Annotated in this window: 51 protein-coding genes and 1 pseudogene (1 of these 52 running past the window's edge); 24 read left to right on the forward strand and 28 right to left on the reverse strand. The window is 42.2% G+C overall.

Features of this window, described 5'->3' with window-relative positions; genetic code table 11:
* Positions 1–439: 439 nt before the first annotated feature.
* On the forward strand, positions 440–886 hold the full coding sequence (locus EYW48_RS12950) for an NUDIX pyrophosphatase (protein ID WP_114867254.1): 447 nt from the start codon (positions 440–442) through the stop codon (positions 884–886).
* Between the two features lie 67 nt (positions 887–953).
* Positions 954–1,070, forward strand: a pseudogene (locus tag EYW48_RS12955) (DUF3820 family protein); the annotation flags it as partial.
* Between the two features lie 34 nt (positions 1,071–1,104).
* On the opposite strand, the gene EYW48_RS12960 reads toward EYW48_RS12955, so the two are convergent.
* The 9 genes from EYW48_RS12960 to EYW48_RS13000 all read right to left on the reverse strand — a co-directional run bounded on the left by EYW48_RS12960 (position 1,105) and on the right by EYW48_RS13000 (position 10,666).
* A complete protein-coding gene (locus EYW48_RS12960; protein WP_277432514.1) occupies positions 1,105–2,097 on the reverse strand; it encodes a sensor domain-containing diguanylate cyclase in 993 nt (330 codons plus the stop codon).
* 291 nt (positions 2,098–2,388) lie between these two features.
* Entirely contained in the window at positions 2,389–2,868 is a 480-nt protein-coding gene (locus EYW48_RS12965) for a L,D-transpeptidase family protein (protein ID WP_053311087.1), read from the reverse strand.
* A gap of 98 nt (positions 2,869–2,966) precedes the next feature.
* On the reverse strand, positions 2,967–3,686 hold the full coding sequence (locus EYW48_RS12970) for an SIMPL domain-containing protein (RefSeq protein ID WP_168524265.1): 720 nt from the start codon (positions 3,684–3,686) through the stop codon (positions 2,967–2,969).
* 75 nt (positions 3,687–3,761) lie between these two features.
* Positions 3,762–5,411, reverse strand: coding sequence for a BatD family protein (locus EYW48_RS12975; protein WP_217901822.1), 1,650 nt, complete (start codon positions 5,409–5,411; stop codon positions 3,762–3,764).
* A gap of 2 nt (positions 5,412–5,413) precedes the next feature.
* The gene (locus tag EYW48_RS12980) at positions 5,414–7,291 is read right to left on the reverse strand and encodes a VWA domain-containing protein (RefSeq protein ID WP_277432515.1); all 1,878 of its coding nucleotides are present in this window, start codon (positions 7,289–7,291) and stop codon (positions 5,414–5,416) included.
* Positions 7,284–8,252: a VWA domain-containing protein gene (locus EYW48_RS12985; RefSeq protein WP_277432516.1), complete on the reverse strand. Its 969-nt coding sequence runs from the start codon at positions 8,250–8,252 to the stop codon at positions 7,284–7,286. The genes EYW48_RS12980 and EYW48_RS12985 overlap by 8 nt, the downstream gene beginning before the upstream one ends.
* Before the next feature lie 7 nt (positions 8,253–8,259).
* Positions 8,260–8,730 (reverse strand): DUF4381 domain-containing protein, encoded by a 471-nt coding sequence (locus EYW48_RS12990; RefSeq protein WP_053311082.1) that lies wholly within the window; start codon positions 8,728–8,730, stop codon positions 8,260–8,262.
* Positions 8,727–9,695 carry a DUF58 domain-containing protein gene (locus EYW48_RS12995; RefSeq protein ID WP_053311081.1) on the reverse strand — a complete coding sequence of 323 codons (969 nt, stop codon included), beginning with the start codon at positions 9,693–9,695 and terminating at the stop codon, positions 8,727–8,729. Before EYW48_RS12995 ends, EYW48_RS12990 begins: the two co-directional genes overlap by 4 nt.
* Before the next feature lie 14 nt (positions 9,696–9,709).
* Entirely contained in the window at positions 9,710–10,666 is a 957-nt protein-coding gene (locus tag EYW48_RS13000) for a MoxR family ATPase (protein WP_277432517.1), read from the reverse strand.
* A 279-nt stretch (positions 10,667–10,945) separates the two neighbouring features.
* On the opposite strand from EYW48_RS13000, the gene EYW48_RS13005 reads away from it, so the two are divergent.
* Together EYW48_RS13005 and EYW48_RS13010 are read left to right on the forward strand one after the other, a co-directional pair.
* A complete protein-coding gene (locus EYW48_RS13005) occupies positions 10,946–12,862 on the forward strand; it encodes a methyl-accepting chemotaxis protein (RefSeq protein WP_274672258.1) in 1,917 nt (638 codons plus the stop codon).
* A 58-nt stretch (positions 12,863–12,920) separates the two neighbouring features.
* Complete coding sequence (locus EYW48_RS13010; RefSeq protein WP_053311078.1) at positions 12,921–13,121, forward strand: restriction endonuclease subunit S; 201 nt, start codon at positions 12,921–12,923, stop codon at positions 13,119–13,121.
* Positions 13,122–13,258: 137 nt separating this feature from the next.
* On the opposite strand, the gene EYW48_RS13015 is transcribed toward EYW48_RS13010, so the two are convergent.
* The gene (locus tag EYW48_RS13015) at positions 13,259–13,915 is read right to left on the reverse strand and encodes a DsbA family oxidoreductase (RefSeq protein WP_277432518.1); all 657 of its coding nucleotides are present in this window, start codon (positions 13,913–13,915) and stop codon (positions 13,259–13,261) included.
* Positions 13,916–14,314: 399 nt separating this feature from the next.
* On the opposite strand from EYW48_RS13015, the gene EYW48_RS13020 reads away from it, so the two are divergent.
* Positions 14,315–15,667, forward strand: coding sequence for an alpha-amylase family protein (locus EYW48_RS13020; RefSeq protein WP_274699895.1), 1,353 nt, complete (start codon positions 14,315–14,317; stop codon positions 15,665–15,667).
* 93 nt (positions 15,668–15,760) lie between these two features.
* On the opposite strand, the gene EYW48_RS13025 is transcribed toward EYW48_RS13020, so the two are convergent.
* Complete coding sequence (locus tag EYW48_RS13025) at positions 15,761–17,629, reverse strand: methyl-accepting chemotaxis protein (protein ID WP_168524258.1); 1,869 nt, start codon at positions 17,627–17,629, stop codon at positions 15,761–15,763.
* A 107-nt stretch (positions 17,630–17,736) separates the two neighbouring features.
* Positions 17,737–18,345, reverse strand: coding sequence for a hypothetical protein (locus tag EYW48_RS13030; protein ID WP_168524257.1), 609 nt, complete (start codon positions 18,343–18,345; stop codon positions 17,737–17,739).
* 176 nt (positions 18,346–18,521) lie between these two features.
* Here EYW48_RS13030 and EYW48_RS13035 point away from each other — a divergent pair, with 176 nt between their 5' ends.
* Entirely contained in the window at positions 18,522–19,628 is a 1,107-nt protein-coding gene (locus tag EYW48_RS13035) for a 1-acyl-sn-glycerol-3-phosphate acyltransferase (RefSeq protein ID WP_277432519.1), read from the forward strand.
* A gap of 220 nt (positions 19,629–19,848) precedes the next feature.
* Here EYW48_RS13035 and EYW48_RS13040 read toward each other — a convergent pair whose 3' ends face one another.
* Both EYW48_RS13040 and EYW48_RS13045 read right to left on the reverse strand, forming a co-directional pair.
* Entirely contained in the window at positions 19,849–20,454 is a 606-nt protein-coding gene (locus EYW48_RS13040; RefSeq protein ID WP_168524255.1) for a hypothetical protein, read from the reverse strand.
* 131 nt (positions 20,455–20,585) lie between these two features.
* Positions 20,586–20,888: a YfcZ/YiiS family protein gene (locus EYW48_RS13045; protein ID WP_053311071.1), complete on the reverse strand. Its 303-nt coding sequence runs from the start codon at positions 20,886–20,888 to the stop codon at positions 20,586–20,588.
* 497 nt (positions 20,889–21,385) lie between these two features.
* On the opposite strand from EYW48_RS13045, the gene EYW48_RS13050 reads away from it, so the two are divergent.
* A complete protein-coding gene (locus EYW48_RS13050) occupies positions 21,386–21,847 on the forward strand; it encodes a TetR/AcrR family transcriptional regulator (RefSeq protein ID WP_053311070.1) in 462 nt (153 codons plus the stop codon).
* A 93-nt stretch (positions 21,848–21,940) separates the two neighbouring features.
* Here the strand turns inward: EYW48_RS13050 and nadE are convergent, their stop codons facing one another.
* Positions 21,941–22,771, reverse strand: a complete 831-nt coding sequence (nadE, locus tag EYW48_RS13055; RefSeq protein WP_168524254.1) for an ammonia-dependent NAD(+) synthetase — start codon at positions 22,769–22,771, stop codon at positions 21,941–21,943.
* Between the two features lie 105 nt (positions 22,772–22,876).
* On the opposite strand from nadE, the gene EYW48_RS13060 reads away from it, so the two are divergent.
* The 6 genes from EYW48_RS13060 to EYW48_RS13085 all read left to right on the forward strand — a co-directional run bounded on the left by EYW48_RS13060 (position 22,877) and on the right by EYW48_RS13085 (position 28,099).
* Positions 22,877–23,389, forward strand: a complete 513-nt coding sequence (locus EYW48_RS13060; protein ID WP_176314011.1) for a nicotinate-nicotinamide nucleotide adenylyltransferase — start codon at positions 22,877–22,879, stop codon at positions 23,387–23,389.
* 40 nt (positions 23,390–23,429) lie between these two features.
* Positions 23,430–23,921 carry a hypothetical protein gene (locus tag EYW48_RS13065; RefSeq protein WP_168524252.1) on the forward strand — a complete coding sequence of 164 codons (492 nt, stop codon included), beginning with the start codon at positions 23,430–23,432 and terminating at the stop codon, positions 23,919–23,921.
* 425 nt (positions 23,922–24,346) lie between these two features.
* On the forward strand, positions 24,347–24,913 hold the full coding sequence (ectA, locus tag EYW48_RS13070; RefSeq protein ID WP_176314010.1) for a diaminobutyrate acetyltransferase: 567 nt from the start codon (positions 24,347–24,349) through the stop codon (positions 24,911–24,913).
* Between the two features lie 11 nt (positions 24,914–24,924).
* Complete coding sequence (gene ectB, locus EYW48_RS13075; protein ID WP_176245972.1) at positions 24,925–26,190, forward strand: diaminobutyrate--2-oxoglutarate transaminase; 1,266 nt, start codon at positions 24,925–24,927, stop codon at positions 26,188–26,190.
* A 9-nt stretch (positions 26,191–26,199) separates the two neighbouring features.
* Positions 26,200–26,586 (forward strand): ectoine synthase, encoded by a 387-nt coding sequence (locus EYW48_RS13080; protein WP_171980772.1) that lies wholly within the window; start codon positions 26,200–26,202, stop codon positions 26,584–26,586.
* 82 nt (positions 26,587–26,668) lie between these two features.
* Positions 26,669–28,099: an aspartate kinase gene (locus EYW48_RS13085; protein WP_277432520.1), complete on the forward strand. Its 1,431-nt coding sequence runs from the start codon at positions 26,669–26,671 to the stop codon at positions 28,097–28,099.
* A gap of 191 nt (positions 28,100–28,290) precedes the next feature.
* Here the strand turns inward: EYW48_RS13085 and EYW48_RS13090 are convergent, their stop codons facing one another.
* The 6 genes from EYW48_RS13090 to proV all read right to left on the reverse strand — a co-directional run bounded on the left by EYW48_RS13090 (position 28,291) and on the right by proV (position 34,171).
* Positions 28,291–29,637: a magnesium transporter gene (locus EYW48_RS13090; protein WP_172532533.1), complete on the reverse strand. Its 1,347-nt coding sequence runs from the start codon at positions 29,635–29,637 to the stop codon at positions 28,291–28,293.
* Positions 29,634–30,200 carry a mechanosensitive ion channel domain-containing protein gene (locus EYW48_RS13095; RefSeq protein ID WP_172532532.1) on the reverse strand — a complete coding sequence of 189 codons (567 nt, stop codon included), beginning with the start codon at positions 30,198–30,200 and terminating at the stop codon, positions 29,634–29,636. Before EYW48_RS13095 ends, EYW48_RS13090 begins: the two co-directional genes overlap by 4 nt.
* Positions 30,201–30,337: 137 nt before the next feature.
* Positions 30,338–30,814 carry a MarR family transcriptional regulator gene (locus EYW48_RS13100; RefSeq protein ID WP_274699898.1) on the reverse strand — a complete coding sequence of 159 codons (477 nt, stop codon included), beginning with the start codon at positions 30,812–30,814 and terminating at the stop codon, positions 30,338–30,340.
* A gap of 56 nt (positions 30,815–30,870) precedes the next feature.
* Positions 30,871–31,878 (reverse strand): glycine betaine/L-proline ABC transporter substrate-binding protein ProX, encoded by a 1,008-nt coding sequence (gene proX / locus EYW48_RS13105; RefSeq protein ID WP_274676055.1) that lies wholly within the window; start codon positions 31,876–31,878, stop codon positions 30,871–30,873.
* Positions 31,875–32,981, reverse strand: a complete 1,107-nt coding sequence (gene proW / locus EYW48_RS13110) for a glycine betaine/L-proline ABC transporter permease ProW (RefSeq protein WP_277432521.1) — start codon at positions 32,979–32,981, stop codon at positions 31,875–31,877. Before proW ends, proX begins: the two co-directional genes overlap by 4 nt.
* A gap of 2 nt (positions 32,982–32,983) precedes the next feature.
* On the reverse strand, positions 32,984–34,171 hold the full coding sequence (gene proV, locus EYW48_RS13115) for a glycine betaine/L-proline ABC transporter ATP-binding protein ProV (RefSeq protein WP_277432522.1): 1,188 nt from the start codon (positions 34,169–34,171) through the stop codon (positions 32,984–32,986).
* A 355-nt stretch (positions 34,172–34,526) separates the two neighbouring features.
* On the opposite strand from proV, the gene EYW48_RS13120 reads away from it, so the two are divergent.
* From EYW48_RS13120 to EYW48_RS13145, 6 genes are all read left to right on the forward strand, one after another.
* Positions 34,527–35,339: a hypothetical protein gene (locus EYW48_RS13120; RefSeq protein ID WP_274672257.1), complete on the forward strand. Its 813-nt coding sequence runs from the start codon at positions 34,527–34,529 to the stop codon at positions 35,337–35,339.
* Positions 35,340–35,526: 187 nt separating this feature from the next.
* The gene (gene speA / locus EYW48_RS13125) at positions 35,527–37,437 is read left to right on the forward strand and encodes an arginine decarboxylase (protein ID WP_171980764.1); all 1,911 of its coding nucleotides are present in this window, start codon (positions 35,527–35,529) and stop codon (positions 37,435–37,437) included.
* The gene (gene speB, locus EYW48_RS13130; protein ID WP_053311056.1) at positions 37,438–38,364 is read left to right on the forward strand and encodes an agmatinase; all 927 of its coding nucleotides are present in this window, start codon (positions 37,438–37,440) and stop codon (positions 38,362–38,364) included.
* Between the two features lie 289 nt (positions 38,365–38,653).
* Entirely contained in the window at positions 38,654–40,564 is a 1,911-nt protein-coding gene (locus EYW48_RS13135; RefSeq protein ID WP_053311055.1) for a methyl-accepting chemotaxis protein, read from the forward strand.
* Between the two features lie 49 nt (positions 40,565–40,613).
* On the forward strand, positions 40,614–42,329 hold the full coding sequence (locus EYW48_RS13140; RefSeq protein ID WP_274700419.1) for a pyridoxal-dependent decarboxylase: 1,716 nt from the start codon (positions 40,614–40,616) through the stop codon (positions 42,327–42,329).
* Between the two features lie 174 nt (positions 42,330–42,503).
* The gene (locus EYW48_RS13145; RefSeq protein WP_172532568.1) at positions 42,504–42,851 is read left to right on the forward strand and encodes a helix-turn-helix transcriptional regulator; all 348 of its coding nucleotides are present in this window, start codon (positions 42,504–42,506) and stop codon (positions 42,849–42,851) included.
* 47 nt (positions 42,852–42,898) lie between these two features.
* Here EYW48_RS13145 and EYW48_RS13150 read toward each other — a convergent pair whose 3' ends face one another.
* A complete protein-coding gene (locus EYW48_RS13150; RefSeq protein ID WP_053311053.1) occupies positions 42,899–43,342 on the reverse strand; it encodes a hypothetical protein in 444 nt (147 codons plus the stop codon).
* 296 nt (positions 43,343–43,638) lie between these two features.
* On the opposite strand from EYW48_RS13150, the gene EYW48_RS13155 reads away from it, so the two are divergent.
* Positions 43,639–44,358, forward strand: coding sequence for a carbonic anhydrase (locus tag EYW48_RS13155; protein WP_274678985.1), 720 nt, complete (start codon positions 43,639–43,641; stop codon positions 44,356–44,358).
* A 40-nt stretch (positions 44,359–44,398) separates the two neighbouring features.
* Here the strand turns inward: EYW48_RS13155 and EYW48_RS13160 are convergent, their stop codons facing one another.
* From EYW48_RS13160 to yghU, 4 genes are all read right to left on the reverse strand, one after another.
* Positions 44,399–46,117 carry an EAL domain-containing protein gene (locus EYW48_RS13160; RefSeq protein WP_277432523.1) on the reverse strand — a complete coding sequence of 573 codons (1,719 nt, stop codon included), beginning with the start codon at positions 46,115–46,117 and terminating at the stop codon, positions 44,399–44,401.
* A 249-nt stretch (positions 46,118–46,366) separates the two neighbouring features.
* The gene (locus tag EYW48_RS13165; RefSeq protein WP_168524244.1) at positions 46,367–47,671 is read right to left on the reverse strand and encodes an inosine/guanosine kinase; all 1,305 of its coding nucleotides are present in this window, start codon (positions 47,669–47,671) and stop codon (positions 46,367–46,369) included.
* A gap of 198 nt (positions 47,672–47,869) precedes the next feature.
* Entirely contained in the window at positions 47,870–48,340 is a 471-nt protein-coding gene (locus EYW48_RS13170; RefSeq protein ID WP_274693540.1) for a CreA family protein, read from the reverse strand.
* Between the two features lie 96 nt (positions 48,341–48,436).
* A complete protein-coding gene (yghU, locus tag EYW48_RS13175; protein WP_277432524.1) occupies positions 48,437–49,294 on the reverse strand; it encodes a glutathione-dependent disulfide-bond oxidoreductase in 858 nt (285 codons plus the stop codon).
* Between the two features lie 405 nt (positions 49,295–49,699).
* Between yghU and EYW48_RS13180 the strand changes: the two genes are divergently transcribed.
* From EYW48_RS13180 to EYW48_RS13195, 4 genes are all read left to right on the forward strand, one after another.
* Positions 49,700–50,212, forward strand: a complete 513-nt coding sequence (locus EYW48_RS13180) for a hypothetical protein (protein WP_171980753.1) — start codon at positions 49,700–49,702, stop codon at positions 50,210–50,212.
* A gap of 69 nt (positions 50,213–50,281) precedes the next feature.
* Positions 50,282–52,093 carry an HD domain-containing phosphohydrolase gene (locus EYW48_RS13185; protein WP_277432525.1) on the forward strand — a complete coding sequence of 604 codons (1,812 nt, stop codon included), beginning with the start codon at positions 50,282–50,284 and terminating at the stop codon, positions 52,091–52,093.
* A gap of 125 nt (positions 52,094–52,218) precedes the next feature.
* Positions 52,219–52,911 (forward strand): HAD family hydrolase, encoded by a 693-nt coding sequence (locus EYW48_RS13190; protein ID WP_261916026.1) that lies wholly within the window; start codon positions 52,219–52,221, stop codon positions 52,909–52,911.
* A 513-nt stretch (positions 52,912–53,424) separates the two neighbouring features.
* Positions 53,425–54,045, forward strand: a complete 621-nt coding sequence (locus tag EYW48_RS13195) for a DNA-J related domain-containing protein (protein WP_053311044.1) — start codon at positions 53,425–53,427, stop codon at positions 54,043–54,045.
* Between the two features lie 141 nt (positions 54,046–54,186).
* On the opposite strand, the gene EYW48_RS13200 is transcribed toward EYW48_RS13195, so the two are convergent.
* Together EYW48_RS13200 and EYW48_RS13205 are read right to left on the reverse strand one after the other, a co-directional pair.
* Positions 54,187–55,845: an ABC-ATPase domain-containing protein gene (locus EYW48_RS13200; protein WP_277432526.1), complete on the reverse strand. Its 1,659-nt coding sequence runs from the start codon at positions 55,843–55,845 to the stop codon at positions 54,187–54,189.
* 88 nt (positions 55,846–55,933) lie between these two features.
* A protein-coding gene (locus tag EYW48_RS13205) for an EAL domain-containing protein (protein WP_277432527.1) crosses the window boundary here: on the reverse strand, positions 55,934–57,671 show its 3' portion. It continues 173 nt past the right edge of the window; 1,738 of the gene's 1,911 nt are visible here — the last part of the coding sequence; its start codon lies beyond the right edge, outside the window; it ends in the stop codon at positions 55,934–55,936.

Here is a 57,671-nt window from a genome sequence, read left to right on the forward strand (position 1 = left end):
AATACAGGGATAGGTTAGATACTTAGTCTCAACTCAACTAACTTGGTGATGGATGAACAATTAAAGGATAATTTTTCTAATCAGAGCCTTATGTGGTAAATCTTTTTACCTAACGCTCTTTTGTCCAGAACCTTCACTGTGGGCACTTCGTAACTCACCTTTGTCCAGAAGCGAGCTAGCGATCGTGGCTAGCTCATTTTTGCCCCGAAACGTGTTTAGGTGCACTTCCTTAACGATAAGGTTGACTGATTAGCTTAGTTGTCTTGGCAATTGTGCAACAAGCTGCTGCACAATTAGGAAACAGCCTTTTTCGTCGGCTCAGATTTGCCCCTTTCCGCGTTTGCGCAATAAAACCGAGAATAATGTAATCTGAGAATTGCCTAACTTTTCCTAATGGTTGTAGTATCTATTGATTCGCAACAACAGTGGAACCAACGCAGTGAGAGCACCATTTCAGGTTCTGATATTTCCATATAAATTTAAAATTTCAGAACCTATCTTCTTGATTGCTTGCCGTACAGACAATGGTGAATGGCAGGCAATTTCTGGTGGTGGAGAAGATCAAGAGTCTTTGTTCGATGCCGCAAAAAGAGAATTGTATGAAGAGACGTCGTTAACAGGTAGTGACTGGGTTCAACTTGATTCTATGTGCATGTTACCTAGAGTGTTTTATTCTGGTCATGAAAAATGGAGCGATCACCCTTATGTGATACCAGAATACTCATTCTCAGTGCAGGTTTCGGGGGAGCCACAGTTATCTTCGGAACACACTGAATTCCGTTGGTGTAACGCAACTGAGGCGAGCGAACTTCTCAAGTATGATTCAAATCGAATAGCTTTATGGGAGTTAAGCGAACGACTTAAAGCCCATCAAATGAAGAATTAAAATCGAATCTGTCCAATTGTAAGTTGAAGTGATAGAGGCATAGAAATTCCCCAAAACAGTTGTTTTCCTTTGGTTTGACAAGAACGGTTGGCCAAGCGCTGAACTGGGAGAGTTGCTTAAGTTATGTTTAGCACTAAAAATCGAAGGATTAGATAGTGTCGTCAAGCCGTTAAAGCGAATGTAATTAAACAGGTTTATATCTGTGTGTTGCAAATCTGTTAAGTGGCTGCTCTATAATTGATTTGTTTTGGTGCACTTTTATTTTTGGCGTGGTTGGCTACCTTATCGTCAAAAATGGTGACTCTGTTTCGGCCATGTTGTTTTGAGTAATACATAGCTCGGTCGGTTCGAGAAAGGATGTGCATACTAGAGTTATCAGATTCAAACAGCTGAGATACGCCGATGCTTACCGTAACGTTCACAATATAGCCTTCAACCTCACAAGGCGCATTTTGAATCGCGATTCTCAATTTCTCGGCTATGTCATAGGCATGGCACTCTGACGTTTCAGTTAATACAATGGCAAACTCTTCACCACCAATTCTGCCGATGTAATGTGGGTGAAGAATCATTTCACTGCAAATGTTAGTAATGTGTTTAATAACGTAATCACCCGCTAAGTGGCCTAAGTGATCATTAATCTCTTTGAATAGATCAATATCGAGCATTAGTAATGAGGTGTTACTGCTAGTTGCAGGATGGTTTTCAATATCTTGAGAAAGCAGCTTCATAAAAGCACGCCGGTTTAATAAACCGGTTAATTCATCCGTTTCACTTAATGTTTTCAGTTGTTTTTCTAAGTTGTATCTGTGGGTTATATTGCGTGCGGTCCATAATACTGTGCGTTGGTTGCTTTTTAGGCAAAACATAGGCAAAGGTTTGATAATACCTTGAAACCATACTTCGTCACTGATGGTCACATCTTCGGGTAGGGTGATCATATTCTCTTCATTAAAGCTGTATTCAATAATGAGTGAATCTTCACCTTCTAAAGCCTTTTTTATGAATTGATGGCACTGATGCGCCATGGTATGAGACATGACTTCATAGAGTGTTTTACCTATAAAGCTCTTACAGTCAAAGCCAAGGTTATTATCTTCTCCGCCAAATACATTGAGGTATTCACCGGACTCAGAAAAAATAAACACATGGTCTGGAACAGCATTCAATATAATATTCAAACAGTTACTTTCATTTTCTACACTGCCCATGTATCAGTTACTCCTTGGTATTTATTACCAACAATACATAAAATAAAAGCTCTATCCCTTTCCTGCTTGAAGCTGCATCTGCGCAGGCTACATTCGTTTAACCTAACCAGATAGTTTATCTATGCTCATGGGGTGAATTCACTTGCCACCTACCTGAACTTCAATTTGTCTGGGGATAAAAGCATAACTATCAATATAGCAAGGCTTTCATTGCTTTGCTGTTATACATTTCTTATTGCAGTTTTAAGTTCAAGTTGTTTAGGTATAGAGGATGATTATTTTGAGCATTCATTACCATTCTATGACTATGGGGGTGCCTAATTTTACTCGACTGAGAAAATCATCCATTTGATCATTGGTGATGGCAATACACCCATCAGTCCAATCAAAGCTTTGAATGAATTCTGGCTTTGCTTGAAAGCCGTTTTTTAAGCCGTGAATTTTTATGTCGCCACCAGGATTTACTCCTGATTGCATGGCTAGGACGGTATCTTGATGATTCGGATAGGTAATGTGGACTGAGCGGTAGTACGATGAATTATTACTAATATAATCAAGATAATAGCGACCTTCTGGTGTGCGTTGATCGCCTTCTTTAAACTTATGCCCCTGCGGATTTTTTCCTAAAGCAATTCGGTATTCCTGAACTACGGTTTGCCCATCAAGTAGGTACATTCTACGTTTGGATTTATCGACTTTGACAAGATCAACATCAGCGTAGCTAACAAGCGGCCAAGACAGTATCGAAATTAGGTATAGCATTCGTATCATAGAAATACTGCATGGTCAGAAGTAATAGAAATATCCGTTATTATGTGTCGAATAGTCAGATATTTCTAGTCTTCCTCTTGGCCTATGTTGGTGCTTTATCAATCTGATAGGTAATATTCTACCGTTGAAACCACACGTATCTTTTTGATATGAGGCGTGTTGTTATCTCGGTCGACAATACTGAATTGTCCTTGAGAGGCTCTTTTAATTTTCCCTAACGAGCTTTGTGAGTCTTTGGCGAATTTCTCTGCCACTTCTCTTGCTTGCTTGGTCGCTTCTTCAATCATATCGGGCTTGATGTCGTTAAGTCCTGAGAATGAGTAATTGACTCGGTTGTTGTAAGGATCTTGATTGAACACGATACCTTGTTTGCCTAAGTTTCCGAGTTTGTTGATGGCGGCGCGAACTAAGTCAACTTGATTGCTGTAAACCGTGATGGTTTGATTGGCTAAATAGCGAAATTCAACCGAGTTTTCTCCACCGTATTGCTGCGCTTTTTTATCAATAACAGCAGGTGAAGACAAAGAAACGTTGTTGTCTGCAATGCCTTGGGTGGCTAAGAAATCTGTCACCATTTTGGTTTGTTTTTCGATGGTGGAAAACATGGTCGGTAAATCATTGTCTGCTACGGTAAATTGAATAGGCCAGATGACGGTATCAGCAGGGTATTCTCTTTCGGAGAGCCCCTTTACAGTGACTACGCGTTCGTATTCTTTATACTTGATGGCAGTTTGCTGAACAAAAAAGCCTAGCACACCGAGCCCGAGGATCACGCTTAACCCCATAATTAATGCAGAGGATGTACTCTTAATTTGCATGTCACTGTTTCCTTATGTTGGCTTTGGGACGCTTTATTATATGCGTATCATTGCGTTAAAAGCGTGAAGTGCACGCTAGAGTTTTGCAAGAGGTTGCGCTTTATTTTTAGCGCGCTTAGCTTGTTGCTTTTGAATACGAGTGACCAGTTTCTCTAAATTTCCAGGATCCCAAGGGCTTTCTTGTGTTGTATAGAGTGTTTTGTTGAGTGCGTTTAATTCGTTATCCAATGTTATTTTTTCTTCCTCGGTTAGTTGAACGACAGCGCGCCATTGCGTCAAACAGTAACTGATTTGTACGCCATCACCTTGGGATAATGCTTTTTTTAGCAGAGTGTATTCATTGCTATCTTCTTGATTAAGATCCGAGTATGCATTTGTTGTAGGAGCTGAGGATTGATTTCTAAATGCCCAAGCGACGATCATGGTTGCTACCCAAAGTAGGGCGAAGAAAGCGGTAAAATAAGGCCAATATCCAGCATCTTTAACGGTCACTGTCTGCACATTTTGTGGTGTAATCGGTGTCGCTGACGATTGATCAAGCCATTCTCCTTTCTCAACATTCAAAGTTAATGCACTTGCTTTGCTATATTTTTGCGATTTGCTTTGAGTGTCCCACCAGGTGACATTCACTTCTGGAAGTTGGATATTGCCGATCGTATTCGGAATTAGCACCTGTTTGATCGTCATTTTAACGTCGCCATTGTCCAATGTTGTGAATTGCGGTTTCTCTGCGTAAACACGTATGGTGTCAGGATAATTGATGGCTAAATTAGGTAGCTGCTCTTGGGAGATCCCCTTGACCGTTAACACTAATTCACGTGTTAATGATTCACCTACTTTCGTGTGGAAGGGGGAGTCAGTTGTCACTTTACCGCTTGCATCACGCCATGTTTGCTCAAGTGTTAATTGAGATGTTGGTAGCCACGTACCTTGGTAAGTTTCTGGTTTAGGCAATACGGTTAAAGGGAACGTTTTGGCGGGGACATCCAGTTGGATCAGGCGGGTATTGCCGGTTTGGTTGCTGCCATAAACTAGGCCGCCTTTAAATGCAGGCCCCGATACAGTAAAGCTACCAGATTCTTTTGCCGTGACTTGGAATTTTTGGTCTACCACGGTGACTTCAATGCCATCCAATACGCTTTGATATTGATTTGCTTCTCCGGCTGGCTTTAATTCAACTCCTTGAGCTGAAGGAGCAGCAATTTGAGGGTTTTGCAACCTTCTAGGATCGGCTTTTATGATTAAGCGCGCATTAAGGTAAGTGCTTTCATTCGGATAAAGCTCTTTACGTTCTAAATGAGATTGCATTTCAACCAAATCCGACTGCTCAGGCTCTTGAGTGTCAGCGGCAACCTGAATAGAAATGGGCTGCGTTTTGGCTCCATTTAAAGTGAAGCTTGGGATAGTAATAATTCCGAGCTTATTCGCGGCCAGCGAAACGTTCCATTCACTGCGGGTGCTGCTGTCCCCATTGATGATATTCATTGAGGTACCAAAACTGGGACGACCCAGAAAGAAATCATTCTCTAGCACACTAAAATCAATCGCGTCCGATGACGCTTTTTCATCAGCTACGACTCGCAGCTGAAAGACTTCATTTTTGACGACTTTATTTTTACTGACACTTGCGAAAAGCGTCGTCGCATAGGCGGTGGAGATAAACGCATTCAGCGCAATGAATAAGCTGATGATGACAGCAAAAAATGAACGATTAACTTGTTTCATGATTACCACTTTTTACCGTTGTTTTGTGGAGGTTGAACTTGGCTTTCTTCTCTTTGTTTCGCTTGTAAGAACATTTGTGCTTTGAGCAAGCGGCTCGGGTCACGGGCGCTTTCCACTTGTTCTAACTTTCGCAATTCTGGATCAATGGTTTGGCTGCTATCAGCTTCCATCGCTTGTGCCGCAACAGATTGTTGCTCCTTTTCTGCATCACTTGCGGCGTTTTGAGTTTGAGTGGCATCAGCAGATTGAGAATTGTCTGCATTTTCCTGCTCGCTCTCGCGCTGAGATGGCTCAGATTTTTGTGCTTCGGTGTTGGGCTTGCTGTCTGCGGGCGATTGTTCCGCAGACTGCTGCAGGTTGTCTTGCGCCGTTTGCTGTTCCTCACTCTCTCCCTTTGAATTTTGGGATTGGCTTGGCTGGTTATCTGCGTTGTTGCTATCAGATGGCTGAGAGGAAGAATCTTGTTCGCTGTTTTGGTTTTGTTGTGAGTTTTGCTGTTGATCCTTATTGGACTGCGATTCAGACTGTTGCTGTTGCTGTTGCTGTAAAGCTTTAGTCACAACATCAAGGTTGTGCTGAGCATCAGCATGGTCTGGTTGTTGGCGTAGCACTTGCTCATAACGTTTTTTGGCTTCTACTAACTCGCCATTTTGCGCGTAAGCGTTAGCGAGATTGTACTGAGAACGGGCATCTGTATTGGGTAATTGAGAAAGCGTCTTAACCGCTGCTGCATAATCCCCGGCTTGATATTGGGCAATACCTTTCCATTCTAAGTCAGTAAATTGCTCACTGGCACCTTGATAGTCGTCGTTATCAAAGGCTTGTTTTGCTTGTTGGTTTTGGTTGAGCCAAGGCGAAGCTTCGGCATTTGGACTTTGCAGCATCGGAAGAAACAAGATGACGAGGGAAAAAATAAAGCCACGACGAAATAAAAGTAAGCAGGGAATAATAAGCAATAGGAGTAACCAGTATCCATTATTCACTCTGTCTTCGACGGTTTGTTTGTTCTGAGCACCAACATTGGGGGTTTCTGCTTGAGTAAGACGAGCAATGATATCGATATCGCTATTGTCGAGACGAATTGGTGTAAAGATACCTTGCACCGATTGGCTAAGGGATTGCATATTCGCAAAGTTGGTCTTAGCGACCACGGTTTGTCCAGCGTCATTTTTAAGCATCGAGCCATCAGCCAATACGATGGGGGCACCTGCTTGAGTTCCTATCCCCATAATAATCAGTTTCCAATTGGTCCCAGCAAGTAGCTTTTCAATCTCATCTTGTTCTTGTGAGTCAATATCGTCGGTGAGCAGAACAATATCCCCTTGAGCAAGGCCTGCATGGGTCATCATCTCTATCGCCAATTGAATGCCTCGGGCGGCATCGGATCCTAAATAGGGCATAATGTCCGGTGAAAGATTCGGCAACAAGTTATTAATAGTTGCACTGTCACTGGTGAGTGGGCTAACGGTAAATGCATCACCGGCGTAAGCGACTAGCCCTGTGCTGCCTTCTTTCCAGTGAGCGAGTAAGTCGAGCGCCTTATAACGGCTTTGTGTCAAACGGTTGGGTTTAATATCAGTCGCATACATCGACATTGACATATCCATCACCAGTACACGTGCATTGCTATTACTGTAACTAGGGCGAGCTTCGGTTTGAAAGCTAGGTCCGGCAAGTGCAACGACAGCGAGTAGCCAGCAAAAACTAATCAAGGAAAGCGTTGTCGATTGGCGTTTGTTGTTTGTTATGCCTAACGCTTTGGTCAAATGAGGGGCAATAAGGGTCTGCTGCTTCGAGCGCAGAGTCAACCACAGTAAAATGGCCGCCAAAGGGAAAAGCGCCAATAGCCATAATGGATTGAGAAAAACAAAATTAGACATGGTTTCTCCTCAGCACGATCAAGATCACAGAAAGCATAAGTGCTGCCAAAAGCGGGTAACGAAACCATTCAGTTTGAGGACGCCATGTTTGAGTGGCTTGGCTAATTGGTTCTAGCTGGTTAATGGTGTCGTATATGTTGGCGAGATCTTGGCTATTACGCGCTCTAAAGTATTTTCCACCGGTAATGTTGGCAATCTCAGTCAGTGTTTTTTCATCAAGATCTTGAGCTGTGTTTACTTTGCGAGTCATAAAAAACTCTTTAACCATCATTTCCCCAGCGCCAACGCCAATGGTGTATATGGTGGCGTCGTATTTTTTAGCAATCTTTGCGGCTTCCAATGGGTCTAAAACCCCCGAGGTATTGCTGCCGTCACTAAGTAGAATCATGACTCGCTGTGGAGCATCACTATCAATAAAGGTTTTGGTGGCAAGTCCAATGCCTTCACCAATTGCAGTTTGAGTCCCAATTAATTTGAGTACTGCTTGGTTTAACTGCTCGCTAATCGTGTTTTTATCCAAGGTCAATGGTGTTTGCAGATAAGCGTGATCAGCAAATAGCACTAAGCCAAGACGGTCGCCTTCGCGCTTTTGAATAAAATCAGATAGAACATTTTTGACCGCGGTCAAACGATCTATGTATTGCCCACCTTGCTGCATGTCTTCTTGACTCATGGAGTAGGAGAGATCAACCACGAGCATTAAATCTCGGTGCTTAGGTTGTGTCGTTACAGGGTCACCATACCAAACTGGGCGGGCAACAGCGAGTATCAGCAAACACCAAATTGCGGTGGCGGTAGCTTTTATGGCGATATTGCGTGGTGACGATATCTGATCTTGTTTTGGAAGGTAGGGCAGGTGAATGGCTGCCCTTTCTTTTACTGGTGGTAAGAATCGATAAATAACCAGTGGTAGTGGTAGCAGCAATAACGCCCACCACCACAATAACTCTATATTTGCCAAAGTTTAGCTATCTCCGTTTCTTTGGCGGCAACGCATCATTTACCCATTGATAGCAGTGCTGAATCAGTTCTTTGTTCTGTTCAGTATTTTGCTTTTGGTATAAAGCTTGTTGCCACAAGTTTTCATTAGGAACAAAAAGAGGGGCAGAAATTTGAGAATCTAAAAAGGTATACCACTCTTTCCCGGTTAAATGCGCGATTTCCATTCGTGGGTAATAACACAAAGCCGCTTGACGAAGCAGCTCAATCGCAGATGAAGGTGTTAAATGGCTAAATTGTGAATTAAGCAAACGCAGCGCGGTTTTTTTCGGTGCAAGACGTTTACGACGCCAACGAATCGCTAGCACGATGATCAGCAGGCAAAGCAGCACTCCAGCCGCACTTGCCCACCAGCCCCAAGCCAATGGAAACCAAGAAGGTAATTCTGGCAGTTGCATGGCGCTTAAATCTAAAGGTGTAGCAGTTGATGATTCCTTCATTCTTTATATCCGGATAGTTGTTGCAGCAAAGGTTTCTCACTAGAGAGTGAGGTATAAGAAATTGCCATAGATTGACTCAATGATTTTAGTTTTTCTTTTTGAGATTCAAAGGCTTTTTTTAACCCTAAGCGTGTACTATTTGTCGAAAAGTTGAGCCAGCTCGTCTGTTGGTTATCGGTTACCCGTTCTAAACCACGAAATTGGGTCTCTCCTTGCTCGAGTGGATCATAAATATGCACCATTCGCACACGGTTGTGGCGATGCAACTGGTTGAGTAGTGGTGTTAGCGATTCATCACAATGGACAAAATCACTGATTAAAATAACTTCGCTGCCTTTAGGACATAAACGATTCAATGCCATCAAACCATTGTGCATTGAATGAGCATGCCGCTTGGTTAAGGTGAGACTACTGAGCTGCTGGTTTTGTATCGTGACTAATTGCTGAATCAACTGCAACGGACCTTTTTGACGACTGGTCGGTTTTAACTCAACTAATGCATTTCCAGTGTCGATCACGGCACCTACACGGTCATTTTTCGCCACACTTAGCCAACTGAGTAAGCTCGCCATATGCGCGGCTTGTACCGATTTCAGCATTAACTGAGAGCCAAATTGCATCGATGTACTGAGGTCAACATATAAAATGACGGGTTTTTCCCGCTCTTCACTGAATAACTTAGTATGAGGTTTCCCAGTGCGAGCAGTGACTCGCCAATCGATCGACCGGATATCGTCACCCGCTTGATATTGGCGTACTTCGGCAAAGTCCATGCCTCTACCGAGTTGTTTACTTTGATGCTGACCAAGTAATTGAGCCCACAAGCTTTTCGCTGGTGGTAACCAATGTATCGCTTGCTGCTTGTATGGAAGCAGCTCTTCAAGCGACAAACTGACGCCGTTGCTAAATTCTGGCAGGTCGGTGTTTTTGACCTGAGAACGATGTTTTGTCTGTGAGTGAGGCATACAAAACCTTAGTGCTAGGCACTGCCAACCAATGAAAGTAAGTGGGAGATCACTTGGTTTGGATGGATTCCTTCAGCTTGTGCTTGGTAGGTCAGTAACAGTCGGTGACGTAATACAGGAAAGACCATCGCTTGAACATCTTCAGGGCTGACAAAATCTCGGCCGCTCAGCCAAGCGTGCGCGCGGGCGCAGCGATCAAGAGCAATGGTCGCGCGTGGACTCACTCCTAGTTCTATCCATTGTGCCAGTTTCGCGTCATAGCTTTCTGGCTGGCGAGTAGCCATCACTAATCGCACGATATATTGCTCGATCGGCTCTGCCATATGAATATTCAGTACTTCCTGACGAGCAGCAAAAATATCGTTTTGCGTTAATTTAGGCGGTGCGGTTTGTTCGATACCCTGTGCTTCACCACGATTTAAGCGTAAAATAGCGAGTTCATTTTCAGCATCTGGGTAGCCAACATTTAAGTGCAGTAAGAAGCGGTCAAGCTGCGCCTCTGGAAGAGGGTAAGTTCCTTCTTGCTCAATCGGGTTTTGTGTTGCCATTACTAAAAAGAGTTCAGGCAGTGGGTAAGTTTTTCTACCTGCGGTAATTTGCTTCTCTGCCATGGCTTCTAGCATTGCTGCTTGTACTTTAGCTGGTGCGCGGTTGATTTCATCGGCTAAGACCAGAGAGTTAAAAATTGGCCCTGCTTGAAAGATAAACTCGCCTGTTTCAGGGCGGAAGATATCTGTACCCGTGAGATCCGCAGGTAACAAATCTGGTGTGAATTGGATGCGATGAAAGTCGCCTTCTATGCAGTCTGCTAAGGATTTAACCGCTCGTGTTTTTGCTAAACCAGGAGGCCCTTCGACCAGAATGTGCCCATCGGCAAGAAGTGCGACGAGCAACTGTTTTACTAACGATTGCTGACCAATAACTTGTTGGTTTAAATGCTGTTGTAAAGACTGAAAAGCAAGCGACTGCATAAGGTTTGGTTCTCCCAATTTTTGAACAGTTAGTGAATTATCTTCTAAAAAAGTTCCGTTAAAAGTGTGAAGTACGGACTGTTCGGTTAATTGTTGAGCGATTACTTAGTCTAAGCTCAGCAATCATGCCATATTCGTCTATCATTATGGGGGCCAATTATCCATTTCCAAAGGTAATGCTTGCGCATAAGTTTTTATCAATAAAAATATCAAGAAAATTCCTACGCGGGCGATAAGTAACAGTTATTCCCAATTAGCCATTAATTAAGGGCAGAAATGATGTTCCAATTGAATTCAATGAGTATTAAAAAGAAGGTGGTGATAGGCATTACCTTTGCTGTACTAGCTTCAACCATTATTGTCGGGGTTATGGCGCAGCGCCAAGCCCGTGAAGTGTTAGAGCATCGCTTAATCGACATCGAACTACCTACGATGCTTGAACAAATTAGTAGTCAGATTGATCGTGAGGTTTCTCAACTACTATTTTCTGCAGAACAACTCGCCAATAATGAATTTATTAAACAAGCGGTTCAGCAGACAGAACTTGATGCTGTGACAGAAGCGATGTTGGTTAAACAGCTTAACAATGTGCGTAATCAGTACTCATTGAATGATGCTTCAGTGGCAAACCGGAAAACGGCTTATTATTGGAACCAGAATGGTTTCCTGCGTCAGTTAAATCAACAACAGGATGGTTGGTTCTTCGGTTTTACTCAGTCAGGTCAACAGACTATGGTGAGTATGTTTCAAGAGTCCTCTGGTGAGGTTAAAATGTTCGCTAACTATCAAAATGTGAGTGGCGATACTATGTCTGGTTTGTCTAAATCGATGGACGACATGGTCAACTTACTCAATGGTTTTAAAATCGAGGATTCGGGTTTTGTCTTTTTGACTGACGCAAAAGGTAGTGTGCAAATCCATCAGCGTAAGGATAAAGCCAGCTCGTCGTTGACTCAGCTCTATGGTTCACAAGCCAGTCAATTATTGAACAGAGGCAGCTTTAACCTCATTACGGCAACTTATGAAGGCCAAGAAGTGTTTGTGGCTAGCGCTTATGTTAAATCAATGGATTGGTTTGTTATTGGTTCGGTGCCTGTTGCTGAAGTGTTTGCCGACCTGACAGCTGTGGCGCAAAAAATGCTGTTCACAACACTGATTGTTGCAGCTATTTTCATCTTTATGGGTATCTTCTTAGCCAACAGTATTGCCAACCCAATCAAGCAGATTGCTCAACGTTTTACCGATTTAGGTAAAGGTGACGGTGATTTATCTCAACGTATTGAAGTGAAAGGTAATGATGAGATAGCTCAGCTTTCTACTGGCTTTAATGGTTTTATTGAGAAAATCCACCAATCGATGAAAGAAGTAGCGTCAACAAGTCATGCTCTTCAATCGGCAGCGGAAAGTGTCTCTGAAAAATCAAACCGAACTCACAACAACAGCCAAGAGCAACGCGATCAAACGATTCAAGTTGTTGCCGCGATCAACCAAATGGGCGCGACCATTAGTGAAATTGCTTCTAACGCAGCGACGGCTGCTGAAACGGCGAATCAAGCTTCTGGTAATACCGATGAAGGGCGTGCCGTTGTCAATAAAGCCAAAGATGCGATCAGTCGCTTGGCGGCAGATATTGAAAATACTGGTAAGGTCGTTGAGCAACTAGCGTCAACCACGCAAGATATCGGATCAATTTTGGATGTTATCCGTGATATCTCGGATCAAACGAACTTGCTAGCATTGAACGCGGCGATCGAAGCGGCACGTGCGGGTGAACAAGGGCGCGGTTTTGCTGTGGTTGCTGATGAAGTTCGTAACTTAGCAAGCCGTACTGCTTCCTCAACGGAAGAGATCCAGAAGATGATTAACCAGTTACAAAATGATGCAAAAGATGCGGTAACGGCGATGGCATCAGGTAAGGTAGTGACGCAAGAAGGTGTATCCGCCTCTGATGAAGCGGTGAATGTATTGGTTAACATATCTGATCGTATCCATGATATTTCGGATCGTAACACACAAGTTGCAACCGCAACTGAAGAGCAATCAACTGTGGTTCATACCATTAACCAAAATATTGAAGAGATCAACTCTATCAATGAGGTGACGACCAGTACCGCAGAAGAACTTGCAGAAGCGAGCCAAGAACTGCGCGATCTTTCTGGTCGTCTAGACAAAATGGTTGGTAGCTTTAAGCTCTAGAATCATGAAGGGGAAATCGGTACACTTCCCCTTATTGCGTTAATTTTAGGTAAGTACAATGAGCGATTTTGAAAAAGAGCTAGAGCAACTATCTCAGCAAGTAGCTGATGAACCAGAAGTTAAGCTACCATCGTTGGAAGAACAAAAAGCGATAGTGGCAGAATTGAAGCAGTTGGAAGCGGATGGCAAATTAACCCCAGAGGTGCTTGAAAAACACTTTGGCCAGTTCTTTGCTGATACCGATACACCGGTTCATTAACAAACCATTATCATCCCATTCCTACTTGCAGCAGTAGCAGTGTTGGCTACACTAGTCTATCTGCAACTTCAAGGCGTTTGGGTATAAATATAAAAAGGGCACAAACGCTACGTATGTGCCCTTTTTGATGGTTAGAGCTAATGCGTTGTCGGCAGCTGCTGTGCAATGTCTTGCAGTACTTTTTGAAGCATCTCTGCTGTTTGCGCTCCTGAAATTAAATGACGCTGTTCTATTATCAAAGCTGGAACCGCTTGAATCCCTGCTTCTAACCATTGTTGCTCTGTGACTGAAACCGTTTTTGCCCAGGAGTCATCATTCAATACTGCCTGGCAGATTTGCTTATCTAAGCCAAGGTTGCTGACGGTTTCAAGCAGTACATTATCATCATCGACATTTTGTCCGAGAGTAAAGTAGGCACGAAATAGCGCCATTGCTAACTCAAGTTGTTTACCTTGGCTGTTTGCCCACATCAGGAGCTTGTGTGCTTTACGAGTGTTGTATACCCGCATATCGTCACTAAAATTGAATTCAAAGCCTACTTCTTTGCCAAGTTTGGTAAGTGTCTGGCGCGCTTGTAGGCTTGCATCTGCTGATGTTCCGTATTTCTTAGCAATATGCTCTTTTAAGTTTTCACCATTGGTTAGCATTGCAGGATTAAGTTCGAACGGATGCCAGTGAATATCGGCATCAATGGTATCACTTACCGCCAATAAGGCGTGTTCTAGTCGTTTGTAACCAATAATGCACCATGGGCAAACAACATCAGAAACGATATCAATACGTAGCTTTTTCATAGTTCCCTCTAGTGTATTTGCACAATAGCCTTATCCAATTATAGCTAGGTTGTCAGGATAAACTGTGACATGTTAGGTGCCTTCTTGGGTTAATACATCAGTACTCCATCTGTTTTGTTTTACCCATCCTTTCATCTTTCTGTGTTACTTATCTTGGTTGATCTAGGGAAAGTAATCTTGTCAGTATCTCGTTAGGCGCAATTTCATCTTGCTCTACGCCTTCTATCTCATACAAAATTTATTCAATTAAGGCTGATGGCGTGGTGTCTAGGTTGCCTATAATTCAACAAGTGTTTAATGCGCGATATTGATGCGTGCTCAAGGAAGCAAGTGAAGCATTGAGAGGTTCGGCCTCTTTCAACTTGTAAATCGTTCATGACGAATAGGAACATTAGAAGTATGACAAATGTTCAATCAACAGATGTTATTTTGCATGCGTTTGACTGGCCATATCGCCTAGTGGCAGAGCGTGCAGAGCAGATTTTTAAACTAGGCTATAAAACGGTATTAGTTTCTCCTGCCATGAAGTCGTTGAAAAACGATCAAGGTACTCAGTGGTGGCAGCGTTACCAGCCACAAGATTATCGTGTCATTGATAACCAACTGGGAGATACCGATGACTTTAAAGCGATGCTTGCAGCTCTAGCCGAGCATGGATTACGAGCCTATGTCGATGTAGTGTTTAATCACATGGCAAATGAATCGAAGCTGCGATTAGATCTACAGTATCCAAGTAACCAAGAGCTAACGCTTTACCAACAGAAGCACGAGTATTATCAAAAAATACGTCTATTTGGTGACTTGCAAGAGCCGTTATTTGACGAAGATGATTTTGTTGAAGCTTTTGGCATTAAAGATTGGAAAGACCGTTGGCAAGTTCAGCATGGGCGCATTACTGGCGGAGCGCACGACCCTGGTTTACCGACTCTGCGAGACAATGATCATGTGGTGTCTCAGCAGCAAGCTTATTTAAGAGCCTTAAAAGAGCTGGGTGTAAAAGGTTTTAGGATCGATGCGGCAAAACATATGTCCATTGAACATCTGAAAAAAGTGTGGGTTGATGGCATTACGCAAGATATGCATATTTTTGGTGAAATCATTACCGATGGCGGCGCAACAAAAGAAGAATACCAGATCTTCTTAGAGCCTTATTTAAAGGAAACTACGCTGGGTGCTTATGATTTTCCGCTGTTTCAAACGGTGTTTGATGCGCTGCAAAAGAAAGGTAGCCTGAAGTGGCTCATTGACCCATATTGTTTTGGACAAGCACTGTCTAACAGCCGCGCGATTACGTTTGCCATCACTCATGATATACCGAACAACGACGTGTTTTTAGACTCGGTGATGGATGAAGCCTCAGAAGATCTCGCTTATAGCTACGTTCTTGGACGAGATGGTGGCGTGCCTTTGATTTATACTGATTTAAACACCAGTGGTATCCTCAACAAGCAAGGTCTGCCACGTTGGCAAGATGCGTGGTGTACACCCTTGATGGCCGCGAGAATTGCATTTCACAATAAAATGCATGGGCTACCGATGAAAACGCTAGAAGCGAATGATGATCTTCTGGTGTTCAGTCGGGGCGATCAAGGCTTAGTGGTATTGAATAAGTCACTGCGTAATCAAACCGTCGAAATTAAGTGGGACAGTTCGATGATAGATCTTCTATCGCAGCAGGTGTTTGTTCCAAAAGAGAAAAACATTAAGATTGAAATGGTTGGCCGCTCAAGTTGTATGCTGTGGGCTAAATAGCGATTTATCTTTCTCATCAAACAATGGCGCAGATTTTGCGCCATTATCTAATAAACTCATTTAGTGCTAAGCGATGAGTTTCAATATGAACAATTACACCGTAAATTTATTCAAAATGGCATCCTGCTCGCGAATATTCTCGGTTTGAGACTGCATCGCGATGTTAGCGCTGTCAGCTGCATCTGCGACTTGAACAGAAAGATCTTTAATTTTCACTGTATTATTGTTTATCTCCTCGGCAACTAGACTCTGCTCTTCAGCGGCAGAAGCGATTTGAATATTCATATCACTGATTTGCTGGATTGCATTTCGAATCTGCAGTAGCGCTTCGTTAGCTTCTTGTGCACTATTTACCGCCTCGCCAGCCGTATTCTTACTGTGATTCATAGCACTTGCAACGGAGGTGGCACTTGATTGCAGTTTTTCAATCATATTACGAATTTCGGTGGTTGACTGTTGAGTTCGCTGGGCAAGCGTTCGAACCTCATCCGCTACCACAGCAAAGCCGCGACCTGAATCTCCAGCACGAGCTGCCTCAATAGCCGCATTCAATGCCAATAAGTTGGTTTGATCCGCAATGTCGTTGATCACTTTTAAAATCGTTTCAATGTTTGATGTTGCACCTTCCAAAGCACTCACTTCGGTTACTGCCTCATCAATACGAGCGGATAGGTTATCAATAGCCCGAGTTGTTTGAGCTACAACATTGGTACCGATTTGCGTTGCATCATCGGCATCTTTGGCTGCTGATGCTGCACCTTGGGCATTATTAGCAACATCACCGGATGTGGTTGCCATTTCATGCATGGCGGTAGCAAGTTGCTCTAACTCATGCAGTTGATCACGCATCGCTTCAGCCGATTCTTGCAAGCCAATCGAGGTTATTTCAGAGCCTCTTAGAATTTCTGAACCAATGGCTTTTGACTGTATCAGTCGTTGTTGCAGAGTTTCAGTAAAGGTATTAAATCCGACCGCTAAAACAGAGAATTCTTGGTCAGTATCGGTTGCAAGGCGTTGAGTTAAATCTCCGTTACCCGAAGCCACATTTTGTATTGCCTCATTGAGCGCATCGAGCGGACGCATCAATATGCGAATCAGTACTAAGAGTAACGCAATGCTGAGCACTAGCGCTATCAAGGTATAGATAATTGAACTGTTACGGAGTTTAGTTAATGAGGCATAAGCTATCTCCTCATCAAGAACCACACCTACATACCAATTTTCACCAGGTACTTTAGAAAAATCGACAGTGTAAGTTTTATCATTGATTACAGCTTGCTGAGGTTTTTCTACCAAAGGTGTCCCACCTAAGTAATCTTTCATTGGTTTACCATTGAACTCTTTTTTAGGGTGAGCAATGGTGGTTCCATCTCCAGATACAATAAACACATAACCAGCATCAAACAGTTTGACGGTATTCACCAGTTCAGCCAGACCTGCCAAGCTCACATCGTAAAAGATGGCACCAATAAATTTGCCATTGTCTTTTACCGGGGTAGCAATAGAGACCAAAATTTCATTCGTCGCAGAGTCGGCATAAGGGGCGGTAATGATGAGTTTATCTGCATTTTTGGCATCGATGTACCAGGGCCTAATACGTGGGTTCCAACTGGAGCCGGGGTTCCACGATGGGTCATTACTGATGTAGGAGCCATCTTTTTCAAAGCCGATACCAGCAAGCAGGAAGGTGTTTTTAACCACAGGCCGAGTAATTACATTGGAGATACTGTTAGGTGATAAATCCACTTCAAGCATACTGGTTGAATAGGCGGCAATAGCTTTGCGGCTATTAATCTCAGCTCCTGCAGTATTACGAACCCCATCAACGATTTCCGTTACACTTGCTTCTACTTGGGATTTTATTTCTTCCTGAACGGTTAAATATTGCTGTGTAGTAAGCAAAGTTACGGTGGCGAGTAATAGTAATGAGGACGCAGCAACAATCTTGTGGCTGAATTTCATAGTCAGTCCCTTCTATCTAATGATCTAGTAATAAAAATATTATTAGTAAATGTATAGTTAGGGATTAGACATTCAGCCAGTAAAAGCGCGAACTTTAGTTGGTAAATTTATCCTTTTTCGCCTAGTACTAAAGAAAAAAGCTGATGATATTGTTGCATGTCATCATTAAATAGTTCGCTAATGATCTGTGATATTTTAGTACCAGATAGCTTGCGTTTTTGAGCCTCGCGTACCCTTAACACCATTTGGCATTCTGCCGATAAGTGGCTCTCTTTGTGTGGTTGCCATGTCGAAATATCATGACTTAAACGATTCAGTTCAATTTTTGGCTTAAGTTGGGCAATTTCCAGTTTAAGCACTTGCAGTAGGTGAGTGTAAATCTCGTCATTTTGCTTGCACTGGTTTAGCTTGTCGATGGCAGCTAAACTTAGCTCCGAAAGCGTTACGTAGCCGGCTTGATGTGGAAACGGTACGCAAAGACGTGCCGAGAAATCTACTCTTTGGATTTGCGTGTTTGGAAAAAAAGTCAGTGAGCACAAACAGTCTAAAGGTATCCAAAATGCTTGTCCTGCTTCAATCGAATACTCGTGTTTACCCAATTTACACAAGGCCAAGCCACTTGTGACTCGAACTAAGCTGTGTTTGATGACTTTTTTACGAGGAGTAACGACTAAGTTTACTTGCAGTAACGTTTCAAAATGAATCGCGTAGTTCATGTTTGTTCTCACCAATTTCGGGGCGCTAAGAGTACCTTGTCTCACAGAAAATGCCAAATAGACGAACTAATTTGCACTAAGTCTGGTCTGACCTTCACGAATCTGTTACGACTGTAGCTGCGAGCTGCGCCAACTACGCGTAGAATAAGCCAGTTTTTTATTTGATGTATAAAAATATGACCACCACAACTGATCCTTATGTAGACATCCGTCCATACAATGACGATGAAATTCCGGCGGCGATTGACCGCTTGATTAATGATGAAGAATTTATTGCAGCGATTTTGCAACATCGATTTGATAAGCGTTCTGCTTGGCTAAAATCAATGCTTAGTCCGTTTGTGAAAGTGTATCTAAAATTTAAATGGTCAAAGTTAAAGTCAGTTGAAGCCATTCAGTTGGAAGTTAAGAAATACTTAACTAAAACATTAGCATCGACTACCCAAGGGGTTACCTTTAGTGGCTTGGACAAACTGGATAAGCAGACGGCTTATTTATTTGTCTCTAATCATCGCGATATCGCGATGGACCCAGCGTTGGTTAACTATGGTCTTAATACCTCTGGCCACAAAACGGTGCGGATTGCTATTGGTGACAATCTATTGAAAAAACCCTGCACGACAGAATTAATGAGGTTAAATAAAAGCTTCATTGTAAAACGTTCTGCGAAAGGGCCTCGTGAAATGATGAAGGCATTAGGGACACTATCGGCCTACATTAAGCATTCCTTGGATACTGGTAATTCGATATGGATAGCTCAAAAAGAAGGTCGAGCTAAAGATGGCAATGATTTCACTGATCCCGCCATTTTGAAAATGTTTCATGTTGAAGGACGTAAGCAGAAAATTGATTTTGCCAGCTACATTCAGTCTCTGAGGATCGTGCCGGTTGCGATTTCCTATGAGAATGATCCTTGTGATATTGCAAAAGCGTGTGAATTGTACGAAAAAGCCTCTAGCGGTCGCTATGAAAAAGGTGAGTTTGAAGATATTGAAAGCATCGTTCAAGGGATCGTTGGAGAGAAAGGTCGTGTCCATGTCGCGTTTGGTGAGGTTATAGATCAAGCGTTTGAGACGCCAGATGCACTCGCGCAAGAGATTGATCGCCAAATACACGCAAACTATGAGCTATTTCCAATCAATAAATTAGCAGCGGGTATGGAAAGTAGTGATATCACCCCTGATGTCCGAGCACACTTAGAGCGTAAGTTGACTCAGATACCAGAAGGGGCTCTACGTTATCTGCTCGATAGCTATGCAAACCCAGCAAAAAACCAGTTGTAACTAGGTCAACACGCCCTAATAGAAAAGAGGAGTGATTTTACTTTCCTACTTGAAGTTGCAGCGGTGTTGGCTATGTTCGCTCACCCCAATCACATGGTTTATCTATGCTCATGGGGATGAACTCATTTGCCGCCTACCTGCAACTTCAAGTGGTTTGGGTATATAGTTTGTTTCTTGTTTCTTGTTTCTTGTTTCTTGTTTGTTTCTGCGTATGTTTTTACTAACGTGCCACAGCACCACCTAGTGTTAAAGTAGTTGGCCACTTACTGATAACATTGCCCCCTAAGTAGATATTTCCATTGACGGTCATGGTGTCTGGGAATTCTGTTATTTTAGACCCACCAATAAACAAACTGCCTTCAACTGTTAGCCCTTCCGGTAGGGTGGTTAATGGGGTGCGAATGACACTGAGATCACCTTTTACTTTGAAATTAGCGGGTAATTTCTCGAGTTGAGTATCGGTGAAATTGATGTAGCCACCAACCTTTATCCCTCCTGGCCACGATTTGATTTGGCTACCGAGTAAATTGGCGTAACCACGGATGGTGGTTCCCTTGGGGACGTTTTTTAACAAGCTATTTGATGCATCTAAACTACCTTGTACGTTTAGCGCCTTAGGTAATGACAGAATAGAAGTTTTCGCTATGTTTAAATTACCTTTGAGCGTGAGATCATCAGGTAGGGAGGTATAAGGTTTATTACGTAAATCCAAATTACCGTAGTTATCGAGGTGGTTGAGGATTTTGTATTGATCCAAAGATTGTGACCAACTAAAACTGGAAAAAATGAGGGTGAATAATAAAAATAAAAGCCGGATTCCGTTCATAGCATCCACTTATCCAAAACAATTGCTAACAGTATCGGCCGATTGCTACTTTGCTTCAATATCTGTTTAGTGCAAAGAGAAAAAAGCGAGCTGATAGTTGCTCGCTTTTGGTCATTATTATCAAGGCGTAATTAGCGAGCCAAAGATCGTGACTTTAATTCGAAAATGAGTTTTTCTGCACTGACTTCAAATTTAAAACGCGCGTGCAGTTCAGTTGAATTTTCCTCGATAGGAGATGCTTCATATTCAACGTTGCTTGATACTTGTTGGGCTAATGCTAAGTATTTTTCAAACTCGGCCTCAAGCTGAATCTTGTTAGGAGCCATAACCATGACCTCTGCAACTTCATCACCTTCTTTGATAATAAAACCAATTTCGCCAGCGCAGCCGCATGCTTCACAGACTTGGATATCTACGTCGTTTTCGATACTCATTTCGAATCCTCATATTTAGTGTGTGGTTATTCTAGCGAGCAAATGGTCGACTAGCTACAAAAAAGCAGAACATATCTACATTAAAACAGTACGTCATGTTGATGGTTTGAAACTATATTGAAAGATAATGTAACCATAGAGTGTGATGGCGGTCAAAGAATCACTGGTTTTCGTGTCATTATTTTGTCAGAACAGTGTTGAGTTCGTTGCGAATTGGCAGTGATTGTTAGATTATGCGATTGATGTAATTATTACTATTATAAATTGCGCCTAATTCATTCGTTTACTGGTTGATATTACGGAGTAGGTTAACTTTATTAGCGATTGCTAAAGGAAAGTAACACCAAACTAGCAGATATGACTTAGCAAAATGCTCTGGATAGGCGTTGCTATTTTTTTTGTGCGATTTTTAGACAGGGAAAATGCACTGCAATGATGAGACGTTTAATAACACTATCATCACAATTGATGGATTAATAAATAGAAGAGCTTAAACCATGCCAAAGCGTAGTAAAGAAGATACTGAAATCACCATCCAAAAAATAATGGATGCTGTTGTTGATCAGCTATTGAGATTGGGTTATGACAAAATGTCATACACCACTTTGAGTCAACAAACGGGTGTATCTCGTACAGGGATTAGCCATCACTTTCCAAAGAAAACGGATTTTACGGCCGCGTTAGATGGTCGAATTTTCAAACTTTTCGTTGAATATTTAGATTTTGAAAATGATCTTGCTCAGTTTTCAAAGAGTTGGATCACAGCATTAAATAATGCGCAGTTTTTAGCTATTTTGCGATTGCTTTTTCACCACATTGTCACGAGCGAATGTGCTGATGAATTCGCTGCAAATGGTATTGACCGCTTATACAAAACGACGGCAGCACAATTTGGTAACGAAAGTGCAAGAGAGCTTGAATGGCTGGTGGGTAAATCATTGATCAAAATGAGTCAATAATTTGTCATTCAGATTCGAACAATAAAGCCAACCATTCGGTTGGCTTTATTGTTTACGCTACCAATTTGGTGAGTAGCCAAATCGATTAATGGCTTAATCGTATATAGTCGGGATCGGTTGGCGTTTATGCTGAGTCATCTTATAGATAGCGACTAGACGCTCCACGACATGCTGCGCTACCTGCTTACCTTCAAGAAAATCATCAATTTGGTCATAAGTTAGGTTTAAAGCATCTTCATCGGCTTTCTGAGGTGCAAGCTCTTCTAGATCCGCTGTGGGTGTCTTTTGTACTAATAATTGCGGAGCACCCAATTGAGCTGCTACGGCACGTACTTGGCGTTTACTTAAGCCAAATAAAGGAGCAAGGTCACATGCGCCATCGCCAAATTTGGTGTAAAAACCTGTGATGTTTTCGGCTGAGTGATCGGTACCGAGAACCAAGGCTCCAACAAAACCAGCAATTTCATACTGTGCAACCATACGTGCACGTGCTTTGACATTTCCTTTCACGAAATCAACTTTAGCCGCATCGGTTGGAACTAAACTGGTCCCTTGCAGTGCCTCAAGAGAAGCTGTATGTAAACCATCAACTCCCGCTTTAATGTTAACGGAAACAGAATGCGTCGGTTGAATGAAAGAAAGGGCAATTTGTGCTTCCTCTTCATCTTTCTGTTCGCCATAAGGCAAACGTACGGCAATAAATTGGTAGTCATTAACATTGTGTTCTTGGTTTAGCTGTGTAACCGCAAGTTGAGCTAAACGACCACATGTGGTTGAGTCGACACCGCCACTTATACCGAGCACGAGCGATTTGCAGCCAGACTCAACAAGTTTACGTTTAATAAAGTCGACTCGGCGTTCTACTTCATACGCTGGGTCAATGGATGGGAGAACGCGCATCTCATCACGGATCATTTTTTCCATTAGAGTTCCTTTTCCTGCAAGCAAAATAAATCTTTCGTGTATCATACCTAAATCACGAAATTAGAAAACCGAGAAAGTAGTTTTCAACGTTGAATAAGGATTGCTATGACAAAAATCGCTGTCTTTGGAAGTGCTTTTAACCCGCCGAGCTTAGGTCATAAAAGTGTGATTGATTCTTTAAGCCATTTTGACTTGGTGCTTCTGGTGCCGAGCATTTCACACGCTTGGGGTAAATCAATGCTAGATTATGAGACCCGCTGTGAACTTATTGATGCTTTTATTAGTGATTTAGCATTAAGTAATGTAAAAAGATCGACAGTTGAAGAGCATTTACAGCAACCTGGTGAAAGTGTGACGACTTATGCGGTTTTGTCATTACTGCAAAAACAATTTCCTGACGCTGACATTACTTTTGTGATTGGCCCCGATAATTTGTTTAATTTTGACAAATTTTATAAGGCTCGGGAAATTTTACAGCGTTGGTCGGTGATGGCGTGCCCTGAAAAAGTGGCGATAAGAAGTACGGATATTCGGCATAACCTGTCAGAGAATTCTGATATTAGTAGTTTGACAACCAAGTCTGTGGAAATGATCTTGCAACAAAGGCGCCTATACTAGAAAATCCACAATCTCAAAGTGGTCGGAGTAGTTGTTGTTAATGAAATTAAATGTTGCCGTTTTAGTATTGATCTTGTTTTCGTCAGTAACGAAAGCATGCGATCTCTATTCAAACTCATTTTTAGAAGAAGGCACCAGCAGTTCTGTAATGTTTCAGGCATCGGGTATCTGTTTTTCGATGCTGGACGGTATCGACTATGCTTCGGCTCAACTCTCGGCTCTCGGTTTGACGGATGATAATAAATCCACAAATTCTTTATATTGGTCTGACTGGGTTTTAAAAACTGACGATGATCCAATTTTCACTCAAAAGTTAGCGACAAGCTACATCGGTTTTGGGGTGTGGATGCCTCAAGAGCTGCATGAAGAAAAGAGTAAAATGTCTACCGAAGAATGGCTAATGAGCCATGGTATTCAAATAAGCTTTGGGTTTGGTGAAAAGAAAATTGGCGAGCCTCGTATGCGTATTGATTATCGCTGGCATGAAGATTACGATCTCGACGTAATGATGCAAATTGAAGTTCCTTTCTAGTTGTTTAATACTTTTCTTATCATTTGTTAATACTCGCCCCATATACCCAAACCACTTGAAGCTGCAGGGATGCGGCAAATGAGTTCATTCTAATTTGTTTAAATACTCAATCATTTCTCTACGCTATTTCTGATCACTCCCTTATCCGCTACCACCTTATTGAATCGATTTTTCTCCGCTAGTGATGGTCTCCGCCTGAGAAATGGAGAGAAATCCGAATGCTCTCACTTCATAGTATTCCTTTTAATTGAAATATATTTACACATCTAAGTAAATTCGTTCTGTCATTTTTGTTCGTCATGTTATTTAACTTATTTTAAAACAGTAAGTTATTTTTTCTTTGGTCTTTTTTATGAATTTTATAGTTGAATTTATCGTTAGTGTTGTTAAGGTATAAAGAAAATTCATTAGAGTTCTAACTATTTATGTGGCGAGCAATGATTACAGCAGCACCTTGGGTCGCATACCCTGAAATTATGCACATGAAGGATGATAGATGGACATTTCGTACACCAAACCAAGCTGATGGACAAAAAGTTCATGATTTGGTTGCGCTGTCTCCTCCACTCGATGAAAACTCGGCTTATTGCAATTTTTTACAGGCGATTCATTTTCAAGATACATGCATTGTTGCTGAACGAGATGGTGAAGTGGTCGGTTTTATTTCTGCGTATTTAAAACCCGATAACTTACATGAACTGTTTGTTTGGCAAGTTGCGGTACACCCAGATGCACGTGGCCTTGGCCTTGCATTTCAAATGCTCAATGAACTCTTAGAGAGGAATGCGCTGCAAGATGTGAGCACATTGGAAACGACAATCACACGAGATAATCAGGGATCATGGAGTCTATTTAAGAAGCTTGATAAAGCGTATGGCCAGCATGGCGAAGTTTCAACATTCCTCGACCAGACTCGACATTTTAATGGCCAACATGCGACTGAATACCTTTACCGAATTCCGCTAAGACAACACTCTAAAAACGAAGGATAATTTCAAACGTTATGGATATTTTTAAAAAGAAAGAATCAAACGTTCAATCTTATGCTAACCACTTTCCTGTGGTTTTCTCTACCGCGAAAGGCAGTTGGTTATACACCGAAGGGGGAGAACAATACCTAGATTTCTTAGCTGGAGCGGGTTCACTGAACTATGGACATAATAATGCGATCTTAAAACAGGCGTTGTTAGATTACATTGATAAAGATGGTATTACCCATGGTCTAGACATGCACTCATCAGCGAAAGCCGATTTCCTGAAGGCGCTACAAGCCCGTATTTTGATGCCAAGAGATTTAAATTACAAAGTCCAGTTTACAGGGCCAACGGGTACTAATGCAGTTGAAGCGGCATTGAAACTCGCACGTAAGGTAACGAAAAGAACCAATGTGGTTGCGTTCACTAATGGATTCCATGGTTGTTCATACGGAGCACTTGCTGCTACAGGTAACCAGCATCATCGAGGTGGCGCCGGTATCAGTCTAGGAGGAATAACTCGTATTCCTTACGATGGCTATGCCGATATCGATGGTCTAACACTGTTTGAATGCATGCTGGGCGATAACTCTTCTGGTCTTGATAAACCAGCAGCTGTTTTGTTGGAAGTTGTGCAGGGTGAAGGTGGACTTAATGTCGCATCAGACCAATGGTTACAACGTTTAAGCCAGATCTGTAAACAATACGATATCTTACTGATCGTTGACGATATTCAAGCGGGTTGTGGTCGAACAGGGACCTTCTTTAGCTTTGAACCTTCAGGTATCAAACCCGATATTGTTACGCTATCAAAGTCGATTGGTGGTTATGGATTACCGATGGCTATCGTCTTATTTAGTCCTGAATTAGATGAATGGAAACCAGGAGAGCATAACGGTACTTTTCGAGGTAATAACCATGCTTTTGTCACCGCAGCGAAAGCGTTAGAGGTTTACTGGTCAAACGATGATCTTTCAAATCATATCCAGCAGCGAGCGCTGCAGGTTACTCGATGTATTCAAATGACGTTACGCCGAGAGCCAACGCTATTTAACCGCCAAAAAGGCCGAGGGCTAATGCAAGGAATTGAATGTTGTAGTGGTGAACTCGCAAGCAAAATTACCGCGCGTTGTTTTGAACTTGGCCTAGTGATTGAAACCGCAGGACCGGAAGATGAAGTGATTAAATTCTTCTGTCCACTGACCATTAGTGAAGCTGAATTAGAGCAGGGTTTGGATATTTTTGAACAAGCGGTAGAAGATATTGCCGCTCAATTGATTAAAAAAGCATCATAAGGATAAACGATGATTGTAAGAACATTAGATGAATGCCGCCAAAGTGAACGCCGTGTTGTTGCACCGACGTGGGAAAGCGTTCGCATGCTTTTGAAAGATGACAATATGGGATTCTCATTCCATATCACTACCATCTTTAAAGATAGCGAAACCCACATTCATTACCAAAACCATTTGGAATCTGTGTTTTGTATATCTGGCGAGGGTGAAATCGAAGTCGTTGATGGTGAAACGTATCCGATTCAGCCTGGGACTTTGTATATTTTAGATAAACACGATGAGCACTATTTAAGGGCTTATAAAGACGAAAACATGGTCATGGCTTGTGTTTTCAACCCACCGATTACAGGTGCTGAAGTTCATGACAAAAATGGTGTGTACCCCATCGTAGAATAGGGTTTTCTGAACACAATTCGTCGTCAATCTATTTCATGAATTATTGATTTATAAAGTGTATTTAATAACCAAAGGAGATCTCATGTCTTACACCGTAGAGAAAATCGGTGGAACTTCGATGAGCGCGTTTGACGCTGTTCTGGACAATATTTTATTACGACCTAATGACCCCTATCAGCGAGTGTTTGTGGTGTCGGCATATGCCACTATCACCGATGCATTATTAGAGTGTAAGCGAACGGGTAAACCCGGAATTTATCAAATGATCGCTAAGCATGATGCGCAATGGAAAGATGCCATACATCAACTTGAGCAACGAATGTTACTGATCAACGACAATCTGTTTGCTGATCCGATTAGCCGTATTCGCGCTGATAAGTTCATTCGATCGCGCATTGCAGAAGCTGTAAATTGTATCACTAATATTTTGGAAACATGTCAGTACGGGCAGTTTTCTCTGCGTCATTATTTACCGCAAATACGAGAATTTTTATCTTCGATAGGAGAAGCACACAGTGCTTACAATACGAGTCTGAAGCTAAAAACTCTTGGGGTAAATGCCCGATTTGTAGACCTGTCAGGTTGGAATAGTGGACAAGCGGGAACTTTGGATGAAGTGATTCTTATGGCTTTTTCGGACATTGATGTGAGCACCGAACTGCCAATTGTGACTGGTTATGCGTATTGCGATGAAGGACTAATGAAAACCTATGATCGTGGCTACAGTGAAATGACATTTAGCCGTATTGCAACACTGACTGAAGCAACCCAAGCGATCATTCATAAAGAATACCACTTGAGTTCTGCTGATCCCCGTGTTGTCGGTCCTGACAAAGTGAGCCCGATGGGACTGACTAACTTTGATGTTGCAGACCAACTGGCTAACCTTGGCATGGAAGCCATTCATCCGAATGCGGCTGCGGGTTTGCGTAAAAAAGGTATTGAGTTGCGCATCAAGAATACCTTCGAACCTGAACATGAAGGGACTTTAATTACCAATGCTCACCAACCCGTCGACAATAAAGTAGAAATTATTGCAGGTCGCAATAAAGTATTCGCTTTACACATCTTTGATCAGAGTATGGTTGGAAAGATTGACAATGCGAGCTATGAATTAATGGAAGTTATTGCAGATGCTAAGGTGTATTTAGTTGGGAAAGAGATGAATGCCAATTCGATGACCTACTATCTGAGCGGTAATAGTGAAAATTTGAATCACGTGTTATACAAGGTAGAAAAGAGTTACCCAAATGCATCGGTATCAGGAAAAATGGTGGCACTGATTTCTGCCATTGGTGCTTCTATTAATACCAATGCTGCATTAAGCCAAGGTATGCAAGCTCTAACCAAAGCGGATGTTAATCCTATTGCTGCGCACTCTTCGATGCGTAACGTTAATGCGCAATTTGTAGTAGAAGATCAAGATTACAACAGTGCAATTTGTGCGCTGCATCAGATGTTGATTGTTAATAAAGTAGAAGCAGTATCGTCAGAAAATAAAGCGGCAGCTTAAGCTTAAGTATCAACTCATTTGTTTTAATAAAAGCAGGCTGTTCATTATACCCTTCCTACTTGAAGCTGCAGCGGTGTTGGCTACATTCGTTCACCCCAATCACATAGTTTATCTATGCTCATGGGGATGAACTTACTTGCCACCTATCTGCAACTTCAAATGGTTTGGGTATAGAACAACCTGTTTTTTATCTATAACATCACTAAACTAGCAGTGCCTAAAAAAGCGAAAAAGCCGACGACGTCTGTTACCGTAGTCAAAATTACAGATCCTGCAAGCGCTGGGTCCAGTTTGAATTTATCTAAAGTAATCGGGATTAAAACACCAAACATTGCCGCTGTTATAATGTTCACAACGATAGCGAGGGAAATGGTTGCGCCGATCATGGTGGATTGAAACCACAGGCCAGCTAACGCGCCGATGATTAATGCCCATAGCAATCCATTAATAGAACCAATACCAATTTCGTTTTTGAGTAGAGCGAAACGGTTACCCGGCGTAATTTGGTTTAATGCCATGGCGCGAACCATTAAGGTTAAGGTTTGACTGCCCGCAATGCCACCCATGGAAGCAACGATTGGCATAAGTACCGCTAAGGCCACGACTTGCGAAATTACATCCTCAAATAAACCGATGGTGATTGAAGCCAGAATTGCCGTTAATAAGTTGATACCTAACCAAAGGCCGCGCTTTTTCGAACTTTTTATTATGGGGGCGAATAGGTCATCGCCTTCGTCCATACCCGTGCCCGCCATTAAGCGCGCTTCATAAATTTCTCGTTGAGTACTGAGAGCAAATTGCCAGTCAATTTCGCCAACTAAAGTGTCCGTTTCATCAATCACAGCAACCGTTGGCAACTGAGCGTGCTCTAAAGCTTCGACGGCTTCAGATAAGGATTGATGGGCATTAAGGGTAAATATTTCCTCTTGCTTTAAGTTTTTGAGTAACGTTTTTCCATCGGCCAGTAAAATATCGGTGTAAGTAACAATGCCGCGGAATTTTTTGGCTTTGTTAATCAAATAAATGTGCTGAGGAGAATCATTGTGGTATTTTTCGAGTAGTATTTTTGCTTTATCTACGCTGATACTAAAAGGTAAAGTGTAGACCTTACGGTCTGCCCAGTGACCGATTTCATCATCCTCATAGGCGCTTGCTTGGTCGTACAGTTCCAGTTCATCGCGGCTAATTAATCGAAGTGCTTCACTGATAATCTCGTCAGGCAAAGAGTCTGCCCATTCGATGAGGGATAAGTTATCGAGTTTGGCTAACGTCAGTTTGAGTTCGACTTCAGATAACGCATCAATAATTGAGAAACGTACATCAGCACGCATTTCCGTTAATACATCAATGTGCATTTCTAGTGGAAGGCTGCGCCATAACCGGACACGTTGCTCAACAGGAAACGCTTCTAAAATGATCGCTATTGAACCTTCATCAAGGCCGTTTTCAACATACTCGCCAAGCAAGTCGATCTGTTGTTCGTCATCCGCTTTTGAAATGGCTTCAATCTGAAATGATAAATCTTGATATTCGTTCAACGCGTTACTCCAGTTGGAAGTTGTCGTTTCTCTTTTTTCTTCACGGCTTTTTCGGGGGCCGTATTCAGAACAATGACAGGACGAATGATAAATAAATTATTGGGGTAGAGTATCTTATTGCCATCGATATTCTCTAAAACCACATTCAGTAAATTCATATCGACAATTTTGCCTTCAATCATATTTGCTCCGTCGACCACTCGTACCCACAGGCCAATTCGGCAGTTATTTTGTACAAATAAGATGAGGAAAGAGGTCACATTACTGAGCAAAGACCAAGCCGCAAATAGACCGACTCCGAGTAAAGCAAATAAGGATGAACCTACGACAAGCAGACCTCGTAGTTCAACTCCCCACATCATTAAAATAGTAAGCATCAGTAGTGTAAACAGCATCGATTTAACCAACCAACGAGCTCGTTTTAAACGATGAATATCCGCTTTACCGATCACCATGTTTTCAAAAAATCGCAAACAATATTTGGCGAGTGTTGGGTAACAGATTAGCACGATAGCGGTGATGAACCATTGGTAATGCAGTTGAAATAAGTTTAAGTAATCCATGGTTAGTTATGCTTTGAAATTTGCTTCAAAAATAGCTGAAATTCAATGAATTACAACATCTAATTATGGAAAGTTGTCTAATTAGAGGTTTGTTGCGAAAAAAGTCGCCAACGCTTTGTTTTTATCATTAATTATCACTAAAACGGGTCGTTAGCTTCTAAGATGGGAGTTAGCGCTGATGGTTCAATTTCTGAGGTCTGCATCATGGTTGAGATACGCTGTAAAGACGAAAGAATCAGCGTTTGTTCCCAAGAACTTAAGGCTTGAAATTGGTCGATGAAGTTGTCTTGTAGCAGGGTAGGTGCATTTAGTAACAGTTGATTGCCTCCTGCTGTCAAAAGTGCATGCACTTTACGTTTATCTTGTTGATCTCGCTGGCGTGTAATTAAGCCGCGTTTTTCCAGTCGGTCAAGAATACTGGTTGCGGTTGCTTGGCTCATATTGGTGTTACTGGACAATTGCCTTATGGTCATATTCTCGGAGCTTTGAATCTCTCTCATTAGTAATAATTGTGGACTGGTTAGCCCAAAATCTTTATTGATTTTCTTTGAGTGGAGATCGGTTGCTCGAATAATCTGACGTATGGCGATGAGTACTTCTTCATGAATATCCACATTTTCCTCCGTGAAAATGAGTTGGGCTGCTCAAGGTCATGAGCAGCCACCATTGACTACTTGGCCGCCTGTTTAGCCGCATTAATCCAAGAATCAAACAACTGTTGATGCGCTTTTATCCAACCATTGGCATGGGATTCAATATCTTTGGCTGAGTTTTTCCCTTTACTCATGATCATATTTTGGGCGCTGACATCATTGATATCTAACTTTATGATTTCAAAAAGTTTGGCAGCTGCAGGGTTTTGTTGTGCAAACTTTTTGTTGGCAACTATGCGCATACTATTCATTTCGAAACCAAAGTTTTTACCATTTGCTAGCGTAGTATCAATATTTTTACGTTCACCAGGCAGAGCTGAGAATGGTACTTCAAGCCATACCACGTCTTTGCCCGGAACTAAAACACCACTGACCCAATAAGGTGTCCATGTGTAGTAAAGAATAGGATCGCCTTTTTTATAGCGTGAAATGGTATCGGCTATAATAGCGGCGTAATTACCTTGGTTATGAGTGACAGTAGGGCGCAGGCCGAATGCAGTCAGTTGTTCTTCAATCACTAACTCACAACCCCAACCAGGGTTACAGCCGGTTAAATCGGCTTTGCCATCATCATTGGCATCAAAGAGTTTTGCTATTTTGGGATCTTTTAATTGCGCAATATTGGTAATGCCATACTGCTCAGCGGTTTTTTTATCTATTAAATATCCTTGCGCAGCGCCCGAAATATATTGACCTTCGCGGTAGAATTTAGCATCGCCGCCAGACATTGAATATTTTTCAGCGTGCAGTGGAAACCAACCTACGGTTAGATAAGTAGCATCACCTTCCGCAATTGAGGTGTAAGCAACGTTATAATCGACCTCTTTGGTCTCTTTGACGTCATAGCCTAAAGCTTCCATCGCTTTATTGACAATCAGTGTTTGGAATGTCTCTTCGGCAACGGTTGATTGTACTGGTTGAACACTAATACCTTCTCCTGGTAATTTTTCAGCCCACACGCTGCTTGATAGTGCTGTTGACGCGACCATGCTAGTGGTGATTAACGTCTTCCATGCGTAATTCATTTTTGTTCTCCTAGGTTGTTCATATTTTGCTGATGAGTCATTTTCTGTTGCATGAGATAAAAAATGGACACGGGACCGGTTTGGTACCAACGTGTTTTCTTATCTCGATTTTCTGTCCCAATATGTTGAGTGAGGCGGTCTAATAAAATCGCCAGAATCACAATGCCTAAGCCACCGACAGCAGCAAGGCCCATATCTAAGCGACCAATACCACGCAGTACCATTTGTCCTAAGCCACCGACAGCAATCATTGAAGCGATAACCACCATCGATAGCGAAAGCATCAAGGTTTGGTTGACGCCAGCCATAATGGTTGGCATCGCAAGAGGTAACTGTATGCGGTAAAGCATCTGTTTTGGACTGGCACCAAAAGCGTGCCCCGCTTCGATTAGTTCTTCTGGCACTTGCTGAATGCCTAATATGGTCAAGCGTACAATTGGTGGCAGCGCAAAAATAATGGTGACAACAACACCGGGTACATTACCAATACCAAACAGCATAACGATCGGTACTAAGTACACAAAAGCTGGTGTGGTTTGCATGGCATCTAATATCGGCCTAATGAATTTGGCAGCGGTCTGATTTCTAGCAAGCCATATCCCTAGCGGTAGCCCTATGAGTAGGCAGAAGAATACAGAGGTCATAACCAGCGCAAGTGTCACCATCGCTTCAGACCAAGCACCAATTAACCCGATAGTTATTAATGAAGCTAGTGAGGCGATTCCCATTCTTGGGCCTGCAAGTTGCCAAGTAATAAGGAATAGGATCAGTAGCATAAATGGAGCTGGTGTTGAAACGAGCGTAGTTTCAAAGGAAGTTAATATGAAATCGATGGGTACACGGATAGCTTGAAATAATGGACGGCCGTGCTGTACCAACCAATTCAGCCCCGTTTCTACCCAGTTATCAAAAGGAATCACCGCGTCTTGGAAGGGATGAAGCCAATCGAAAGGTACGGGAGCGTCAGTAGTGCCACTTAACCAGTCACCACCTGTTGGCGTTGCGGTAGCCGTTGACCATGGGTCACTACTGGCGGGAGTTGGCGCAGTAGAAGCCCATGGTTCAAGAGTTTCGGCGGCTTGCGTTGTATTTTCGGTAGTCATGACTATTCCCTGTCTAAAGTCTGTAATAAGCGTGATTTGGTGATGACGCCATAATAGTGTCCCTGCTTATCGACAACAGGCACGGCGTATGGCACTTCAGCGACTTGGCTAATCAATTCACCGACCGATAATTCAGGGTCAATAGTGATCGTGTCGGCAAGCAGTGCGGAGCTTAAAGAAGCTTGCTGTTTGAGTGCTTGTTTTAAAGAGTCGAGAGAGACAATACCCGAGTATTTATTACTACGGTCGACAACAATGCCGTAGTCTCTATCGTTATCCATCAATAACTGCATTGCGGCGGCAGGACCATCGTTGTCATGTTTCTTGAACACGGCCGCTGGATTTTTACGAGCGATATCCTTAGCGGAAAAGACACTGGCGACATTGACACCACGGAAGAACGAACTCACATAATCATTTGCTGGGTGGTGCAATATCTCATCGGGCGTGCCAGTTTGTACAACAACGCCGTCTTGCATGATGGCGATTCGGTCACCAATACGCATTGCCTCATCAAGATCATGAGAAATAAATACAATGGTGCGTTTGTCGTCGTTTTGCAGACGAATTAACTCATCTTGCATTTCTGTTCTAATCAATGGGTCAAGTGCCGAGAACGCTTCGTCCATTAACAATATATCAGGGTCGTTAGTGAGAGCTCGAGCAAGTCCGACCCGCTGCTTCATCCCGCCTGATAACTCATCGGGATACGAATCACAATATGCCTCTAAGCCAACGCGAGCTAGCGCTTCTTTAGCACTCTTATTGCGTTCAGGTGCAGCAATACCCGCCAGTTCTAAACCAAAAGAAGCGTTTTCAAGCACTGTCATATGCGGCATGAGCGCAAAGTTTTGAAAAACCATGGAGATATTTTTTCGTCTGACTTCGCGTAGTTCCTGTTCTGAAATATGAGCAATGTCTTTGCCTTTGAGTAAGACATTACCTTGAGTTGGCTCTATGAGTCGGTTCAATAGTCGAACCAAAGTTGATTTACCTGAGCCAGATAAACCCATAATGACAAATATTTCTCCTTCATTGATCGAAAGTGATACGTCTTTAACGCCAACAGTCAGTCCTGTTTTTTCGAAAATTTGGTCTTTGTCGAGTCCTTGAGCCAAAAGAGGAAAGGCTTGTTGTGGCATTTCCCCAAATACCTTGTAGAGGTTTTTCACTTCTAACATGGGTGACATGATTTACATCCTTTGTTTTCATCGTTGCTATTTAATAGTAGATAGCAATTATGTATAGTACACTAAACATTAATTGGAGTTATTTCAAGGTTATTATTGTCACCTTGCTTGATGTTGTATGGTTATTATTTTGATTTGTTATGGTTTTTGTGCGGATAATTAATTGAAAGTAATTTGAATTAAAATGTTTTGATGACGAATTAAGTGTTGTTTGCCAGTGTTTAAGAAAATAGATTTTCAGTAGTGTTGATACTGGGAAATTGTTTGTATTCAGAACATTTTCTGTGTTGAAGAAAGAAATGGACTAGAAAGGAAGTGCGTTGTGTCTCGATTGTTAGTAGTTATTTTTACATTGATGTTGGTTGTATCAACACCGCTTAAAGCGGAAGAGGCTTATTCAGAATCGCCGATTCTCGATAGGCCCCTAGTCGAGCGTTATATCTTGGATGAACTAAAATCATTACGACAAGAGCAGCAAGATCTTGAGCGGCGGATGACTATCCAAATTACAGACCGCGAGCTATCCGTCGCCGATAAATCACTCAACTATTCCAATGTGACAGTAACATACTTTTTCTATGTTATTGCGGGTGTGGCATCGTTGGTGGCATTGATAGGCTGGCAGTCTCTAAAAGAGCTAAAACACAATACGCGTGATTTAGCCGATAAGCGGTTAAACAAGATCGCTCAAGAGTACGAAAAGAAATTTCTCGCATTAGAAAGGGATTTAAAGCGTAAAACTCGCATTATCACAGAAAATAACCGTGAAATAGAAATTATTAACGAAATTCATAACTTATGGCTGCGTGCTCAGAGTATGCAAACCCCCGAGCAACGAATCGAAGTATATGATGACATCTTAAAAATACGCCCGGGAGATTTAGAGGCATTGACTTACAAAGCGGATGCGGCGATGGAAATTCGTGAGTATTACTGGGCATTGAGTCTATCTAACCGAGTATTAGAACTCGATGATAGAAATGCGCCAGCCTTGTACCAACGAGCTTGTGCTTATGCTCGTATTGGTGCTGAAGAGCAAGCAATTGAAGATCTGCAGCGCGCTACGGATATCAGTGCATCGTTGCGCGAAATGATCGCAGAAGAAGCGGATTTAGAAGGCCTACATGGTAACCCGAAATTTGACGAATTGATCGTTGGTGGAGCGTAGTTTTACATTAATTTTCAGTGGTTTTTCTGATCGGTCTTGCAACAACTAAACGTAATCTTAACGATAAATTATTATCATTAGACACATACCTACTTTTCTACGTTAATGCGCCTGACACACAATGTGTCAGGTCGTGATTTCAGCTTTTCTGATTCACGTTTTACTCTCTGCTCATGTGAGATTAGATGTGGAACAACCATCAAAATTAGATCGCGTTCGCGCTGACTACAATGTTCATTATTGGAGCCAAGGCTTCTACGGTATTGATAACCAAGGTGAGGTCTATGTATCACCTCGCCATGATAAGGCACATCAAATGCCTTTGAGTTCGATCGTTAAGCAGCTTGAAGCTCGTGATCTAAATTTGCCTGTGCTTGTGCGTTTCCCTCAGATCCTTCATCAACGTGTACACAATATCTGTGATGCTTTCAATCAGGCGATTGAAGAATACCAATACCCGAATAACTATTTGTTGGTTTACCCAATTAAAGTGAATCAGCAAAAAGAAGTGGTTGATGAAATTCTAGCCAGTCAAGCTCAGTTAGAAACTAAGCAGCTTGGTCTTGAAGCTGGTAGTAAGCCTGAATTATTGGCGGTATTGGCATTGGCTCAACAAGCCAGCTCGGTGATTGTGTGCAATGGTTATAAAGACAGGGAATATATTCGCCTAGCCTTGATTGGCGAGAAGCTAGGGCACAAAGTATTCATCGTTTTAGAAAAACTGTCTGAGCTGGACTTAGTGTTGAAAGAAGCCAAAAGCTTGGGCGTCAAACCACGCTTAGGTTTACGTATTCGCTTGGCATCTCAAGGCGCTGGTAAATGGCAGGCTAGCGGTGGTGAAAAATCAAAATTTGGTTTATCAGCTTCACAAGTGCTGACCGTGATTGAGCGCTTAAAAGCAGAAGATCAGCTTGAAACAATGCAGTTGGTTCACTTCCATTTAGGCTCACAAATGGCCAACATTCGTGATGTGCGTAATGGCGTGAATGAAGCGGCCCGTTTTTACTGTGAACTACGCGATATTGGCGCGAAGATCGACTTCTTCGATGTTGGTGGTGGTTTAGCAGTCGATTACGATGGCACTCGCAGCCAATCATCTAACTCGATGAACTATGGGCTAGTGGAGTATGCGCGCAATATTGTCAGCACCGTCGGTGATGTTTGTCAGTTATATAACCAACCGATGCCAGTGATTATTTCTGAGTCGGGGCGTTCTATTACTGCGCATCATGCCGTGTTGATCACCAATGTTATTGGTACAGAAGCTTACTATCCAGAAGAAATCCCTGCGATTGAGCACGATTCCCCAGTGTTACTACAAAACATGTGGCGTAACTGGGAAAATTTACGTGAAGGTTCTGATGCTCGTGCGTTGATTGAAATTTATAACGACACTCAAAGTGATTTGTCTGAAGCACATAGCCAATTCTCGACCGGTGTGATTAATCTTCAACATCGCGCTTGGGCAGAGCAGTTATCACTGCGTATTTATCACGAATTGACATTGCAGATGAGCACCAAAAATCGCTTCCATCGCCCAATTTTGGACGAACTGAATGAGCGTTTAGCCGACAAGTTTTTTGTGAACTTCTCACTATTCCAGTCGTTACCAGATGCTTGGGGAATTGATCAAGTGTTCCCTGTACTACCATTGTCTGGCTTAGAAAATGTAGAAGATCGCCGGGCGGTGATGTTGGACATTACCTGTGACTCAGATGGTGCTATTGAACAGTATGTAGAAGGACAAGGTATTGAAACGACATTGCCAGTTCCTGCCTGGAATGCAGACCAGCCGTATTTAATGGGGTTCTTCTTAGTGGGTGCTTATCAAGAAATATTGGGTGATATGCACAATTTATTTGGTGATACTCACAGCGTTGTGGTCAATATGACGGATAATGGAGAAGCAGAGATACTGTCCATTAACGAAGGCGATAGCGTTGAAGACATGATGCGTTATGTACACATCGATGTTGATAAGATCCGTACCAATTATCGTGAGTTAGTTAGCCAACGTGTTGCCGCTGATGAACAAGAAAAAGTATTGCTAGAGCTAGAGCAAGGCTTGAGCGGTTACACTTATTTAGAGGATTTTTAAATGAATGATTTGTTTACAAAAACTGATTATTCGCTGTATTCCAATGCGATGACTTTTGTTCGCCGTCCATATGTAAAGAACCCAGTTAGCGCAGATGCTGATGTTGTGGTTTTAGGTGTGCCATTGGATATGGCGACGTCGGGACGTCCTGGTGCTCGTATGGGGCCTGATGCGATACGCCGTGCATCGGTTAACTTAGCGTGGGAAGGTAAAAAATTCCCGTGGGATTTTAACCTTTTCAATGACACTAAAGTGATTGATGCCGGTGATTTGGTGTTTGATTGTGGTGATGCAGAAGATTTCACGTATCGATTAGAAGCGGCAACTGGCGAAATTTTGAAAAGCGGTAAAACCATGCTAGCACTAGGTGGCGATCACTTTATCACTCTGCCGATCTTGCGAGCTTATGCAAAATATCATGGTGAAATGGCGTTGATCCATTTTGATGCTCACACCGATACTTATGCCAATGGTAGCGCTTATGATCATGGCACTATGTTTTATCATGCTCCGAAGGAAGGGTTGATCTCGGCCAAGCATTCGATTCAGATCGGTATTCGTACTGAATACAAGCAAGAAGGCCACGGCTTTAATGTGATTAATGCGATGCAAGCGAATGATCTCTCCGTCGATGAGATAGTTGCTCAGATTCGCGCAACAATTGGTGACAAACCGGTTTACCTTACGTTTGATATCGATTGTCTTGATCCCGCCTTTGCTCCCGGGACCGGAACTCCGGTTTGTGGTGGTTTAAACTCAGACAAAGTCCTCAAAATTATCCGCGGATTAGCAGGGATAAATCTTGTCGGTATGGATGTTGTAGAAGTTTCCCCACCTTATGACCAAAGCGAAGTGACAGCTCTGGCTGGCGCGACTATCGCTTTAGAACTGCTTTACGTTTGGGCTACTTCAAAAGCAAAAGCCTAAATATAAGGTTATATATGATTAGGCGTGTAGTCTTTTTCTTCACTGCGCGCCGTTCTTTTATTCAAAACTTATAAATAAAACTTCCTTTATAAATCATAGTGTTGTTCTTAACTGTCAACGCGTATGAACATCATCAGATAATAAATCATTGTGACACCACTTGCATAATTACTTTTCTTGTACCAACTTAATCAGGTTGGCTAGGTGTCTCTATGGTCTTTCATTCATATTAATAATATGACCAAGTTTCACCTTATTTTTATACACTGTAGCACGGTGAGGGTGAATCATGGCTTTAGGTTTTAAAACTAGAATATACGTGAGTGTTGCGATTTTGATTGCAACATCCTTAATTATTTTGGGTTCGATTAATATGTTGTCGCTGAGAGATAAAATGATCACCTCTCTCACCACTGAAACTCAGAACAAGCTCAATTATCATGTCTCTGAATTAGAGTCTTGGGTGAAAAATCGTTACCAAGCGGTCATGCAAGGGTCTAAGCACTTCAGCACGGATTTATCCGATCAAGAAAATGTAAAGTTGGTTCGCCTGTTGGCGGAAAGTGCACAGATTTCTAATGTGGTTATGGCCTATGACGATGGACGCTCATACATGTCGTTCGGTAGCGATGATGGTGTGTGGACTGGTAAGCAAGACTTCAAATCCCGCAGTTGGTATCAGCAAGCAAAAACGTCTCAGTCTGCATTCTTAACCGACATTTATGAAGATCAAGTCACCGGTAGTCGTGTAGTCAGTGCTGTGACGCCTGTTTACGCCCAAAGTCGCTTTATCGGTGTACTGCTAGGTGATATTCAACTTGGTGAGGTCATCGAGCAAGTGAGTAACATGCGGTTTGCTGGTGGCGCTGCCACCTTAACTGATAAACATGCGGTATTTTTCGCTAGTGATGACCCAAGTGATATTGGACGTACACCATCCCAAGTCAGTTCTAACTTCAGCGAAATGGAGAGCCTGTTTAGTAAACAGGACTCAGGAAACTTGTCATTCCCTTATCTTGGTATTGAGTTTGATGGTTATTTCAAGCGCGTAAACTTAACGGACAATATGTATTGGACAATGATGGTGTTCGTCGATAAAAACACCGCTTTATCCGAAGTTTATGAGGCGCAAAAGAGTGCTATCTACACCAGTATTATGTTGTTGGTTGTGAGCGTTGCTGCCATCTTTTTTATCCTGAATCAGATCTATAAACCTTTGCTACGTTTGAAAAAAGCAGTACTCGCTCTTTCACAAGGTTCTGGGGATTTAACTCGACGTCTGGATGTGCATGGTGAAGATGATTTGGCTCAGATCAGCCAAGGGTTTAACTTGTTCTCTGAAAACTTACAAAAAATGATGCTGCAAATCGCCGATGCCAGTCGCAATATTTCCTCCAATATTGAACAGTTAGGACAAACCGCTAAAGAAAATGAGCATATGCTGCTTTCGCATTCTTCTGAGACAGAGCAGGTTGTGACTGCTATTACCGAAATGAGCGAGAGCGCCAGGACGGTGGCTGAAAGTGTCACTCAATCGACTAACATCACTGACTCTGCTAGCAAAGAAGCGAAACAGTCGATCATTATTGTCAACAATGCTGTTGATACGGTTAGCTCGTTGGTCAGTGATGTAGATCAAATGTCTGAACGTATTGCGAATATGAATAAGGACGCGATTAAGATCAGTGAAGTACTGACGGTCATTGGTGCTATTTCCGAGCAAACAAACTTGCTGGCCTTGAATGCTGCGATAGAGGCTGCGCGCGCAGGTGAACAGGGAAGGGGCTTTGCGGTGGTGGCCGATGAGGTGCGTGCTTTGGCGGCGAGAACGCAAAATAGTACGACAGAGATCTCGGACATGTTAGCCAAGCTACTTGAAGGCACGGACAGTGTGGTTGCTGCTATGAACAAAACCAAAATGCAGTGCCAAACTACCGCCGACAAAACATCTGAAGTTTCAGGCAGTCTGAACATGATGGGTAACTCAGTAACCGAAATCGATGATTTAAGTACTCAAATTGCAGCGGCAACCGAACAGCAGAGTACGGTTGCAGAAGAACTGAGTCGAAATATGCTCGCTATCAGAGATATCGTTGAATCATTGGTGGTGAGTGGTCGACAAACGGTCAGTGCTACAGAATCGTTATCTTCATCCAATCATGAACTTGATCGTTTAGTTGCTAATTTCAAACTGAAGTAGGGCAAGCGTGGCGATTCGTGCTTATCACGAATAACTCTGGAGAAATGCGATGAAAACGGCGTCCAAACATTTATTGTTAAAAAAACAAGCAATAGATCGTATTGGGTTAGATGAAAAAGCGAATCAAGTGACATCTACCTTTAATCTGAAATTTGAAAAAATGCGGGCGCAGTTTTTTGCCAGAGATCCTAAATTATGGCCGCTGTATCGAATTCACGATATTGCTGACTGGCTCGACGGGCGCCGCTTAAATCATCGCCCAGCAGCGATTTCGTCTTCTCTACAACAACAGTTACTAAACATAAATCATATTCCTAATGATTCGCGTGATGTCATGCACCCGTTCGATAGTCTGGCACTTTATGCAGCCAAACATTCGAAAAATTGGGATGATCCGCGTTCGGTTGAGAATGTGATTTCAACCCCTTGTGACCCTGCGATTCACGGTGCACTACTTGCGACCATTGCCAATCCTAACTTAGTGTATAGCGAGTATGCAGGCGATGCCGCAGAGCTTGAGAAATTGGTGGTTAGACAAATTGCTAACTTAGTTGGTTACAACGTTGAGCAATCCAGTGGTTTGTTTACTCAAGGGGGAACATTTTGCAACTTGTATGGCTATTTATTGGGGATCCGCAAAGCGTTGTGTCATTCGGCTATGCATGGGCTGGCTGAAGAAGAGTACCGTATCTTTAATTCTGAAGCGGGTCATTATTCCAACATGACTAACTTATCCTTACTTGGTCTAGATATTAAAGGAAAAGTGATACGAATTAAGGTCAATGATAATAATCAAATGGATATCACAGAGCTAGAGCAGCAGTTGACCTGGTGTTTTAAGCACAATATTCCAGTTCCTGCCATTATGCTCACCTTTGGCACTACAGATACTTTTGCTATTGATGATATTGAACGGGTATACAGCATTAGAGAGAAGTTGTGTAAAGAATATTCGGTTGCTACGAAACCCCATTTGCATGTTGATGCGGCGGTAGGTTGGAGCTTGTTATTTTTCAAAAATTACGATGTCGAACGCAATCCATTGGCGATAAATGCAGCGACACTAAACGGGATCGTCTCGCTACTGCCATATATTAATAGCCTAAAATTAGCGGATTCATTTACCGTTGATTTTCAAAAATGGGGGTATGTGCCCTATACCTCGAGTTTACTGATGGTGAAAAATAAGCAAGATCTTGCGGCGTTAAAAACCGATCCAAGCTATTACTCATATTTTGAACATACACAAAGGGAAGAGACACACTTGCAGTCGACGATTGAGTGTTCACGTAGTGCAGTTGGCGTTTTTTCTGCGTATTCTGCCCTGCAATATTTAGGCGTTGAAGGCTATCAAACTGCTATTGCGAATACCTTGCAAAATGCCAATTTTTTACGCTGCCAATTAGTCAAATTGCCTCATTGTTGGGTAGCAGCACTGGCAAATCAGGGCCCAAGCGTGGTGTTCCGTCTTTATGATCCGCAAAAAGTAACTTGCCCAGACAAGATGTTTGAACAGGAAATGGCATCTGGTGGCAAAAATGGAACGATTGATTCAATGATCGAAAATACGCTATATCACCGACAACAATTTTTACAGCGTAAAGGTATGCACTTAAACACCAACTGGGTCGGCTCTATTGCGCGCACTCGCTATGACTTGCAAGGCCATTGTTTACATATCCCTGGAGAAAAAGCGGTATTGATGAATCCTAATACAACTCGTGCGCGCATTGAACGTTTCGTTCGCAGTCTGGATCCAGATTAGGTTTGACTAGGCGTGCAGCCCCCACGGTTTGCAAAACCTATAAAAAGAGAGATATGCATTCCAAATGGTTAGAACCTTATATCGCAATCGGTGATTATTACGTTGGTCTGACATTATGTTGGTCCGTTTTTGCCATTTTCAGCAGGGTTAGAATAGCGATAGAAGAGGTAAATGGTGGAGTTTAACCAAGAAGATAGAAATGCGTTGTACGATGCCTGGATGTCGCAAAAAGCGAAAATGCACTTAACACAAATGGAAGTTTCGAAAAGGTTAGGCATTAGCCAAGTTGAGCTTTCTAATTTATTACGTGGTAATGCGCCGTTATCGATGAGCTTTATTAATCAGTTTTGTCAGCATTTGCATATTGAGCCACGAAATGTGTTGCCATCGCTGAAGTTGAATTCAAACATCGGTGAAAGGACGATTAGTTTACAAAATCGAGTCAGTGTCGATGGTGAAATTCAACGTGTTTATATCGAGGGAAACCAAGTTATTATCGATTATGTACATCACATCCACTAGATAAATCATCAGCGTGTGGCTTATCTAGTGGATCACAACCAGTGCTGCTATTGGGCATTTAAATCGGCGTAACGATACAGTAGGTCGGTGAGTATTTTAGACCAAGCAAAGGCATCTGTTGGACGTTGGCGAAGAATATTTTCAACTTCAGCACAGTGAACCGATAGGGTAATACTTTTTTCGAGGCAGAATGATAACGCATAGAAATGCCACAGCACGAGCCGGATCATTCTTTCACTATTTTGATTGGCATTATCTGAATCAGAAAAGAGCGCAGGTATTTCACTTAACGCGATGGCGTGCATACGGAGCATGGCGTCAAATTGAGCAGCTTGCAAACGTGCTTCATCTTCCACTTCTTCTTGCTCAAAAGTAAATAGCTCATTCATCATCGTTTCAGGAACCAGGCGATGAAGCATGCGAAGGCTAAATTCTTCCAGTTCTTCGCGTGGCATGGTGTTTAAACATTCGTAAGCGTAGTCGCGCTGCATGGTTGGATCTCTTTAAATGGTGTGCACATTGAATAGGGCGCACATTGTAACTGGTTTTTATCTTAGTACCAGAACCGCTGTTATTAGATCTTTATCACCAGCTTAGAATCCTCACCAAGCTTAGCGTATGTGAAATGGTTAACTGGCAACTTTATTTTTCACCGCACAATTCAATGAAATAGTTAAGTATGATGCGCCAATTAAGAGATTTATTGCATAGACGATAGCATCTCTAAACGTTAAATAGTTGCTCTTCTGTTTAGCTGTTATTGTGAACCAAAATTAAAGGAATAAGAATGAAAAAACATTGTTTAGTCGCGTCGATGGTGGTGTGTTTTGCAGGTATGGCACAAGCATCGGATTGGGGGTATGAAGGAGAGCATGGGCCAGAACATTGGGGGCACGTTTCGAAAACTTGTGAAGTGGGCAAAAATCAAAGTCCGATTGATGTTACACGTGCGCTTGAGGCTGATTTAAAAGCTTTGGATATTCACTATTCGGGGAAAGTGACCACATTAACTAACAATGGTCACACTTTGCAGGCTTCGGTTTCAGGTGATAATCACATGGTTCTTGATGGCATTGATTTTGAACTAAAGCAATTTCATTTTCATACACCATCGGAAAACCTTATTAAGGGAAAACAATATCCGTTGGAAGCGCACTTCGTCCATGCCGACAATGCAGGGAACCTAGCGGTTCTCGCTGTGATGTTTGAAGTAGGCCAACAAAATGAACAGCTTGCCAAATTAGCTTCAAACCTGCCAACAAGCGGCAAGAGTGTAACGTTAACAGATGAGTTCGATGTTAACTTGTTACTTCCGAAATTGAATAAATACTATCGTTTTAATGGCTCGTTAACGACGCCACCGTGCAGCGAAGGTGTACGCTGGTTGGTGTTAAAACATGCTCAAACATTGTCTCAGCAGCAAGAAAATGTATTGAACTCGATGATGGGCAATAATAACCGTCCTGTGCAAGCGCATAATGCTCGTGTCGTGTTGAAAAACGATTAGTCGATCATGTAAATAAGCGAGGTCATTGATGACCTCGCTTTTAGACTGAATTTGTGCTCAGAGCGCCTAAAGTATAACGACTTGCACTGGCAAGAGAGAGAGGTTTGGAGAACCAATAACCTTGCAGGTAAGTTGCTCCCATCTCTTTGAATTTTTGGTGCATATCAGCTGTTTCAATGCCTTCAATGACAATGTCGACATTGTTTGAACGGCATAATTGGATCAGAAACTCAAGGTATTGCTCTGATGCGTGGTTGGTTTGCGTTTTCCAGGCAATAGTCTTATCAATTTTTATTTGATTCAGTGGTAGATCGAAAAAGCTGTTGAGAGAACTAAAACCAGCGCCAAAATCATCCAAAGAGAGCAAGAAGCCCATTTCACTGAGTGAATGAAGCTGATTCAACGCATTCTTATCCCCATCTAAGATCACGGTTTCCGTCAGCTCTAACATAATGGAAGAGGGAGGTACATCGGCAGTCTTTGCCATCATTAAAATGTTATTCGGGAAGTTGCTGTTGAGTAACTGCAGAACAGAAACATTGATATTCACGCGAATATCGACGCCGTTTTGCTTGTTATAACGACCAATAAACTCACAGGCTTTTTCAAACACAAAATAACCTAAATCAACGATTAATCCTTTCTTTTCTGCCACTGGGATAAATTCATCGGGAAAGATCTCGCCAAATTCGGATGAACGCCAACGCACTAGCGCCTCAAAGCTTGAAACCTTGCCTGATTGTGCGTTGATAATGGGTTGAAACTTGACGGAAAGAGAGCGTTGATTCAGTGCTTCTTTTAACCCGCGTTCAATGAAGAAGAAGCGATCGACACTTTTTTGGATCCGCCCACTGTAAATCTCAATTCGTGAGTTATTTTTAGCACTAGCAAACTGACAGGTTCTGGATGCGATGTTAATTAGCTCTTCTGCCTGGTAGGTACTGTCTAGATTAGGTAACACACCAATACTGATATCATTACCATAAAGATGCCCATGTTCAGTCGCTGATTTCGAATAATGCTTCATGATCTGCGAGCAAATATGTTTTAGCTCATCGTATTGATGATTACCTTTAAGCAAAATAGCGAAATCATCAGAACGGATACGGTAAAAGTCAGCCAATTCATCCGGTAATTCATGCAAAGCACTGACGACATGGTTGAGTAGATCTTTAACAATATCTGTACCGTACTGGTTTAAATAGGACTTGATGTCGTCGAGCTGAATGTAGATTAAGGCATAAGATTCAGCATTTTTATTGGTGATCTCATCGATATCAAGTAGTAACTTACTACGGTTGTATAGCCCTGATGCACTGTCGAAAAAAGCCGCCTGATGAATATAGTCCTCCATCAGTTTTTGGTCGGAGATATCTTTATGGCTACCAATCATAAAATGTTCACCGTCAATGGTTTTGGTGACAGCATTTCCTTCTAGCCATATATATTGACCATTGGTTTTCTTTACTCGGTATTGAACGGTGGCTCTTGACTCTTCAGTAATGATATGTTCATTGACTCGATGTTGCAGAAGTTTTTTGTCCATAGGATGAACAAGACTAAGCCAATCAGAAAACGTCAGCGTGTCACTTTCAATACCAAATTGATGATAAAAATCAGGGTTATAGAGCATCATTGTGTCATCGTTGCCCATATAAAATAGACCTTCGTTAAAAAAATCGAAGATATGGACTAAACGTTGATTTAAAACATCATTGTCGTAGTCGGTAATTAAAAGCTCGTCCTGTGGTAACGACATAGATAAAACACCCTAGCCTAAGCAGAAATGGGGAAAGCTTATGAGTTACGCATTTGGCAACGTATAGATTCTAATACTTAACTCAATATGAATACTATAGCGTGTGTAACAAGATGTCTCAATCTGAAACTGTGTATAAAAAAGAGAGATAATATAGAGGGTTAGCAAATTTGTTTTGGTGGGGAAATGTTCTTAGAAGGCAAAGCATAAGAGAAGCGGCTGATTCACCGCTTCTACAAAGTGATAGTGTTAACGGTCCCAGTAAGCCTCTTCTAGACTATCTTCACGTTCTGGCAGGGCTCGCGATAAACGTGGAGAATGCTGGGTTAGTACTTCATAGCTCACACGGTTTGCGTACTTACAGATCTGTGAAAGAGAAGAGTAGGTTAAGTAAGGCTTATCATGTTTGGCTGAGTTAGGCACATTACGCTGGTGGTAGCTATTAGACGCCATATCATGCAGCAATGCAGATAACGCACCATCACCCGCACCATTGGTGTTCTTGATCTCTAATGGTCCACCCAAATAAGGGCCGATATGCGAATAGACCTTAACGGGTTTATCGCAATCTTGTTTCCTCATTGCGCGGCTAAATTCGTATTTATTGAATTCTGCAATATTGCCTGGCAGCAGTGGTAACTCGGTTTCACGCTTTGACTCTTCGTCGGTGTAACTGGCCATGTAAAGACCTACGGGCCCGGCCGTACAGAGGATAAGGTCAACCCATTCAAGTGCTTTATCGGCGGCGAGTAAGGGATCTTTCTCGCCAGTTAACGCTTCACCTTCTTCTTCATTCATCGCCACTACAGTAATATTTTCTTTAATGTAGTCTTGCCACCACTTAGCGTTGCCTTCGATCACATACTTTGTGCCCAAGGTTAGCACGACAGGAATGTTTTTTTCTTTAGCGAACTCAATGGCACGTTTGACCGCAAGAGGCATCGGATCTTCTGGTTTTCCACGCATCAAATATGAAGAAACCACTAAAGCCGACGCTTTTTCAAATACCTCTTTAGGGATGCTATCTGGGCGAAGTTTATTCATGTGCCCTTCGTTAATGGCGAAGGTTCGTTCTCCATCATCCGAAATTAAGGTGTAGCAACGTCCGATAGGGCCATCAACCGTTTGAAGATGGTTGAGGTTCATGCGTGAAGATGTTCTGCACAAATAACGGTAACTGTATGAGCCCACTTCAATATTTTTCGACATAACGCCTAACAATACAGATTTACTGTCGGCGAGGACCGAATAATTGTGTAGAGTGTTACCGATAGTATCTCCCGGATACTGATGGGTAATTAAACCTCGTTCCACTAACTCTTCATAGAGCGCATCGGCTTTGCTTTCTTCTAATACCAAAGAGTGACCTTTGCTCAATTGATATTTTTCTAAGAATTCGTTGTCCACACGAGCTTCAATATCAACAATAGTCTGTCCAACACCGACTATCGTCGGACGATGCAGCTTCGGTGTTTGTTGAATTTGATTGACTAAAGGGTCACGAGCATGGGTTGGAAAGTAATGCTTAGATTTACGCTGTCCAGGAAATTTCATGTTGAAAAATGGAATTGAAAATTTTCAGCATGGTATCACAAAAATGAAATATTACTTTCATTTTATTGCACAAAAAGGCGACCTAATCTTCGGTCGCCGATGTTTGTGTACGACTTAACCTCTAACTGGGCTAAGGGATGAACTCACTTGCCGCCTGCCTGCAACTTCAAGTTATTTGGGTATATATTTGAATTCAGGTTATTGAGTTGCTTCAGGTTGAGCGATATAAGCTTGGGTACCCCAGAGTGGCACGGTTGAAAGGCTATGCTTAAAGCTACCGTCAGTTTCTTTGGTTGTATAAGAAAGGTAGAGAAGCGTCTGATTTTCTGGATCATAAATTCTTCTTACTTTCATCGTCTTAAAGAAAATACTCTTTGACTGCTTAAAAACAACCTCACCAGATTTACTTTTATCAATTTTAGCGATCATCTCTGGGGTAATTTCACCAGTTTGACGACATGAAATGGAGCTGTCACTGGGATCTGAAAGGCTTAAATCCGCTTTGATAGAGGCAATGTGACAAGTAACACCAGTCACAACATCATCCTTTAACTGATCGATTTTTATGTCTTTTAAAGTGAACCAACCAAGGCCCACATCACCCACTTCGTTATCTGAACAACCCGCGAGTAGAGTAGATAGCCCGATTATTAACAGTAGCTTTTTCATTTTTATTCCTTAGTTTTTTAGCGACTCTCTCACTACAAATGAATTTGAAATTGCATGGTCAAAAAAAAGATCGACCATGCGCATGGGGTGGCCTAATTATGGTCGTAATGCTAATGCGTTATCGATGTCTTGTGCGCAATGGCGTTCTGGTACTCGTTCCCACTCTTCACCTTGTGAGCGATTGATCAAGCGACCACGTTGCACCCCAGTTCTTGCTTCAAGCATTTTTGCCCAACGTATTACATGCGTATAAGTTTCAACTTGCAAGAACTCAGCGGCATCGTACAGATTACCGAGCACCAAATTACCGTACCACGGCCATATAGCTATATCGGCAATCGTGTACTCTTCACCGGCTATATAGGTATGCTTGGCTAATTGCTTGTCCAAAACATCAAGTTGTCGTTTGACTTCCATTGTAAAGCGGTTGATTGGGTATTCCATTTTTTCATCGGCGTAAGCGTAAAAATGCCCAAAACCACCACCTAGAAATGGAGCTGAACCTTGTGCCCAAAATAGCCAATTAAACGTTTGAGTTCTGGCACTGCCAGCCTTCGGTAAAAACTGACCAAATTTCTCTGCTAAGTGCACTAAAATTGAAGCAGATTCAAAGACATTAATCTCTTCCTCAGCCGATTTATCAATCAGAGCAGGAATTTTTGAATTTGGGTTTACAGCAACAAACCCCGATGAAAATTGCTCACCTTCGCCAATGTTAATAAGATAAGCGTCATACTCTGCTTCTGTAATACCTAAAGCTAACAGTTCTTCTAAAAGAATCGTCACCTTTTGTCCGTTAGGTGTACCGAGTGAATAAAGCTGTAAAGAGTGCGCTCCTACAGGTAAGGCTTTATCATGGGTTGAGCCTGAAACAGGGCGGTTAATGTTAGCCCACTTATTACCGCCAGTTGTATCATGAATCCAAATTTTCGGTGGTGTGTATTTATTGCTCATCATTTTTCCCTATTTATGATTAACCTACAAATGTGCTTTGTTACTGGCTTTCAAAACGAATAACATTTGTCATATTTGTTTTGAATCATCCGTAATTTGGATGAGGGTTTAGTGTTGTTAAGGGTAAGGTATGCCTTACTTGAGATCCAAGAGTATATATTGTTGCTGCGAATTATTGAACGCCCTCTATTTCATACCCTTTATTCTCTTGTTCATTGAAGCGGCGGTGCTACTGATCCTTTCAGTTACAACGTTTATCCATGCTTATCGGAGAAACTCTTTTGCAGTGTAATCACGAAATAAATTTAGTGGGTAGGTATTTAATTGCAGTACTGTCAGGAATTACTTGTCGCACAAGGGGTTGGTTAGTATCCTGCCTGCAATAATGAAAAGAAGAAGATCATCATGACAAATAACCTACCTAATGTGGCGGCAATTAAAAATCAGTGGCTATTTTCCCAAGTTGATGTGGAGTTTCCGACTCAAGAAAGCCTTCAGGGGCGGAGTTTGTATCAAGAAGCGCTCGTTGGACGAAGTTACCGCTTGCTAGAAGCGTCAGAGAAAGTTCTAGATGAAAGCTTGCTTGATGATGTGTACTTGGTTGATTTTCATCGTCAGACAATTTGGTTTGCAGTTTTACAAGCTAGTCTATGGGCTAATGAGGAAGATAAAGCCAATATTATCGAGTTTTTTACTCAGATCATTTATGCACAGCCGTGTGAGTTGTATTTAGGCTTTCACCAAGGTGAGCCGGTGGCGGCGGGCTTAGTTACCCATAGTGACGATGAAATTTTGGTTTCCGATCTTGTGATGTTGGATAAACATGCATTTGGTAATTCGGTAAATTTTGCAGCTTTATTACTTAAAAAATGGTCCACAGATCACGAATTGAGTAATAATGTATATATAGAACAATAGGTTATCGTGATGGCTAGGTATGATGTTTGTTTGCAAACATCATCCGTGGCTTATTGAAGAGAAAAATACATGAATAAAACACGCTGGCAACATTGGCTAAAGTGGATTTCCGTTGCTTTCTATGCGTTATTTTTTTCATTTTCGGCTCAATCAAATCCTTGGCAACTAAAATATGTGTTAGTGCTGCATTCTTATGAGGCTTCTTATCAATGGACTCATGAGTTGCAGAAGGTGATTGACAATACGATTGCTGGCAGTGACACACCGATCAAGCTGTCGATTGAATATCTCGATACCAAAAGAGTTTACGGTCAAGAATACCTTGCACAGGTCAAAAACTATTTCGATGTTAAATATCGAGGTTATCCTTTTGATGCCGTGATCGTGACCGATGACAACGCTCTCGTCATTGCCAAGCACCTCACCAATATTATCCGCCCGGATACTCCTGTTATTGCTGTTGGTATTAATGATCAAAATGCGACCTTGGATGAGCTTACTAAGAACAACGTTGTTATCTACGAAAAAGACGATGTTTTGGGCAATTTTAAGCTAATTCGTTCACTAAGGCCGAACTTGCAGAAGCTTTATTATCTTTCTGATCAAAGCAAGACCTCACAACTGGTAAGAAGTAACCTTGATTCTGCTCTGACGACAGGTGTGCTAAACGGCATTGAGCTTATTGAGATAAACGATCTTTCTCTTGCTGATACTGAGCACTTTCTTGCCTCTGTATCTGCGGACGATGCGGTGTTGCTTTCTCATTTTAATACTGAAATTGGCCAAGGTGTTTTACACACTTATCAAGAGATTTCATATCGACTCAGCAAGGCGAGCGCTGCGCCCATTTTTGTCATGTGGGAGTTTTATATTCGTAACGATATAGTGGGCGGCTATGTCAGCCGTTCTGAGAAACTTGGAAAGACGGTTTTAGTTGAGCTTGGTCGCTTTATTCCTTTAGCGCTGGATAATGAAGTTGAAACAATCGACGTGATAACGCCGGTTTTTAATTATCATGCTCTAAAGAAACATCATATTGACGTAAATGATTTGCCAAAAAATGCCGTGATTACCAACCGTCCTCTCTCTTATTTAGAGCAAAATTGGCAAGTTCTAGTCACCGCTAGCGGTATTATTCTTGGTTTGTTGATCGTTATTATTATGCAAAGTGTGACGTTGAAACAAAAACGAGAATTAGCTCGTAAGAATCGTAAGATTGTCGCATTGCAATCACGAACTCTAACCGTTCAGAGAGAGATGATTCATTTGCTAGGCGAGGCGATAGAGACGCGCTCTGGTGAAACGGGTAACCATGTAAAAAGGGTGGCCCAATTGTCCGCCTTACTGGCTAAATTGTGTGGTTTGACTCACCGCGAGGTCGAGATGATCGAAATCATCAGTCCAATGCATGATGTCGGTAAAATTGCGATTCCAGAGGCGATATTAGATAAACCAGGTAAATTAAACGTTGAAGAATGGCGAGTAATGCAAAGTCATACGACTGTCGGATTCAACATTTTAAATACCAGCGATGGTGATATCACTAAATTGGCTGCGATTATCGCCCATGAGCATCATGAACGTTGGGATGGCGAAGGCTATCCGAGTCAGAAAAAAGGTGAAGAGATTCATCTGTTTGCTCGCGTAACGGCGATTGCTGATGTGTTTGATGCATTGCTCAGTGAACGTTGCTATAAAGAAGCTTGGCCGCTGGACAAAGTGGTGAGTTTGTTCAAGCGTGAATGTGGCTTTCAGTTTGATCCCACCCTCGTGGTGCTTCTACTTGAGCATCTGGATGATTTTGTTGAAATACGCAATCTCTACCCCGATACCCCGGCGAATCATTTATCAATCTCGCTTCATTGTAAAAATATCATTTAATGTAAAAAGAGTGACGGGTGTGGAAGTTATACGCATCCGTTCTTACCTTCGCTCCATTCTGTTAACTCAATCATTCCAAGTAATGCTCCAAATATTAAGATTAAGGCTGATAAAAGGAAGCGTTTATGACTGAGAAAAAAATTAATTGCATTATTTTTGACTGTGAAGGTACTTTGGTTGACAGTGAGCGTTTATGCTGTGAAGCCTTGGTTGAGGTATTCAATCAATTTGGCGCTGAGCTTTCTTTTGATCAAATCCGTAATCATTTTGAAGGTGGTAAGATAGCCGATATCTTAGTTCAAACGCGAACGTACGCCAAAATTGATGCCGATATTGATCTGCTCGAAAAGCGATACCGGGTTGAGCTCGACCGCTTATTTCAGCAGCGTCTATTACCTATGGAGGGGGCGCTGGAATTACTTAACTATCTAGATCAACAAGGTATTGAGTATTGCGTCGCATCTAATGCCCCTAAAGAAAAAATGGTTCTTATTTTAGAGCGTTGCGGTTTGAATACCTTCTTCGAAGGTCGTATTTTTTCTGCTTTTGAAGCGAACAGTTGGAAACCAGAACCAGACTTAATTCGTTATTGTGCGATGAGTATGGGGTTTCTAGTAGAAGAGTGTATTTATGTCGATGATTCTGAAAAAGGAGTCGAGGCGGGAGTCAACGCTGAGGTGCCAACTTTTCAGCTAGCCCCTCTAAATCCGAATGCTCGCTCTAAAGATTCGAATGTGGTGGTCATTAATTCATTACTGGATCTTAAGATCTGGCTTAGTGAACGTTGTGGGCAGAAGAATGAATATGCTTATAACTGATAGAGACCGCGTGAGTCGCTATCATTTTTCGAACACTTTGTAGGTTATCAGTTCGAAAGCCACACTGACCACAAATGAATTTTTCCTGGTTGTCGGAAATCAAGTACTCATCATGCTGGCAAAGTGGGCAGCAGTCGATCTCTTCTTGTTTTAGATTTATATGTTTCATATTGATATCTCGGCAGCAAAAGGAGAAAGAAGTTCTCCATATCTATAGAATAAACACTAATTGCTACACGCTGTTGGGAAACTTAATCTTAGTTTCTAAATTTAGACGCATTTCATACTTCATAGAAAAAATTGTCGAGGATTGTCTTGCTATTTATTACTCAGCGGATTCGGTTGTTCAAAATTCACTCACCAATATGGCTAAGTTGCAAAGCTCTTTGTTGATAGAAGGTGTGAGAAACGGACTCCAGTTCAAAAAGAAAACACAAGATGGAGCAAGAAACTCGACAAAAAGTGCATCATAGATTTGAATGACAATAGAATCTTTATGCGAACTACGATGCTATGTCTCAAAGCCAAGAACTTACTGCTACGTTTCAATCCTATATGGAAAACCCTCTGCTTTGGCCGATGCTTGAAGTGTTGCGCAAGCAGCCTTCAGGTTGGAAGGTACACACTTTAGCCGCGAATTTAAGTGAACTTGGCTTTATGCCTGTGTTAGATGATTCCCCCGAGAAAGATCTCTTCAAGCGTAACTTTTTAATTATGAATGCCTTGTATCAGTTGCAAGAGACATTGTATCCGGAAAAATGGCTACAAGTTGAAGCGATGAATATTATGTTAATGCCAGCGCAAAGGGCCATTCATTGTGAAATCGATTTGGACGATCCGCTACGTGAATACTATACACAATGGCATAACTACGAGGCGAATGAAGGAGAAGTTCGGCGATTGTTAAATGAGTTCTGGACCCGTTACCGTAAAGCGGTCGGAGGAACCAATGACCTAAATATGAATCGAATGAATGCCTTGAAGCTGTTCAAATTGCCTGCCGAGGCGACGCAACTGGAAATTCGCAGAACATGGCGAAAACTGGCGTTGAAGTGGCATCCCGATCGGGACAACGGTAATGCTGAAACCTTCAGGGTGCTATGCGAAGCATGGAATGTATTGCGACACGATTAAATTTGGTTAACTGATTGAATTTAATATAAAAAAGAAGCATTTTCGCTTCTTTTTTATATTCGCGTTGTATTTAATACTAGTATTAGTAAATAACTGGTTATCCGCTGGTGGGTTATTGTTTGCTAACTGGCAATCACTCGTTTAAGCATCGCTGACTTTAAATTGAGATTTACGCATGCGGTTTAATGCAGCCATAACGTCTAGTATGCGCGGTTTGGCTAAGTCACCATGGTTTGGCATGTTTTGATGCCAAGATTCTGTGAGCAGGGCGTTCATCTCTTCTGCTGGCTTATTTGACCAGCCGGGAGCTTGAGCAAATTGAAACCATGTCCAACCAATTGCGTTCACTTCCGATGCCGATTCTAACTGCTCTAACGCAGTCAAATCAGCGAATTCTTTTCCAAAGCGAAGCGAATCGACGCCTTTGGCTGAGACTCGGAACTTCCCGTCGACTAATAACTTTTGTAATGCCGCTCGGTTGATTGAGCGAGGCGCAAATGTTTCTAATGAGGTTTCACATTCATTTTGACGTTCTGTAGGATGTTGTTTTATGACCTGCTTAGCTTTTTCCGTGACATCAACAGCGTGATAGTCATGCATTTGGATAACAGTATCGGCTACATCAAGATAGTCACCCGAGCCACCCATCACAATCAGTGTTGAGATATCGAGATCGTCTCTAAGTTGTCCAATGCGATCAACCAGTGGCGTGATAGGTTCATCACCTTTACTTACCAGTGCCTGCATACGTTCATCGCGGATCATAAAGTTCGTGGCGGATGTATCTTCATCAATCAATAAAGTACTGACGCCAGCTTCAATTGATTCTTGTAACCACGCCGCTTGAGATGTCGAGCCCGATGCATCTTGAGTGCTGAAATCGGAAGTGTTTTTGCCCATAGGAAGATGATTGATGTAATTCGATAAATTCAAATTATGCACACAGCGTCCATCTTCAGCACGGATTTTCATTGCATTGAGATCAGTGACAATACGTTCTCGTCCATCTCCAGGAATATGATTATAAATGGAGCGTTCAATTGCCGTTAAGAGGGTGGATTTACCATGAAAACCGCCACCAACGATTAACGTAATGCCTTTCGGTATACCCAGACCTTTGATCTTACCTTGATTAGGCGTCTCTAACTCAATTTCTAACGATGGCGGTGCTTGGAACGTAATGGCATCTTTCATCGGTAAATCACAATTACCCGCAAGGCGAGGAAGAATGCTACCATTTGCCACGAATGCAACGAGGTTATGTTTTTCCAGTTGGTGGCGCATGATTTCTTGATCTTCAATCACCTCACAATGCGTAAGCATGGCGGTTTTATTAAGCTCGCGTTCGATCGTCGCCCGGCGAATAAACTTAGGCAGATAAAAGGTAATAATATTCAGCGCTTTTTTGGCCAGAATATCGCGCCCTTCTGCCGGAAGATTGATGCGAAAACGCAGCTCAATACCATGTTCAGTAAACAACACCGCTGTGCTGTCAAGAACCGTTTGGCCTGTTAGTGCGATTGAAATGTGGTTCTCTTGTTTTGAAAATTCAGCAAAACTGCGTGCGATGAAGTCTCTTGCGGCCATTTGATACGCTGGTGATTTTTCTCTTAGCCATTCCAAATCTGTCAGTGACCAAGCACGCGTTGCGCGAAAGCGAGACGCAGAAGCGAAGGGATCGGCTTGGATATGATCGATATACAAGGTGAAATCACCAAAATCGTATTGGCCTTTAATTTGTTGGTAGGCACGGTAGTTCTGTTTTTCTAGCTTTTTGAGAATTGATGTTAATAAATCCATCTCGATATCGCTCGTTTGCAAAGAGAAAGGCGGCGATTATAGGAATCGCCACTCTGAGAGTAAAGGAATGATCAAGATTTCCATTAAACTACAGTACCTTTGTTTCAAAGGTGTGCAGATAATTTTGATTCAGTAGCCCTATTTCAAATTCATCACAAGGCATTGGTCGACCGTAAAAATAGCCCTGACCAAAATCACAGCCTTCGCTAATGATAAAATCTTCTTGGATCTGATTCTCAATACCTTCGAGTATCACTTTGAGTTTTAATTTCTTCGCGACGTGGATAATAGAGCGCACAATTTCTTTATCTTCATCACTGTGATCTAGTTGCTGCACAAAGCTCTTATCTATTTTTATGCAATCAAAGGGAAATTTTTTCAAATAACTGAACGAAGCGTAGCCAGTACCGAAATCATCGAGTGACAGTGTCACTCCAAGTTCATGAAGCGCTCGCAAAGTATTGCTTGCGACGACTTCATCAGCAATTAAACAGCTCTCGGTTACTTCCAGTTCGAGATATTGTGCAGGAAGCTGGTAAGTCGTTAACAGCTCACGGATCTGTTCGGCAAACTGCACATTTTTTAACTGTACTGCGGAAACGTTGATCGCCATTTTAAAATCATCGACCTGTTTTACCCACTGACTGGCTTTTTCGATGGCGGCGCGCAATACAAAATTTCCCACTTCAAATATCAAACCATTTTGCTCTGCCATGTGGATCAAAGTTTCATTGGATATATCTCCGAGCACTGGATGACGCCAGCGAAGTAAAGCTTCTGCACCTGTCCAGCGGCGCGTTATGGGTGATACTTTAGGTTGAAAATAGAGCATTAAGTCGTCATTTCTTACCGCGCGCAGCAGGTAGCTTTCCAATTGATTAGTGTGTGTAAGAGAGTCACTAAACGCTTGCGAGTGATAACAGAACTTATGCCCAGAGTCTTTGCAAGAAACCATCGCAGAGGAGGCTTGTTTGAGTAGTTCCCTAGCGCTGGTGGTATCTAAACTGGTGGCGATACCGATATAAGCATGTAAGTGAATTTTATGCTGTTCAACAATGAACTCGGAATGATTAACGTCGACCAATTTATGGCATAACGTTTCTAAATGTCGGGTCAGTTGCTTGGCTTTAACCACCAGAACTAAATCGGTTGAGGTTGGACGAGCCGTGATCAGTTCTATTTTTTCTATGCTTCCTAGTCGTTCGCGGTAGCGGGTAATGACATTGTCCCAAGCTCGATAGCCAAAATGTGATTGAATATGGCGCGCATTGGTAAAACCGATATGCACAACAGCAACTTGCGTGTTTTGTTCAAAAGCATCAAGGAGCCCCTGCTTTAACTCTAATTCGAGAGCGTGACGGTTTAAAAAGCCAGTACCAATGTCGTGAAGTTTTTGGAACTGAATTTGTTGCTCTGCGGCGCGACGTTTATCAATTTCTTGTGTCAGAGAATAATTCAAATTTGCCAAATCTTGCGTTCGGTTGTTGACGCGAGCTTTCAGTTCTTCATTTAACTGTTGCAGTTTTATATGCTGATATAGGGTAGTGAGTTGAGATTGTATTGATTCACGAAAGCATTCTAACAACTGTCGGTAAGTGTGGCTGAAATGGTTTTCTTTGCTATCAAGTACACATATGGTGCCGAAAATATCGCCATTGGGCCATGCTAGAGGTATGCCGCAGTAGGCAATCATTCCAAGTGAGACGTCAGGATTATGTTGCCACTGTTCACTCACTAACGCATTGGGCACAAGCAGCTCTTTTTGAGTCGACATCACTGTCTCACAATAGAGGCCTTGTTCTAGAGGCTCTTTGGCTCCAACTTGG

Source organism: Vibrio sp. 1180_3, from assembly GCF_029478545.1.
Taxonomy (GTDB): Bacteria; Pseudomonadota; Gammaproteobacteria; order Enterobacterales; family Vibrionaceae; genus Vibrio; species Vibrio aestuarianus.

What these genes read in the sequence shown, in the direction of transcription:
- EYW48_RS12960 (WP_277432514.1), bottom strand. Translation starts at nt 2,097, where the DNA reads ATGGGCAGTGTAGAAAATGAAAGTAACTGTTTGAATATTATATTGAAT.
- EYW48_RS12965 (WP_053311087.1), bottom strand. Translation starts at nt 2,868, where the DNA reads ATGATACGAATGCTATACCTAATTTCGATACTGTCTTGGCCGCTTGTT.
- EYW48_RS12970 (WP_168524265.1), bottom strand. Translation starts at nt 3,686, where the DNA reads ATGCAAATTAAGAGTACATCCTCTGCATTAATTATGGGGTTAAGCGTG.
- EYW48_RS12975 (WP_217901822.1), bottom strand. Translation starts at nt 5,411, where the DNA reads ATGAAACAAGTTAATCGTTCATTTTTTGCTGTCATCATCAGCTTATTC.
- EYW48_RS12980 (WP_277432515.1), bottom strand. Translation starts at nt 7,291, where the DNA reads ATGTCTAATTTTGTTTTTCTCAATCCATTATGGCTATTGGCGCTTTTC.
- EYW48_RS12990 (WP_053311082.1), bottom strand. Translation starts at nt 8,730, where the DNA reads ATGAAGGAATCATCAACTGCTACACCTTTAGATTTAAGCGCCATGCAA.
- EYW48_RS12995 (WP_053311081.1), bottom strand. Translation starts at nt 9,695, where the DNA reads ATGCCTCACTCACAGACAAAACATCGTTCTCAGGTCAAAAACACCGAC.
- EYW48_RS13000 (WP_277432517.1), bottom strand. Translation starts at nt 10,666, where the DNA reads ATGCAGTCGCTTGCTTTTCAGTCTTTACAACAGCATTTAAACCAACAA.
- EYW48_RS13005 (WP_274672258.1), top strand. Translation starts at nt 10,946, where the DNA reads ATGTTCCAATTGAATTCAATGAGTATTAAAAAGAAGGTGGTGATAGGC.
- EYW48_RS13010 (WP_053311078.1), top strand. Translation starts at nt 12,921, where the DNA reads ATGAGCGATTTTGAAAAAGAGCTAGAGCAACTATCTCAGCAAGTAGCT.
- EYW48_RS13015 (WP_277432518.1), bottom strand. Translation starts at nt 13,915, where the DNA reads ATGAAAAAGCTACGTATTGATATCGTTTCTGATGTTGTTTGCCCATGG.
- EYW48_RS13020 (WP_274699895.1), top strand. Translation starts at nt 14,315, where the DNA reads ATGACAAATGTTCAATCAACAGATGTTATTTTGCATGCGTTTGACTGG.
- EYW48_RS13025 (WP_168524258.1), bottom strand. Translation starts at nt 17,629, where the DNA reads ATGAAATTCAGCCACAAGATTGTTGCTGCGTCCTCATTACTATTACTC.
- EYW48_RS13030 (WP_168524257.1), bottom strand. Translation starts at nt 18,345, where the DNA reads ATGAACTACGCGATTCATTTTGAAACGTTACTGCAAGTAAACTTAGTC.
- EYW48_RS13035 (WP_277432519.1), top strand. Translation starts at nt 18,522, where the DNA reads ATGACCACCACAACTGATCCTTATGTAGACATCCGTCCATACAATGAC.
- EYW48_RS13040 (WP_168524255.1), bottom strand. Translation starts at nt 20,454, where the DNA reads ATGAACGGAATCCGGCTTTTATTTTTATTATTCACCCTCATTTTTTCC.
- EYW48_RS13045 (WP_053311071.1), bottom strand. Translation starts at nt 20,888, where the DNA reads ATGAGTATCGAAAACGACGTAGATATCCAAGTCTGTGAAGCATGCGGC.
- EYW48_RS13050 (WP_053311070.1), top strand. Translation starts at nt 21,386, where the DNA reads ATGCCAAAGCGTAGTAAAGAAGATACTGAAATCACCATCCAAAAAATA.
- nadE (WP_168524254.1), bottom strand. Translation starts at nt 22,771, where the DNA reads ATGGAAAAAATGATCCGTGATGAGATGCGCGTTCTCCCATCCATTGAC.
- EYW48_RS13060 (WP_176314011.1), top strand. Translation starts at nt 22,877, where the DNA reads ATGACAAAAATCGCTGTCTTTGGAAGTGCTTTTAACCCGCCGAGCTTA.
- EYW48_RS13065 (WP_168524252.1), top strand. Translation starts at nt 23,430, where the DNA reads ATGAAATTAAATGTTGCCGTTTTAGTATTGATCTTGTTTTCGTCAGTA.
- ectA (WP_176314010.1), top strand. Translation starts at nt 24,347, where the DNA reads ATGTGGCGAGCAATGATTACAGCAGCACCTTGGGTCGCATACCCTGAA.
- ectB (WP_176245972.1), top strand. Translation starts at nt 24,925, where the DNA reads ATGGATATTTTTAAAAAGAAAGAATCAAACGTTCAATCTTATGCTAAC.
- EYW48_RS13080 (WP_171980772.1), top strand. Translation starts at nt 26,200, where the DNA reads ATGATTGTAAGAACATTAGATGAATGCCGCCAAAGTGAACGCCGTGTT.
- EYW48_RS13085 (WP_277432520.1), top strand. Translation starts at nt 26,669, where the DNA reads ATGTCTTACACCGTAGAGAAAATCGGTGGAACTTCGATGAGCGCGTTT.
- EYW48_RS13095 (WP_172532532.1), bottom strand. Translation starts at nt 30,200, where the DNA reads ATGGATTACTTAAACTTATTTCAACTGCATTACCAATGGTTCATCACC.
- proX (WP_274676055.1), bottom strand. Translation starts at nt 31,878, where the DNA reads ATGAATTACGCATGGAAGACGTTAATCACCACTAGCATGGTCGCGTCA.
- proW (WP_277432521.1), bottom strand. Translation starts at nt 32,981, where the DNA reads ATGACTACCGAAAATACAACGCAAGCCGCCGAAACTCTTGAACCATGG.
- proV (WP_277432522.1), bottom strand. Translation starts at nt 34,171, where the DNA reads ATGTCACCCATGTTAGAAGTGAAAAACCTCTACAAGGTATTTGGGGAA.
- EYW48_RS13120 (WP_274672257.1), top strand. Translation starts at nt 34,527, where the DNA reads ATGTTGGTTGTATCAACACCGCTTAAAGCGGAAGAGGCTTATTCAGAA.
- speB (WP_053311056.1), top strand. Translation starts at nt 37,438, where the DNA reads ATGAATGATTTGTTTACAAAAACTGATTATTCGCTGTATTCCAATGCG.
- EYW48_RS13135 (WP_053311055.1), top strand. Translation starts at nt 38,654, where the DNA reads ATGGCTTTAGGTTTTAAAACTAGAATATACGTGAGTGTTGCGATTTTG.
- EYW48_RS13140 (WP_274700419.1), top strand. Translation starts at nt 40,614, where the DNA reads ATGAAAACGGCGTCCAAACATTTATTGTTAAAAAAACAAGCAATAGAT.
- EYW48_RS13150 (WP_053311053.1), bottom strand. Translation starts at nt 43,342, where the DNA reads ATGCAGCGCGACTACGCTTACGAATGTTTAAACACCATGCCACGCGAA.
- EYW48_RS13155 (WP_274678985.1), top strand. Translation starts at nt 43,639, where the DNA reads ATGAAAAAACATTGTTTAGTCGCGTCGATGGTGGTGTGTTTTGCAGGT.
- EYW48_RS13160 (WP_277432523.1), bottom strand. Translation starts at nt 46,117, where the DNA reads ATGTCGTTACCACAGGACGAGCTTTTAATTACCGACTACGACAATGAT.
- EYW48_RS13165 (WP_168524244.1), bottom strand. Translation starts at nt 47,671, where the DNA reads ATGAAATTTCCTGGACAGCGTAAATCTAAGCATTACTTTCCAACCCAT.
- EYW48_RS13170 (WP_274693540.1), bottom strand. Translation starts at nt 48,340, where the DNA reads ATGAAAAAGCTACTGTTAATAATCGGGCTATCTACTCTACTCGCGGGT.
- yghU (WP_277432524.1), bottom strand. Translation starts at nt 49,294, where the DNA reads ATGAGCAATAAATACACACCACCGAAAATTTGGATTCATGATACAACT.
- EYW48_RS13180 (WP_171980753.1), top strand. Translation starts at nt 49,700, where the DNA reads ATGACAAATAACCTACCTAATGTGGCGGCAATTAAAAATCAGTGGCTA.
- EYW48_RS13185 (WP_277432525.1), top strand. Translation starts at nt 50,282, where the DNA reads ATGAATAAAACACGCTGGCAACATTGGCTAAAGTGGATTTCCGTTGCT.
- EYW48_RS13190 (WP_261916026.1), top strand. Translation starts at nt 52,219, where the DNA reads ATGACTGAGAAAAAAATTAATTGCATTATTTTTGACTGTGAAGGTACT.
- EYW48_RS13195 (WP_053311044.1), top strand. Translation starts at nt 53,425, where the DNA reads ATGTCTCAAAGCCAAGAACTTACTGCTACGTTTCAATCCTATATGGAA.
- EYW48_RS13200 (WP_277432526.1), bottom strand. Translation starts at nt 55,845, where the DNA reads ATGGATTTATTAACATCAATTCTCAAAAAGCTAGAAAAACAGAACTAC.